This is a genomic window from Levilactobacillus zymae DSM 19395 (assembly GCF_001434115.1).
Lineage (GTDB): Bacteria > Bacillota > Bacilli > Lactobacillales > Lactobacillaceae > Levilactobacillus > Levilactobacillus zymae.
This window is the reverse complement of the sequence record NZ_AZDW01000008.1, coordinates 1-56,486: the sequence shown is the minus strand read 5'-3', so window position 1 is coordinate 56,486 and position 56,486 is coordinate 1. Positions and strand designations below refer to the sequence as shown.

54 protein-coding genes and 2 riboswitches are annotated in these 56,486 nt (G+C 53.6%); of the genes, 17 read left to right on the top strand and 37 right to left on the bottom strand.

The features are described 5' to 3' along the window. Nucleotides 1–115: 115 nt before the first annotated feature. Nucleotides 116–637 (top strand): QueT transporter family protein, encoded by a 522-nt coding sequence (locus FD38_RS01575; RefSeq protein WP_057730529.1) that lies wholly within the window; start codon nt 116–118, stop codon nt 635–637. A 46-nt stretch (nt 638–683) separates the two neighbouring features. Here FD38_RS01575 and FD38_RS01570 read toward each other — a convergent pair whose 3' ends face one another. After that, entirely contained in the window at nt 684–2,495 is a 1,812-nt protein-coding gene (locus FD38_RS01570) for a DUF2207 domain-containing protein (protein ID WP_057730527.1), read from the bottom strand. Nucleotides 2,496–2,748: 253 nt separating this feature from the next. Further along, entirely contained in the window at nt 2,749–4,233 is a 1,485-nt protein-coding gene (gene cls / locus FD38_RS01565) for a cardiolipin synthase (protein WP_057730532.1), read from the bottom strand. A gap of 86 nt (nt 4,234–4,319) precedes the next feature. On the opposite strand from cls, the gene FD38_RS12720 reads away from it, so the two are divergent. Continuing rightward, nucleotides 4,320–4,475 (top strand): hypothetical protein, encoded by a 156-nt coding sequence (locus FD38_RS12720; protein WP_157058824.1) that lies wholly within the window; start codon nt 4,320–4,322, stop codon nt 4,473–4,475. Between the two features lie 77 nt (nt 4,476–4,552). On the opposite strand, the gene FD38_RS01560 is transcribed toward FD38_RS12720, so the two are convergent. Further along, nucleotides 4,553–5,365, bottom strand: coding sequence for a DNA/RNA non-specific endonuclease (locus FD38_RS01560; protein WP_057730525.1), 813 nt, complete (start codon nt 5,363–5,365; stop codon nt 4,553–4,555). Between the two features lie 221 nt (nt 5,366–5,586). Here FD38_RS01560 and FD38_RS01555 point away from each other — a divergent pair, with 221 nt between their 5' ends. The 4 genes from FD38_RS01555 to fucP all read left to right on the top strand — a co-directional run bounded on the left by FD38_RS01555 (nt 5,587) and on the right by fucP (nt 8,947). After that, on the top strand, nt 5,587–6,126 hold the full coding sequence (locus tag FD38_RS01555) for a hypothetical protein (RefSeq protein ID WP_057730523.1): 540 nt from the start codon (nt 5,587–5,589) through the stop codon (nt 6,124–6,126). A 113-nt stretch (nt 6,127–6,239) separates the two neighbouring features. Next, nucleotides 6,240–6,500, top strand: a complete 261-nt coding sequence (locus FD38_RS01550) for a hypothetical protein (RefSeq protein WP_057730521.1) — start codon at nt 6,240–6,242, stop codon at nt 6,498–6,500. A 631-nt stretch (nt 6,501–7,131) separates the two neighbouring features. Further along, the gene (rbsD, locus tag FD38_RS01545; protein ID WP_057730520.1) at nt 7,132–7,527 is read left to right on the top strand and encodes a D-ribose pyranase; all 396 of its coding nucleotides are present in this window, start codon (nt 7,132–7,134) and stop codon (nt 7,525–7,527) included. 58 nt (nt 7,528–7,585) lie between these two features. Continuing rightward, on the top strand, nt 7,586–8,947 hold the full coding sequence (gene fucP, locus FD38_RS01540) for an L-fucose:H+ symporter permease (protein WP_057730518.1): 1,362 nt from the start codon (nt 7,586–7,588) through the stop codon (nt 8,945–8,947). 516 nt (nt 8,948–9,463) lie between these two features. Here fucP and FD38_RS01535 read toward each other — a convergent pair. The 7 genes from FD38_RS01535 to lepB all read right to left on the bottom strand — a co-directional run bounded on the left by FD38_RS01535 (nt 9,464) and on the right by lepB (nt 15,715). Then, nucleotides 9,464–10,297, bottom strand: a complete 834-nt coding sequence (locus FD38_RS01535; RefSeq protein WP_057730517.1) for an AAC(3) family N-acetyltransferase — start codon at nt 10,295–10,297, stop codon at nt 9,464–9,466. Nucleotides 10,298–10,359: 62 nt separating this feature from the next. After that, a complete protein-coding gene (locus tag FD38_RS01530) occupies nt 10,360–11,691 on the bottom strand; it encodes a C1 family peptidase (protein WP_057730516.1) in 1,332 nt (443 codons plus the stop codon). Nucleotides 11,692–11,841: 150 nt separating this feature from the next. After that, the gene (locus tag FD38_RS01525; RefSeq protein ID WP_057730514.1) at nt 11,842–12,492 is read right to left on the bottom strand and encodes a TetR/AcrR family transcriptional regulator; all 651 of its coding nucleotides are present in this window, start codon (nt 12,490–12,492) and stop codon (nt 11,842–11,844) included. A 1-nt stretch (nt 12,493) separates the two neighbouring features. Continuing rightward, on the bottom strand, nt 12,494–13,681 hold the full coding sequence (locus tag FD38_RS01520) for an ABC transporter permease (RefSeq protein ID WP_057730512.1): 1,188 nt from the start codon (nt 13,679–13,681) through the stop codon (nt 12,494–12,496). After that, the gene (locus tag FD38_RS01515) at nt 13,659–14,402 is read right to left on the bottom strand and encodes an ABC transporter ATP-binding protein (RefSeq protein ID WP_057730510.1); all 744 of its coding nucleotides are present in this window, start codon (nt 14,400–14,402) and stop codon (nt 13,659–13,661) included. Before FD38_RS01515 ends, FD38_RS01520 begins: the two co-directional genes overlap by 23 nt. 105 nt (nt 14,403–14,507) lie before the next feature. Beyond that, nucleotides 14,508–14,963 (bottom strand): MarR family winged helix-turn-helix transcriptional regulator, encoded by a 456-nt coding sequence (locus FD38_RS01510; RefSeq protein ID WP_057730508.1) that lies wholly within the window; start codon nt 14,961–14,963, stop codon nt 14,508–14,510. Nucleotides 14,964–15,124: 161 nt separating this feature from the next. After that, nucleotides 15,125–15,715: a signal peptidase I gene (gene lepB, locus FD38_RS01505; RefSeq protein ID WP_057730507.1), complete on the bottom strand. Its 591-nt coding sequence runs from the start codon at nt 15,713–15,715 to the stop codon at nt 15,125–15,127. Nucleotides 15,716–16,379: 664 nt separating this feature from the next. Between lepB and FD38_RS01500 the strand changes: the two genes are divergently transcribed. Next, entirely contained in the window at nt 16,380–17,567 is a 1,188-nt protein-coding gene (locus FD38_RS01500; RefSeq protein ID WP_057730505.1) for a multidrug effflux MFS transporter, read from the top strand. Between the two features lie 47 nt (nt 17,568–17,614). Here FD38_RS01500 and yaaA read toward each other — a convergent pair whose 3' ends face one another. The 4 genes from yaaA to FD38_RS01480 form a co-directional block, all read right to left on the bottom strand. Beyond that, nucleotides 17,615–18,361: a peroxide stress protein YaaA gene (gene yaaA / locus FD38_RS01495; protein WP_057730503.1), complete on the bottom strand. Its 747-nt coding sequence runs from the start codon at nt 18,359–18,361 to the stop codon at nt 17,615–17,617. A 139-nt stretch (nt 18,362–18,500) separates the two neighbouring features. Further along, nucleotides 18,501–19,175, bottom strand: coding sequence for an ABC transporter ATP-binding protein (locus FD38_RS01490; RefSeq protein ID WP_057730502.1), 675 nt, complete (start codon nt 19,173–19,175; stop codon nt 18,501–18,503). 4 nt (nt 19,176–19,179) lie between these two features. Next, nucleotides 19,180–20,238, bottom strand: coding sequence for an FtsX-like permease family protein (locus FD38_RS01485; RefSeq protein WP_057730500.1), 1,059 nt, complete (start codon nt 20,236–20,238; stop codon nt 19,180–19,182). Between the two features lie 9 nt (nt 20,239–20,247). After that, on the bottom strand, nt 20,248–20,757 hold the full coding sequence (locus tag FD38_RS01480; protein ID WP_057730498.1) for a TetR/AcrR family transcriptional regulator: 510 nt from the start codon (nt 20,755–20,757) through the stop codon (nt 20,248–20,250). A gap of 162 nt (nt 20,758–20,919) precedes the next feature. On the opposite strand from FD38_RS01480, the gene FD38_RS01475 reads away from it, so the two are divergent. Continuing rightward, on the top strand, nt 20,920–21,495 hold the full coding sequence (locus tag FD38_RS01475) for a cadmium resistance transporter (RefSeq protein ID WP_057730497.1): 576 nt from the start codon (nt 20,920–20,922) through the stop codon (nt 21,493–21,495). Between the two features lie 102 nt (nt 21,496–21,597). Here FD38_RS01475 and FD38_RS01470 read toward each other — a convergent pair whose 3' ends face one another. The 4 genes from FD38_RS01470 to FD38_RS01455 all read right to left on the bottom strand — a co-directional run bounded on the left by FD38_RS01470 (nt 21,598) and on the right by FD38_RS01455 (nt 27,619). Further along, nucleotides 21,598–22,230, bottom strand: a complete 633-nt coding sequence (locus FD38_RS01470; protein ID WP_057730495.1) for a pyridoxamine 5'-phosphate oxidase family protein — start codon at nt 22,228–22,230, stop codon at nt 21,598–21,600. Between the two features lie 353 nt (nt 22,231–22,583). Continuing rightward, on the bottom strand, nt 22,584–23,129 hold the full coding sequence (locus tag FD38_RS01465; RefSeq protein ID WP_057730493.1) for a hypothetical protein: 546 nt from the start codon (nt 23,127–23,129) through the stop codon (nt 22,584–22,586). A gap of 174 nt (nt 23,130–23,303) precedes the next feature. Beyond that, nucleotides 23,304–24,476, bottom strand: a complete 1,173-nt coding sequence (cytX, locus tag FD38_RS01460; RefSeq protein WP_147007851.1) for a putative hydroxymethylpyrimidine transporter CytX — start codon at nt 24,474–24,476, stop codon at nt 23,304–23,306. A gap of 64 nt (nt 24,477–24,540) precedes the next feature. Further along, a riboswitch (TPP riboswitch) is annotated at nt 24,541–24,641 on the bottom strand. Between the two features lie 56 nt (nt 24,642–24,697). Next, nucleotides 24,698–27,619, bottom strand: a complete 2,922-nt coding sequence (locus tag FD38_RS01455) for a YhgE/Pip domain-containing protein (protein ID WP_057730490.1) — start codon at nt 27,617–27,619, stop codon at nt 24,698–24,700. A 259-nt stretch (nt 27,620–27,878) separates the two neighbouring features. On the opposite strand from FD38_RS01455, the gene FD38_RS01450 reads away from it, so the two are divergent. Further along, complete coding sequence (locus FD38_RS01450; protein ID WP_057730488.1) at nt 27,879–28,457, top strand: TetR/AcrR family transcriptional regulator; 579 nt, start codon at nt 27,879–27,881, stop codon at nt 28,455–28,457. A gap of 442 nt (nt 28,458–28,899) precedes the next feature. On the opposite strand, the gene FD38_RS01445 is transcribed toward FD38_RS01450, so the two are convergent. The 6 genes from FD38_RS01445 to FD38_RS01420 form a co-directional block, all read right to left on the bottom strand. Further along, nucleotides 28,900–29,292, bottom strand: coding sequence for a VOC family protein (locus tag FD38_RS01445; protein ID WP_057730487.1), 393 nt, complete (start codon nt 29,290–29,292; stop codon nt 28,900–28,902). A gap of 3 nt (nt 29,293–29,295) precedes the next feature. After that, on the bottom strand, nt 29,296–30,021 hold the full coding sequence (locus tag FD38_RS01440; protein WP_057730530.1) for a DUF6198 family protein: 726 nt from the start codon (nt 30,019–30,021) through the stop codon (nt 29,296–29,298). A gap of 83 nt (nt 30,022–30,104) precedes the next feature. Next, a complete protein-coding gene (locus FD38_RS01435; protein ID WP_057730485.1) occupies nt 30,105–31,109 on the bottom strand; it encodes a zinc-dependent alcohol dehydrogenase family protein in 1,005 nt (334 codons plus the stop codon). A 29-nt stretch (nt 31,110–31,138) separates the two neighbouring features. Further along, entirely contained in the window at nt 31,139–32,014 is an 876-nt protein-coding gene (gene scrK, locus FD38_RS01430) for a fructokinase ScrK (protein WP_057730484.1), read from the bottom strand. A gap of 635 nt (nt 32,015–32,649) precedes the next feature. Continuing rightward, nucleotides 32,650–33,429 (bottom strand): DUF6198 family protein, encoded by a 780-nt coding sequence (locus tag FD38_RS01425; protein WP_057730483.1) that lies wholly within the window; start codon nt 33,427–33,429, stop codon nt 32,650–32,652. A 15-nt stretch (nt 33,430–33,444) separates the two neighbouring features. After that, a complete protein-coding gene (locus FD38_RS01420) occupies nt 33,445–34,443 on the bottom strand; it encodes a zinc-dependent alcohol dehydrogenase family protein (RefSeq protein WP_057730481.1) in 999 nt (332 codons plus the stop codon). 389 nt (nt 34,444–34,832) lie between these two features. After that, nucleotides 34,833–34,933, top strand: a riboswitch (guanidine-I (ykkC/yxkD leader). A gap of 56 nt (nt 34,934–34,989) precedes the next feature. Between FD38_RS01420 and FD38_RS01415 the strand changes: the two genes are divergently transcribed. The 3 genes from FD38_RS01415 (at nt 34,990) to FD38_RS01405 (ending at nt 37,355) form a co-directional block, all read left to right on the top strand. Further along, entirely contained in the window at nt 34,990–35,313 is a 324-nt protein-coding gene (locus FD38_RS01415) for a DMT family transporter (RefSeq protein ID WP_057730479.1), read from the top strand. Beyond that, a complete protein-coding gene (locus FD38_RS01410) occupies nt 35,313–35,627 on the top strand; it encodes a DMT family transporter (RefSeq protein WP_057730477.1) in 315 nt (104 codons plus the stop codon). The genes FD38_RS01415 and FD38_RS01410 overlap by 1 nt, the downstream gene beginning before the upstream one ends. A gap of 105 nt (nt 35,628–35,732) precedes the next feature. After that, nucleotides 35,733–37,355: a putative polysaccharide biosynthesis protein gene (locus FD38_RS01405; RefSeq protein ID WP_057730475.1), complete on the top strand. Its 1,623-nt coding sequence runs from the start codon at nt 35,733–35,735 to the stop codon at nt 37,353–37,355. A 237-nt stretch (nt 37,356–37,592) separates the two neighbouring features. Here FD38_RS01405 and FD38_RS01400 read toward each other — a convergent pair whose 3' ends face one another. The 12 genes from FD38_RS01400 to FD38_RS01345 all read right to left on the bottom strand — a co-directional run bounded on the left by FD38_RS01400 (nt 37,593) and on the right by FD38_RS01345 (nt 51,190). Then, nucleotides 37,593–38,615: a uroporphyrinogen decarboxylase family protein gene (locus FD38_RS01400; RefSeq protein ID WP_225430799.1), complete on the bottom strand. Its 1,023-nt coding sequence runs from the start codon at nt 38,613–38,615 to the stop codon at nt 37,593–37,595. A gap of 33 nt (nt 38,616–38,648) precedes the next feature. Beyond that, nucleotides 38,649–39,518 carry a transporter substrate-binding domain-containing protein gene (locus tag FD38_RS01395; protein WP_057730472.1) on the bottom strand — a complete coding sequence of 290 codons (870 nt, stop codon included), beginning with the start codon at nt 39,516–39,518 and terminating at the stop codon, nt 38,649–38,651. 15 nt (nt 39,519–39,533) lie between these two features. Then, nucleotides 39,534–40,244: an amino acid ABC transporter permease gene (locus FD38_RS01390; protein WP_057730470.1), complete on the bottom strand. Its 711-nt coding sequence runs from the start codon at nt 40,242–40,244 to the stop codon at nt 39,534–39,536. An 11-nt stretch (nt 40,245–40,255) separates the two neighbouring features. Continuing rightward, a complete protein-coding gene (locus FD38_RS01385; protein ID WP_057730468.1) occupies nt 40,256–40,927 on the bottom strand; it encodes an amino acid ABC transporter permease in 672 nt (223 codons plus the stop codon). Nucleotides 40,928–40,948: 21 nt separating this feature from the next. After that, complete coding sequence (locus tag FD38_RS01380; RefSeq protein ID WP_057730466.1) at nt 40,949–41,692, bottom strand: amino acid ABC transporter ATP-binding protein; 744 nt, start codon at nt 41,690–41,692, stop codon at nt 40,949–40,951. A 565-nt stretch (nt 41,693–42,257) separates the two neighbouring features. Beyond that, nucleotides 42,258–43,094: a histidine phosphatase family protein gene (locus FD38_RS01375; protein ID WP_057730464.1), complete on the bottom strand. Its 837-nt coding sequence runs from the start codon at nt 43,092–43,094 to the stop codon at nt 42,258–42,260. A gap of 567 nt (nt 43,095–43,661) precedes the next feature. Then, the gene (locus FD38_RS01370; protein WP_057730462.1) at nt 43,662–44,483 is read right to left on the bottom strand and encodes a Cof-type HAD-IIB family hydrolase; all 822 of its coding nucleotides are present in this window, start codon (nt 44,481–44,483) and stop codon (nt 43,662–43,664) included. Nucleotides 44,484–44,610: 127 nt separating this feature from the next. After that, nucleotides 44,611–46,833: a glycoside hydrolase family 65 protein gene (locus tag FD38_RS01365; protein ID WP_057730460.1), complete on the bottom strand. Its 2,223-nt coding sequence runs from the start codon at nt 46,831–46,833 to the stop codon at nt 44,611–44,613. A gap of 28 nt (nt 46,834–46,861) precedes the next feature. Then, a complete protein-coding gene (locus FD38_RS01360) occupies nt 46,862–47,920 on the bottom strand; it encodes an alpha/beta hydrolase fold domain-containing protein (RefSeq protein WP_057730459.1) in 1,059 nt (352 codons plus the stop codon). Between the two features lie 15 nt (nt 47,921–47,935). Then, nucleotides 47,936–48,799 (bottom strand): alpha/beta hydrolase, encoded by an 864-nt coding sequence (locus FD38_RS01355; protein ID WP_057730457.1) that lies wholly within the window; start codon nt 48,797–48,799, stop codon nt 47,936–47,938. 4 nt (nt 48,800–48,803) lie between these two features. Beyond that, nucleotides 48,804–50,306 (bottom strand): MFS transporter, encoded by a 1,503-nt coding sequence (locus FD38_RS01350; RefSeq protein WP_083485240.1) that lies wholly within the window; start codon nt 50,304–50,306, stop codon nt 48,804–48,806. A gap of 428 nt (nt 50,307–50,734) precedes the next feature. Beyond that, the gene (locus FD38_RS01345; protein ID WP_057730455.1) at nt 50,735–51,190 is read right to left on the bottom strand and encodes a nucleoside 2-deoxyribosyltransferase; all 456 of its coding nucleotides are present in this window, start codon (nt 51,188–51,190) and stop codon (nt 50,735–50,737) included. A 183-nt stretch (nt 51,191–51,373) separates the two neighbouring features. On the opposite strand from FD38_RS01345, the gene FD38_RS01340 reads away from it, so the two are divergent. The 4 genes from FD38_RS01340 to FD38_RS01325 all read left to right on the top strand — a co-directional run bounded on the left by FD38_RS01340 (nt 51,374) and on the right by FD38_RS01325 (nt 55,134). Next, a complete protein-coding gene (locus FD38_RS01340) occupies nt 51,374–51,826 on the top strand; it encodes an NUDIX hydrolase (protein ID WP_057730453.1) in 453 nt (150 codons plus the stop codon). A gap of 292 nt (nt 51,827–52,118) precedes the next feature. Beyond that, nucleotides 52,119–53,168 (top strand): TcaA second domain-containing protein, encoded by a 1,050-nt coding sequence (locus FD38_RS01335; RefSeq protein WP_057730451.1) that lies wholly within the window; start codon nt 52,119–52,121, stop codon nt 53,166–53,168. A 19-nt stretch (nt 53,169–53,187) separates the two neighbouring features. Beyond that, nucleotides 53,188–53,628: a zinc ribbon domain-containing protein gene (locus FD38_RS01330; RefSeq protein WP_057730450.1), complete on the top strand. Its 441-nt coding sequence runs from the start codon at nt 53,188–53,190 to the stop codon at nt 53,626–53,628. Nucleotides 53,629–53,646: 18 nt separating this feature from the next. Further along, complete coding sequence (locus tag FD38_RS01325; RefSeq protein WP_057730448.1) at nt 53,647–55,134, top strand: zinc ribbon domain-containing protein; 1,488 nt, start codon at nt 53,647–53,649, stop codon at nt 55,132–55,134. A 122-nt stretch (nt 55,135–55,256) separates the two neighbouring features. Here FD38_RS01325 and FD38_RS01320 read toward each other — a convergent pair whose 3' ends face one another. Beyond that, a complete protein-coding gene (locus FD38_RS01320; RefSeq protein ID WP_057730446.1) occupies nt 55,257–55,754 on the bottom strand; it encodes a GNAT family N-acetyltransferase in 498 nt (165 codons plus the stop codon). A gap of 142 nt (nt 55,755–55,896) precedes the next feature. On the opposite strand from FD38_RS01320, the gene FD38_RS01315 reads away from it, so the two are divergent. Beyond that, nucleotides 55,897–56,430 (top strand): GNAT family N-acetyltransferase, encoded by a 534-nt coding sequence (locus tag FD38_RS01315; RefSeq protein WP_057730444.1) that lies wholly within the window; start codon nt 55,897–55,899, stop codon nt 56,428–56,430. Nucleotides 56,431–56,486: the final 56 nt, after the last annotated feature.

Here is a 56,486-nt window from a genome sequence, read left to right as displayed (position 1 = left end):
TTTTGAAAAACATGAAAACTGACGACTTTTTTGGAAGGTATGAATAATTCAGGCTTATAAAGGTTTTTTAAAAACTGAATACCTCATAAATACATAGCAAAGGAAGGAATTTCCCGTGAATTCTAAGAAAAATTTTTTAGGGATCGATAGCCCCCGCGACATGGTGCTAGCGGCCCTAGTTGCTGCCCTCTACGTCGTGGTTACGATGGCCTTGCCAGCCCTAAGCTATGGTGTTGTTCAGGTTCGGTTCTCCGAAATGTTCAACCACCTGGTCAGTTTTAACCGGCGCTACATTGTCGCGGTCACGCTGGGCGTCTTTGTGGCCAACATCTTCGGTTCCTCGCTGGGGATTTTGGACGTGGTGACCGGAACCACCCAAACTTTACTGGCCCTATTGGTCATGGATTGGTTGGGACGGTACATCCCTAATAAAGTCGGCAAACTAGTCCTTAATACGGTCGTGGCCGTTTTCTTCATGTGCATGATTGCCTGGGAGTTCGCGTTCATCGCCAAAACCGCCTTCTGGCCAACCTTTTGGGCCAACTGGTTATCCATTGGTGCCGGCGAACTCACCAGCATGGTGGTCGGCGGAATCATCATCTACCTCCTCAGTCTTAAAATCGATTTTACCAAATAACCGAAAACGGCGGCCAGTTGGTCGTCGTTTTTTAGTGGTTTTATCACTAGAACGCCCCGCCACCGGAGCCGCCACCAAAACCACCCGAACTGCCGCCGGAAAAACCGCCGGAGCCGCCCGTAGTGGAACTGGCGCCGCCCGACACCTGGAGTGATCCGGAAATTCCGGAATTAATTGCGTCCCCAAAATCGGCAAACCCGTAGTTTTCGGTGCCGATATAAAAGCCGACAAACCCGGCCGCTAAGGCATCGGCGCCGAAGTCGACCTTTAATTTAGCGATGACCTGTTTGGACAGTCCGAACGCCGCGGCGTAGGGTAAAATATCTTCCCACAGGATGAGATCACCAATTTTAGCGGTGTTGAAGTTCCCAATGTCTTTTAACATCCGGCGAAAACCGCCGATGTCGTTGACCAGGATCAACCCTTCCGCGTTGTTGCGGTCGATGCGCCGGCGCAGTTGCCGCACGCTGACCCACAGCACGATGAGGCCCAGGCCACTCAGGCCGGTCACCCAAGCACTCACGACGGAATTAAGCACCCAGCTCACCCCGGCAGTCAGGACCAGGAGGAGGGTCAACCGCAGGCCGCGCGTCAAATACCGTTGGCGTAGCGCCACGTTATCGGCGTCTTGATAGGGTTCAACATCGCGGTTGACCTCTTCTTGCCACTGGTGGAACCACTTGCCGAGGCGGCCCTGTTGGTCCTTTTTCCCGTACTGTTTCAAATCAGCCAACGTAAACGAACCGTCCTGACCGATGGTTTGAAAACAGTGGGTTAAAAACGAATTATCGAGGTCGGCCTTGCGCGTCAACCGCATGGTCTGGTGCCGCCCCTGCTTCTCGGCGGTCAGGCTCAGTTGCCCGTGACTCGCCGCCAGCAGAATCTCCCCGGTCAGCGCGTTGGTATTCGGCGCCGCTTCATCCACTAACGACTCCGCCACGGCTGGGGCCACGGTGGGCACGTCAAACGAATGCGGAATCGGAATGGGGTGCGGGTAGCGGTTGCCTGGATGCCGGCAGAACCACCGAACATCCAGCCCCGCGACGATCAGGGTCGCAACTACCAGTAAGGCCAAGCTCCCGCCCACTAACCAACGTTGCCGCTGACGTTTGGCGTTGGCCTGTTGGGCCAGTCGTGCCTCTTGCCGCTGGACGGCGGCCTTTTTCTTTTGGGCCACCCGTGGCGCTTGTGGGGTCACACTAGTAGGAAAGAGTAAGTGACTCTCCACGGCCGTTTTTGCGGCGACCTGCGGAACGGTCAGCGTGACCCGTCCCCGTTGCCGGTCGACCTGGGTATGCCCGGTCAGTGGGCCGTGCGTCCAGGCCTGCAGCTGGGTAAGCCGTGTGGCCGGCAATTGCAGGGTAACTTTAACCTGACGCAACGGGACTTCCCAGCCGGTCCCAATCACTTTCCAATTCAATTCGGCGGTGTCCGCGTAGTTCGTGACCACGCCGGTCAATGCCAGGTGATACGTGACCCGTAAGGTATCCCCGTCCGTGACCGGCCTGTAGACCTTGGCCTTCAAGCGTTCCGCTGATTGGGTCAGTTGATAGGTATTGGTCGCCCCCGTTGTCGCGGCGGAAACGGCCCGGGACGGCTGCCCATTCAGTTGGGTGGTCACCCCCGTCAAACGGCCGCCCTTGATTCCCCGTAAATCTTGAACCACGAAGACGCCGTGATAGTCATCGTCGAACTGATAAGTCACGTGTTGCGTGAGGTTCGCGTTGCCATTTTTATGTAAGTCAATCTGGGTTCGATACGCCGAAATTCGATAATCGGCGTGGGCGGTCACGGGAGATAAACTCCCCACCACGACCAATCCCAACAGAACCCATCCCCAGTACCAAAGCTGTCGCATGTTAGCCCCTCCTCCATTCGCGTTTAGGCATCAACAGTCCCTATTAGTGTAGCATAGTGCCCATACGTTCCCCAGCAAAAAAGGCCACCGTTTGGGTTAAACGGTGGCCCCCTTCACACATTTTGTTAGAATCTGCCAAAAAGCCTAACGCCCACCGGAAAACCCCATTTTCCGGCCTCAATCCGGTCGTTAGTCCAGTTCGTCAGCACCCATAGAATACACCCGCACCGTAGTAACACCAACTAATTTGCCTTTATAAAATTGGCGACAATAGGCGCGAAGCGGTTTGCTTGAACTTCAGATACAACGACTGCTGGTCGAATTTCTCCGGCGTAATCAGCTCGCTGTGGGTCATGTCGATCTTGAAAATGTTTTCGAGTTGCGTGGCAATCTGTTCGTCATAAACAAACGCGTTGATTTCGAAATTTAACTTAAAGCTCCGGTAATCCATGTTCGCCGACCCCACGGAGGCCAACTTGCCGTCGACCACCATGGTCTTGGCGTGAATGAAGCCGTTATGGTAGTAGTAAATTTTCACGCCGTCGTTCGCTAACTGCCGGGCATAGTACTGGGTCGCCCGGTACACGAAGGCGTGGTCGGGCTTGTCCGGAATCATGATGCGCACGTCGATACCGGCCATGGCCGCAATCCGCAGTGAGTCCAAGACACTGTCGTCGGGAATCAGGTACGGCGTCTGAATCCACAAGCTCTTCTCGGCCGTCTGGATCATCCGCATGTAGCCCATCTTGATCTGTTGGAGGTCGGAGTCCGGACCACTCGACACAATCTGCAAACTAGTTTCCCCCTTCACCGTCGTCAACGGGAAGTAGCGCGAATCAATCTCGCGGTCGTTAAAGGGATGGTCGCGGTCCGTGGCGTTCCAGTCGAGCATGAAGCGCGCCTGAAGTGAGAAGACCCCGGACCCGATGATCCGTAAATGGGTGTCGCGCCAGTAGCCGAACTTTTCCTTGCGGCCCAGGTACTGGTCACCGATGTTAAAGCCCCCGACGTAGCCGACCCGGCCATCGACGGTCACAATCTTCCGGTGATCTCGGAAGTTCAGCCGAAAGTCGATGACGGCCGACCGGGTGCCCAGGAAGGGTTCCACGTGGCCGCCGACGTCCATCAGGGGTTTAAAGAACCGTTTCCAGGTCCCCATCGAGCCCCACGGGTCATAGATCACGCGGACTTCGACCCCGGCCTTGGCCTTTTGCACCAAGAGGTCTAAGATCTCGTTACCGATGCGGTCGTTATAAAACGTATAAAATTCGATATGCACGCTGGAAGTGGCCTGTTCGATGTCTTCCATCATCATCCGGAAGAGGTCGTGGCCGTCCGTGATCACCTGCACCTTGTTTTGGCGGGCCAAAAAGGCCTGATCGGTCGACATGAACATGTTGACCATGTTGATGACCGAATGGCTGATGCGGTCGGCCGGCATGATTTGTTTGCCCAGCTTTTGGCGCTGCTGTTGTAACCGTTCGTCCAGCTGCATCGCGACCTGATGTTGCAGACGAAACATCCGGCCCTTCGGCAACTTTCGGCCAATGAACGCGTAGGCGATGAACCCCACGATGGGGACCAAAACCAGCACCAACATCCAGGCCCAGGTGGCGGCGATATCCCGTTTCTCACGGAACACCGTCAGAAAGGCCAACACCGCGTTTAGGATAATGATGGCCTCAATAATCGCAGAAATACTCAAGTTAGCTCCTCCTTCACTCTTTGTCCTTTTCATCATACGCCAAAACCGGTAAATGTCTTTACTTTTTTTTAAGTTTTGAATCGTCTACAATAGGAATAATTCTTAAGGGGGTTCAAGCAATGTTGACTCACGGTATCACCCTCTTGGGCGGTCTCCACGGAACCAGTCCATTTCGGGTCTTTCACTGGATTTTTCGAGAAAATCCGATGGTGGGGGTCATTCTCCTCGTCGGCATCGTGTTGTATTTAATTTACCGGTACGCTAATCGCCGGTAGTCCCACTATGCGGACTAAAAAGGGTTCCCCAGAATCAACGCGATTCTGGAGAACCCTTCTTAATTAATCATAATGGATTAAAAGGCTGCGGCCGGGTCACCCGTCTGGCTGTAACCCGTGTCGTAATCAATTTTAACGCCCGCCTGAATGTTGAAAATGTAGACGTTATAGCTAATATCTTTGGTTTCGATCGATTGGGCCTGCATGTGCACGCCGCGAGCGACCAGTTCGTTACCGCGAAAGACCGGTTGGACCTGGTAGCGCACGTGGTCACTGGGGTGTGTCCGCAGGTAACTGGCCACCGGATTCTCGTAAGCCGTCATCCCCGGATCGTTGAGCGACCGCGTCCCGGTCATCAAGTTCTTCCAATTATTATTCTGGCCCGTCAATTGATAACCAATCAAGTGGCAGCGGTTATACAGGTAGCCGCGCTTGCCGTTGACCGTGTAGGATTTGTTGTGCCACCCCGTGGGCGTCACGTTGAGCGGTTGGCGCTTGGCGGTCGGCATGATGCTCTTACTCAACATGGCGTTGGCCGTGGTGACCCGGTTCAAGCTGTCCAGGTTACCGTAACTTTGCCAGGCTCCTTTCTTTAACGACAGGTCGTTACTGGAAAAGGTCGGTCGATTGTGGTTGACCGCCACGATTTGCGTCCCCTGATATTTCTCTTGCGCTAGCGCCTGGGTCGCCACCGATTGCTTGGGCGTGGTGGTGGACCCACTCGACTTCCCCGCCACCTGGTTGATGACCTGACTGGCCTGGTCCGTAATTTTTCGGGCCGTCGGGTTGCCCTGACCGCTCAGACTGCCGACCAGGCCCACTAAGACTAATAAAATCGCCCCATAAATGGAGAGCGACGTGCCACGACGACGGCGACGACGTTTACCCATTTCTAATTCCTCCCTCAATTCTCTGCACTGTGTCCCCATTTTACCAGAAAAAGGCGAACAGTTGTGCGCCTTTTCGGGGCGAAATTGTCAACGGAACTTAATCTTTTTTTAACGCCCTGGCCGCAAACCGACCGCGGAGGCATGCTATACTGGTCTGGGATGAGGAAAGATTCAGCAAACACGGTGTACCGTGTGATTATTTTTAATGAGGTGAATTAATCATGAAGAAAACCCGGATTTATGCGACCATCTTGAGTCTCGTCGCCCTAGTTACCATCGGGTTAGCTGGCTGCAGTAAGAGCAGTCAATCCGGCAGCAATCAACAAGCTAGCTTTAAGAACCAAACCACGAAGAAGAGCGACGTCAAGTCGACCATCACCAAAACGAAGCAACTCTGGTACGTTGCCGGTGGCGTGAACGCCAAGAGTAACTCCGGCCTCGAAGCCTACCGGTTCAACAAGAACGGCAAGGCCACGGTGTACAACGTGGATAAGTTCTACAAGACCTACAACGCCGCTAAAAAGGCGAAGGCCCTGAACAAAGCTGGCTCCTTGAAGGCCACCTTCACCACCAAGGGCAACAAGACCGTGATCAACTTTAAGGGGAAACTTTCGGGCATTCCGATGACCCAGAAGTTCACGGTCAAGAAGACGTTAACGGGTACCAACAAGTCTACGGGCTTAAAGGTTGCCGGTTACCACATTGACCGCGATGTCGATGAAGACGTGACTAACGCTGTCTTGGTCAAGATCAACAACTAATTTAAATTTGATGAGCAGACTCGCCACGGTGAGCCTGCTTTTTTTAACCAGAGCGTTTCACTGACAGCGGTTACAATTTGCGGTATGATGGGGCCAAAAGGAGCGTGATTTGTATGCTGTCACACCATTATTTGACTCCCCTAACGCCCGCCGAACTAGCCGAGGAACGTCAGGCCTGCTACGCCTTAGTTCACGACTACCCCTGGCTAATTCCCGTGACCGTGGCTGCCGGGGCCTTCCCCGCGGTCGTAGCCGCCCACGGCTTCTGGAAGAACCGTCAGCTCAAAAAGCAACTCCAAATCGAACGCGAAAAGACGAAGCAATTGACCTTGCAAGCCAAAGCCCCCACAAAACGGTTGGGCGGCCATCACTAGGTTTTCTAAACGACGGATCTACCGTCGTTTTTTTTGATTAAAGTCTGTCTTAAGAGAATTCAGCGCCTCCGGGCCAGTCAGAAACGGGCTGGAACGGAGTGGGCACGGCTTCAAGCCCACAGTTCAGGTCTTGAAGACCGACCTTTGTCTAGGCTAGCAAAAAGCGCCAGCCAACACAAACTTCACTCCTGAGCCCATTTCTGACTGGCCCTCCAGCTCACATGAGCTATAACCGTCATTAAACTGAGTTCTTTTCATCAAAGGGTAATGGATGACCATTTAAATCGGTGATTGAGTTTTAAAACAGATTCTAATTCGAGACCCAGCAATCGCCCACCCAATAAAAATTTTATATTTTAGCTCACAAAACTCGCCATCCCGTAAGACCAGTCATTCCAAGGGATGAGCGCCCCTGTCGTGATGGCAAGGGTTTCAAAAAAATCGAACTATTTTCACATTTTATCTTGTAAGCCTTTTCGGTTTGTGATAGCCTGATTCATGTTGCTAAAACGTTTTACATACGAGTTAACCCTTAGACAAGCGGTTGTTTTAACGAACAATCGGCCTTGTAAAACGATTTACATCTGACCAGTACCGACACTTAAATTCTAAGCTACGGAGGAATGCGTTTATGAAGAAAACCACTGTGATCAACTCAGAACTCTCAACCGTTATCGCTGGCATGGGCCACATGGACTGGCTCAGCATCGGTGACGCCGGCATGCCAGTTCCTATGGGCACCAAGAAAATCGACTTGGCCTTAACCAAGCAACTGCCGAGCTTCTTAGACGTTTTGAAGAACGTTTTAAGTGAACTCGAAGTCCAAAAAATCTACCTAGCCGAAGAAATGAAGACCCAAAACCCAGAACAATTACAGGCCGTGAAGGATTTAATGCCCAACGTTGACATCGAATTCATGCCCCACAGCCAATTGAAGAAGGACTTAGCGCAAACCCACGCCTTCGTGCGGACCGGTGAAATGACGCCCTTCTCCAACATCATTTTGGAATCCGGCGTAACCTTCTAATTTTATTTTTTTACGTTTACGTATAACGTTTTACCTAACTAAGGAGTGAACTTTTACTATGCAAGCCACCGAAACAAGCACCAAGCACGGTTGGACCCAGCTCGCTGACGGGTATTTAAGCAAGACCCCGTTGTTCCAATTCATCCTGGTCTCCTTAATCTTCCCACTGTGGGGAACCGCCGCTAGTTTAAACGATATCTTGATCACCCAGTTCAAGACGGTCTTCCAATTGAACGATGCCGCCACGGCCTTCGTCCAAAGTGCCTTTTACGGGGGATACTTCTTAATCGCGATCCCCGCTTCATTAATTATTAAAAAGAACAGTTATAAATTTGCTATTATGACCGGTTTAATCTTCTACATCGTCGGGTGTGGGCTGTTCTTCCCCGCTTCCCGAGTAGCGACTTACAGCATGTTTCTGGTCGCCATCTTCGCCATCGCGATTGGCCTGAGTTTCCTGGAAACCTCGTGTGATACTTACAGTTCCATGTTGGGACCGAAACAGTTCGCCACCATGCGGCTGAACATCTCCCAAACCTTAGTTCCATTAGGGGATATCATGGGAATCGTCTTAGGGAAATACTTAATTTTCGGTTCCGTGGGCAACTTATCCGAAAAGATGAGCACCATGCACGGTGCCGCCCGGATCGCCTACGGGGAACAAATGCTGCAACTGACCCTGCGGCCTTACAAGTACATCCTGATCGTGTTGATCGTGATGTTGGTCATCTTCGCGTTGACCCCAATGCCCCGGGCCAAGGCCACGGCACAATCTACCGCTGCTGTGGAAGCCGAAGAAGAAAAGCCTAGCCTGGTCGAAACCATCAAGTACCTCTCCCATAACAAGCGTTACATGAAGGGGGTCTTGACCCAATTCTTCTACGCCGGCGTGCAGACCACAGTTTGGTCCTTCACGATTCGGTTGGCTTTGAACCTGGACAACAAAATCACGGATAGCGCCGCTTCGACCTTCATGATCTACAGTTACATCGCCTGGTTCGTTGGGAAGTTAGTGGCCAACGTCTTCATCAGCCGCTACTCCATCACCCGCGTGTTGACCTGGTTCTCCCTGTTAGGGACCCTGTCGCTGGTCGTGACCTTCACGATTCCAAGTATGATCGCCGTTTACACGGCCATCTTAACCAGCTTCTTCTTCGGTCCTGAATGGCCAACGATTTACACCCACACGTTGGACGCCATCACCGAAAAGAAATACACCGAAACTGGTGGTGCCATCATCGTTATGGCCCTGATTGGTGGCGCGATTATCCCCGCCATCCAAGGGTTGGTCTCCGACATGACCGGTTCGATGCAGTTCTCCTTCATCGTTCCTACCATCGGTTTCCTGATCATCACGCTCTACTTCTTCTTCGAACACCGCTTCGAAGTTAAGCATCCCGAACTGATGCAAGAACACTAATTTAACTCTGAAAGCCCGTTACCCAGCCGGTAACGGGCTTTTTTAGCGTCAGATTTTCCCCGTTTTCATGGTTAGCCGGGAATAAAATTTTTTTGAATTCTTTGATTTTAAATATATTAGTTTTTATCTATTAATATAATAATTTTTATAGGTTAACTGATAGATTAGGACCGACTAACCGTCAATATTCTAGGATAAACTAGTCAAAACAATTAGAAAAAAGTAATCTAAAGCCCTTTTCACGCGCTTTTCATACTCAATAACATTATTCTAATAATTTACATTATTTAGCCGTTAATTTTCTTCACACTTTCTTCACAATTAGCCGTTATGCTACGGGTATACCAAAAACCTAATTAACCAACCTTTTTTCATTTTATCCACCAATAAAATGAATCCCGTTCTAACCAAACGGGCCGACCGCCTCCTAACCAGGGGCGGTTTTTTTGGTTGCACAGTCAGCACGCCGCCGGGGAATCCCCTAGCGGCGTGAGTTGATTTCTACGACGAAACACCTTACTCCCGCCGTAACCGGGCGGGATGGCGGCGGTCCTTTTGCCGGTAGTAGTCCCGAGCAAAGTCGACCAGGGGCCGAATCGCCACGACAGTGATGGTTCCGGGCGCCACCGTGATGCGCTGGACCGCCTGGGGGTGCGCCTGTTCGAAGCGCGCACCCAGGGCGTTAAAGTCGTCGTAGGGTTCCAACGCAACGTTTTTAAACGGGACCCACACCGGCCGGTCGTTCTGCCAGACGGGGGCCTCCTCGGTGAACTGGGGCCGGTTGATGGTCGACTCGGCCAGATGCAGGACCGTGCAGCTCGCGTAATCGGTGCCCAACATCACGACCTTGCCGTCTAACGCATACAGCTTCTGTAAGGGGCTGGCGGGGCCGAACGGCAAATCATAGGTCGTGGTCTCGCAAAGCTCTACGCTATTTTGCCCCCAGGCGCACAGCGAATACAACGGGTGCCCGCTACGCACGGTCCCCGGTAAGGTCCGAAAATACTCCGGGGTCTTGCCGATAAAGTGTGTCGGACTGAGCCGCCGGTCGAACGGCGGCATGCTGGCGCGAATCCGTTGCACCGCCGCGGGTGAGGCCGCCGGGGCTTCCCAGTAGCTGGGATCCGAATAGTCGGCGGTCTGGGCGGGCATCACCAGATTGCCCTGCCGCAAAACGCGTTTTAAGACCGACACCACGGTCTGTTCACCGCCGGGAATGTAGCCAAATTGGCTTAACGAGGTGTGGACCAAACAGCTATCCGTCTCCCGCAAGCCCAATGCCAGCAACTGATCTTGTAATTCTTGGGCGGTCACCACCGCCGTGATGGGTTGTTTTTGCCATGCCGACATGTCATCATTCTCCTTTACAAAAAAGCGCTGGCGCCTGAGCGTCAACGCTTCGATTAGCTTAGTTAATTCAACGAATCCCAGGCCGGTAAGGTTTCCGGCGTGGTGGTCAGGATGGCGCGTTGTTCCGGCGTTAAGAAGCGCTTGTGGACCACGACTTCGTAGACGAAATCGTCCATCCAGTCGTCGGTCATCACGAAGTAACCCTTGTCGCCGTTCTTCTCACCCCAACTATTTTCGACCTTCCACCGCGTGGATTGATCATCCACCAGATCCACCCCGGTAAAGGTCATGGCGTGGGAAACTTCGGCTTCGTGATATTCCAGACGTTGGGCCTTGGTCAGGCTCAAATCGACGCCGAACAAATCGGCGGTCTGGTAGAGGTGACTGTCGAGAAAGCCCCGTTCACGGCTCATTTGTTGGAGCACGTCGTTACCGAACCACACCGTTTCTCCGGACTGTAACTGCGCGATGGTGGCTTGTTTCAGGTCCGCCATCGGCAGGTTCAGGAAGGTGATGTGCTTACCGCCCACCACATTGTCCTGACTCGGCAACGCGTAGAGCTTGTCGTAGGCCTTGTCCGGCGAGTTCGATAAGACCACGTAATCGTCCAAATCGACGTCGAAGTACTTGGTAAAGAAGTCCTGGGGCGTCAGGTTGGCGTCACGGTGATACTGGTGCTTGTCGTCCTTATATTCGAGGTCAAACGTGGTTGGCGGTTCGCCGATCGAGTAAGCCGCCATCCGGTAAACTTCGCTCAACGCGGTCTTGCGGGCCGTCGCAATCTCCGCGTCGGTGGCGTGATTGGCCACCAACTGCCGTAAAGTCACGGCGTCCTTTCGGAGTTTCAAATCCAACGCCGCCGCAAACCCGGTGGTATCGTTAGTGTTAAAGGATTCGGGCATGGCACTGGTTGGGACCACGCCGTACTTTTGGACTAACGAAGCGCCCATGGCCCACTGACCGCCGTCTTCTCCCGGCCGGGCTAAGTAGAAACTGACTTCCCGATCATCGGCTGGTCGGTCGGCCGTGCGGAGAATGTTGTCGTAGAAGATGTTGGCCCGTTCGATCTTGTCCCAGAAGAACAGGTAGCTTTGGGAGAGTTCGAAATCCTTAACGTTGTACTTCGCGGCAAATTGGTGCCGTAACGTGTTTAACGTGGAAAACAGCCAGCAACGACCGGAATGTTTCTGGTTGGACACCTTACCCGTATCCAATTCCACGGAGAAGGTCCGATTCAAGCGCACGTTGGCGTCTGGGTCCTCGGAAGCGGCTAAGACCCCACTCTTGCGAACCGCGCGACTGATGACTTCGTGGGCCGGTTGCTTGACTAAGTCGGCGTGCAGCGCCGCTAAATCGGCCGGCGTTAACGCCGAATTCGTTTGTGTTTCATCCATAAACCCAATTCCCTCTTTCAGTTAAAATGAGAGTTCTCATAATAATCTCATAATGAATATTTTCATTCTAAGCCTTTCCCCTGACGAACGCAATCACCCCGACCAAAAAAGTGACTAGTTGCGACTAGTCACTTTTTTTCATGAGAATATTTATTTCGGCGCCAATCCCTGATCCAAGAATTCAATCAGGTACGGGATTCGCTGATCAAACAGCGCAAAGTCGCCCTGTAAGTTGGCGCGCATCACGTTAGTCAGCATCGTGCCGATGATGAATTGACACACCATATCATTCGGTAACGCGGTCAATTCGTGTTGCGCCCGTAGCTGGTCGAGGATGGGATACAACGTTTTTTGAATGATGGGACCCGCATTTTGGATCACCGCTTGTCGCAAATCTGCTTGAATCAGCATTTCATTGATCAGCACTTTGCCCACTTGCCAGTTTTCCGCCAGAAAGGCCGCCCGATTTTTAATCAGTGCCGCGAGCAACTGGTGGCGCGTCAGATCCTGCATGGTCGCCACCTGCTGGGCAAACTCGCCCATTAAGCGCGGCAACACAGTGGTCACCATTGGCTTCAGTAGCGCCGCCAACAATTCGTCTTTGGTCTTGTAGCGTCGGTAAACCGTGCCTTCAGCCACGCCCGCGCGGTCCGCAATCTGTTTGGTGGTGGTGTTGGCGAAGCCCTGCTCGGCAAAGAGCGCGAGGCTGGCCGCCAACACCTGTTTTTGTTTGGCCGGAATCTCGTGATCCTCGGCCATGACCTGTTCAAAGGCCGTCCGAATATCCGTATTTTTTACCATTTTAAACCCTCCGATAGCGTTTCAACCCGACCACGTTGAGGGCGGTAAAGACTACCGCAAAGAGGAGCAGGATCCAAAGGTCCCCGCTCACGTCGCCCAGGCTAAAGCCACGGGTCGCAACGTTCATCAACGCGTCTCCTCCATAATACAACGGGAAGATGTGAGCGAGCCACTGTAACCAATCGGGCATGGTCGCAATCGTGATGATGCCCGAGAAGAAGACCTGGGGCACGATCAGTAACGGAATGAACTGGACCATTTGGAATTCCGAGTTGGCAAACGTCGAGATGAAGATTCCCATCGATAACGCCACCATCGCCAAGAGGAAGTTGATTAGCAGGATGAGCCAGACGCTCCCCAGCATGTGGACGTTAAAGACCGTCAACGCGAAGGTCACCGTGATGATGGTCTGAATCACCGCAAAGATCCCGTAACCCACCAGGTAGCCGGTGATGATTTCGCCCCGGCGCACCGGTGTGGCCAGTAACCGGGTCAGCGTTCCCGTGGTCCGTTCGTTTAACAGGGAAATCCCCGAAATCAGGAACACGAAGAAGAACACAAAGAACCCTAACAGGACCGGCAAGAAGGTATCAAAGAACGTCGAATCGGCGTTCCCGTACAGGTAATGGCTGGTCACCGTATAGTTGGGCGCCGCCTTAGGCTTGGTCGTGGCCCCAACCGTTGCCGTCTGCCCACGCGTTGTGCCCTGGGCCGCTTGGAGCTTCTGCTGTTGAGCCATCACGGTCTTTAAGACCTTGGCCTGTTGCTGCAGGACCCGCTTCTGGGTCTTAGTGGCCGCGACGAGTGCTTGGACTTTTAGCTTGGTGACGCCGCCCTGCAAGGCCTGCTTGACCAGCGCCGTATCGCTGGGCTGGCTGTTCGAGTAGGTCACCGTCAGCTTGCCGTCTTGTTCGTGGATAAACGCCGCCAAGTTGTGCTGGCGAATCGTCGTCTTGGCGTTGGCGTGATCGCCATAGGCCGCCAGGTCCGTGTGCTTGTTTTTGAGGGCCTTGACCAGGCTGGTGTTGACGTTGCTGACCCCGATCTTCGCCACGCTGGTCGAGTTGTTCTGGAACAGAAAATACATCAACGACAGGATAAACAGCGGTGCGATGAACATCAACGCCAAGGTCCGTTTATCCCGTAACATTTCGCGTAACACGCGTTTAACGATCGCTATGGTTCTCATCTTGGAGCCGCCCCGCTTTCAAAAAGACTTGTTCAATCGTCTCCACCGTATACTCCCGTTTCAAATCGGCTGGGGTCCCCTGCGCTAACGCGATGCCCTCGCGAATCAGCATCAGTTCGTCACACCGTTCGGCCTCGTCCATCACGTGAGTGGTCACCAGGATGGCCTTGCCGTGTTGCTTGAGGGTCCGCAGTTCCGCCCAAATCTGCTGCCGCAGTTCGGGGTCGATGCCGACCGTGGGTTCGTCCAAGATCAACAGGTCGGGGTCGGCAATCAGCGCGATGGCTAAGGACAACCGCCGCTTCATCCCCCCGGAGTAGGCGCTGACCCGCCGATCCAGCATCTCGGTCAAATTGACCACTTGGGCCACGTGCGTGATGCTACTGGTCAACGCGGGCCCCGCGACACCCATCAGTTCGCCGAAGAACCGTAAGTTTTCCCGCGCCGTCAACGTCTCGTATAACGCATCGCTTTGGGCCATGTAGCCAATCTTCTGCATGATCTGCCGGTTAGGCATCTCGGTCCCTAAGACCGTGGTGGTGCCGGAATCGACCTTTTCCATCCCCAGAATCGCCTTGACCAGGGTGGTCTTCCCCGCCCCGGACGGACCAATCAGCCCCATCACGCGGCCGGCTGGCAAATCCAAACTAATTTGTTTTAAGACCACGTTGTCGCCAAACCGCTTGGCCACGTCGCGGACATCAATCATGGGTTGCGTCATCCTTCTCACGTCCTTTGTTATTTATGTAAGTGAGTGCTCACTCATTTATGGTTTTATCATAAGGCGGGTGACCGCTAAAGTCAACCCGCCTCACTCGATTATCTTCTAGTCTGCTGATCCGGGGTTCTCGTTAGCCACGGCCCGCAAGGCTAACTGGCGAATCTGCGCCACCAGTTCGTCGTGCTGTGCGACCGGGATATCCGCTAACAACTCATCGGCCACACCTTGGCGTAGCTTCACGATTTCCGGATAGAGTTGTTCGCCTCGGCGCGTCAGGGAAAGTTCGTAGACCCGTTTATCACTCTTGGACTGCCGCTTGCGCACGTAACCCAGGTTGACCAATTGGTTCACGGCCCGGGTCACGTTACTGGGGTTCAGATAGGTCAGGCTGATCAACTGATCCTGCGTCATGCGCGGTTGTTCGTGCAACCGCAAGATGTAGTAATACATGCTGGCGTTCAGGCGGTAAGGCTGTAGCCGGCGATCCAAGGCAATCCGCGTATAGCGATTCGCGATCGATAACCATTTCAAGATATCCGAATCATTTGCCGGTGTGACCATGGTCTCCCAGCCCCCTTCGTTAAAATTACGTGCGCAAGCATATACTAATTAGGGCTAAAAGTCAAGCAACCCCTTAACCACTCACGCCCGCAATGACCCCGCCCTAAGACCAAAAAACGCGGTGACCCGGGAATCGACTCCCGCACCACCACGTTTCGCATTCAGAAGGCTACCGAATTAACGTTAGCCCGTTTCGTCTTGGTTGAGGTCCAGAATGGCACTTTGACCACGCCAACGACCTTATCCTTGTCCACAAAGCCCCAGTAACGACTGTCGTTAGACACGCTCCGGTGATCCCCTAAGACAAAGTACTTGCCCTTAGGCACCACGGTGACCTTCTTGCCCTTGGCCCAGCCGTTTTGCTTCGAGATGCTGGCCAGCGTCCAGTTACCAGTTCCGGAAGTCCGTTCGGCTTCACTGATGAAGCTTTGCTTGACCTTCTTATTGTTGATATAGATGTAGCCGTTCTCGCTCTTAACCTTGTCACCGGGTAACCCAATCACCCGCTTGACGTAGTTGGTGTGCGTCTTGGCCGACGGGTCTTCCCCGTACGCGTCAAAAACGATGACACTCAAATGCTTGATTTTCGCCGGTTTATAGGCGATGACCTTTTCGGCGTTGTCCAGGTTGGGCTCCATCGATGGTCCGTCAACCTTGACCCGCGTGAAGACGTACTGCTTGATCAATAACGCCAGTGCTAACCCGATCAGAATGGGAATAACCCAGCTCATAACTTCCTTTGTTTTCTGCATAGTGTAGCTCCTTATAATCCTCGCAATTAATTTTACGCAATAGCGGTCATTATCAACGGCCACTACCGAATTAGAGTAAGTTTAACTGTCTTTAATCTTACCATTTACAACGTAAAATACCCACTTTTTAGCTGAAATTAATCTTTTTGTGAAGATTCTGACCGGACTAGACCAGTATTAACTTGCAAATTCCCCGGTTTCCCCTGATAATAGCCAATAGCTGTCTGAAACGGCCGCCGGCATCACCTAAATTTTTACGGCGGGTTAGAGTCTATCTTGAACATCTTCACTAAGCGCTTCCGGATCAGTCAGAAATGGGCTGGAACGGGGTGGGCACGGCTTCAAGCCCACAGACCAGGTCTTGAAGACCGGCCTTTGTCTAAGCCGACTAAAAACGTCAGCTAAGACAAACGACACCCCTGAGCCCATTTCTGACTGACCCTCCAGCTCACACTGGCAACAATGGCAACTTTAAGGAATTCCTTCCAGCTACCTAATTATACTATTCGTTTAATCAATCATCGTTTCAAGCCATCAAGGTACCCCCATAGGTAGCCCCATATATTCAACCTAAACGCCGGAGGGTGACCCGTTTTAACCTAACTCGTATTACGATCATAAAATTACATAACTATTCCATTACTTCTTCGAAAGGGTGACCGCTTTGAACGCTTCACTATCGCGCGGCCGGCAAATCTGGCTCACGCTCCTATTGGGAACCGTGAGTGCCACCGGTCCGCTTGCTATCGACCTTTACTTACCCGCCTTACCGCAAATGCGGACGCAATTCATGACCAACGCCTCACTGATGCAACTGAGCATCACCAGTTGTCTGGTGGGCCTGGCGTTAGGCCAACTCATCGCCGGACCGTTATCCGACCAACACGGCCGCAAGCATCCCCTGGTGATTGGGTTTATCGTCTTTGGCCTGGTCTCTTTAGCCATCGCCTTCATCCACTCGATCACCCTGTTGATTACGCTACGCTTCATTCAGGGAATCGCCGGGGCGACCGGTCAGGTGATTGCCCGCGCCGTGGCCCGTGACCTGTTCAGCGGTAAGAAACTCACCCGGTTTTACGCCATGCTGAACACCGTCAACGGGGTCTTCCCCATCATCGCGCCCATCATCGGAGGCTTCATGATTCGCTACGTCGACTGGGAAGCCATCTTCGTTTTGCTGGCGCTCATTGGGTTAGCCATCGCCGTGGCCGTCTTCTTCGGCCTGCACGAAACGTTACCGACCGACCAACGACAGGCCGGCGGTTACCGGGCCTCGTTCGTGGCCATGGGACACTTCTTCACCCAACCGGCTTTTTGGCCCATGATCGTGGCCACCGGCCTGGTCTACGGGGGACTGTTCAGCTACATTTCGGCCTCGACCTTCGTCTTTCAAAGTGGTTTCGGCCTACCGCCACAAACCTTTAGTCTTCTGTACGCCTTTAACGGCCTGGGTATCGTGGTCGGCAGCAACCTGCCCGCCCGGTTAGCCAAGCGCTATTCCAACCGGCAACAGTTGACCGGCCTGCTGCTAGCCGCAATGGGCGTCAGCGCCGTTCTACTGGTCTCACTCCTCTTCCCGGCCAACGTCTGGCTAGTCATCGGGTTGGTCTTACTGATGGTCATGCTGATTGGCGCTTTGCTAACGCTGACCGTGACCGTCATCATGGACCAAGCGGCGCAAAACGCCGGGAGCGCTTCGGCCGTGATTGGTCTGGCGCAAAACGCCTTCGGGGGCCTGGCTTCCCCGTTAGCCGGGATGTCCGGGAGCTCGTACGCGGCCATGGCCATCATGCTGTTCGTCTGCAACGCCGGGGCGTACGGCCTCACGCGTTTCCAACAACGTCACGCTTAATCTCAAAACGACCCGCACTACCCATGACGGTAATGCGGGTCGTTTTTTCATTTCTGATAAAGAAAGACCAGGTGCTGCGCCGTCGACCGCGCCGCGCTGAACCGGTAGTCCGGGTGGTCGAACTGGCGAATACCCGCTACGTCGGTGACCTGGTGTTCCGCGAGGTACCGGACCATCGCCCCGCGGGCCATCTTGGCGAGCGTGGCTTTGACCTTGACCCGGTCCCCCACCAAGCTTCCAAAGGTTACGTCGATCAGTTGATCGTTAGCCGTCAGATACGGCGTAATGGCCTTAGTGTATTCCTGCGAGGCCAGGTTCACGATGGGCCCTTGTTCGTGCCGCAAGGCTTGGTACAGCCACGCACCCCAAAAGGCGTACAGGTCCTTGGCGCCGGCCACCGCCAATTTCGCCTGCATTTCCAACCGGTAGGGCACCACCCCGTCGAACGGTCGTAAGATGCCGTAGAAACCCGACAAGATTCGCAGGTTCGCTTGCACGTAAGCCAGCGCCGGGGCCGTAAATAAGTCGGGGGCCATGTACTGGTACTGAATCCCACTGTAGGCGATCAACGCGGGGGTCAGGTCGCGGGTCAAGTCGAGCCGCTGCAGCCAGTCGTAGTTGGGCCGGGCCAACTTATCGCTGCAGTGCCACAGCGCCTGTGCCTGCGGGTACGATAATTGGCGTAAGGCGGCCAGAATCTGCCGGGTCTGCGCCAGGTATTCGGGCTGGTCCCGCACAGCAAAGTCGTCGGGCGCCACCACCATCTTCTTCGCCGGTGCAATGATAATCTTCACGTCAGTCGCCTCCTTAGAGGTTCAGAATACCACAAAATTGGGCTCGCGATCGAAAAGCGCCCAGGGAGGTCCCTAGGCCCCAGGCGCCAATCGTTAAGTTTCAAGTTGTCTGAACCAGCGTCAGCCGTTCAAACCGGCATTACGATTCTAAAGTCAAATGCCCGTCCATCAACTGGTAAACGTGGTCGGCGAAGTCGCGGAGCCGCAAATCGTGGGTGACCACCACGATGGCCTTGTTCTGTTCGCGAGCCAGTCGTTGGAGCAGGGCCCCCACGACCTTGACCCGTTCACTGTCCAACGCCGCCGTGGGTTCGTCGGCTAAGATGATGGCCGGATTCTGGTACAACGCCCGGGCAATCGCCACCCGTTGGCTTTGCCCCCCGGAAAGCTCAGCGGGGTACTGGTTGACCACCTTGTCGATGCCCAAATTCGCCAGTAATTTCGTCAGGTCCGCCGCCGACAGGTTGCCCTTAGGCTTGACCTTGTCGACCAGCCGAAACTGGTCCTTGACGGTCAGGTACGGCACCAGGTTGTGGGCCTGGAGGATGAACCCGATGCGGTTCAATCGCAGTTGGTCGCGGTCGTGCGCCGACAGCTGACCCAGCGCCTGACCGTCGATCTGCACGTTCCCCTGACTAGGCGTTTGTAAGCCGCCGGCGATGGTCAGAAAGGTACTCTTCCCCGCCCCGGACGGTCCCAAGACCAGGCTCAGTTCGCCGGCCGTGGTTTCAAAATTAACGTCGGTCAAGACCTGGACCCGGCTGGTCTTTTGCCCAAAAACCTTATCGACGTGTTCCAATGTTAAAGTTGCCATACCTTTATCCTCCAATCACGGTAACGGGATTGACCTTGAGAATCAGCCGCACGGGAATCAACGCCCCCAGTACCCCGGTCAACAGGATGCCTAGGGTCACGCCGCCCAGCAGCGGTAAGTTAAAGCTGATGGGGACGCCCAACGGTAAGGCCCGCATGGTCGCAAAGGTCAACAATGCACCTAAGACTAGGCCACTAACCACTAAGACCAGGGCCTGACTGATAGTGTTGCCCACTAGAAAGCGCGCCGGGATTCCCTGGGCCCGCAAGACCGCGTAGTTCGGCAGTTTTTGCATGGTCAGGATGTACAAGAAGACCGCGATGACCACCACGGCGATGATCATCAAGAACCCAATCATGAAGCCAAAAGTCGTGTTCTGGGCCGAATACCCCGGTAATTCGTTCACGAAGGCCTGAACGCTATAGGTCTTCAACGGACTCGTGGTGGTCTTCCCCGACTTTTGCGACACAATGGCGCTGGCCTGCATGGTTGGGGCCACGCCCCGTAACGTCCGCCAAGCGCCCAACGTCCCGTAAACCACCGGAGCCACGTTGAGTTTGGCGTTCTTGGTAAAGCCGACGATCGTAAACTTGGTGTTGATCGAGTTTAACGTGATGTGGTCGCCCACCCGGTAACCCTGATTCTGTAACGAGGTATCGGCGACGACTTGGCGGTTGGTCGTGGGTTTATGCCCCGTGGTCAGCTTCAGGTTCTTGGCGATAAATTGCGTTTTATCTAAGCCTAAGAACTGGGTCGACACGTTGGTCTTGCCCTTGGCCTTGGCGACGACGCCCGCTTGGCCCACGTAGGCCTGGTGCTTGGTCAACGTTAATTTATTGGCCGTGGCGGTGGTGATCAACGACTGCGACAGACTCACGTTGGCGTCGCGGTCGAGAGTCACCGTCTGGGCGTCCCAACTATCGATGGCCTGGGTGTTTTGTTGCGCCAACCCGTAGGCCAGCCCACTCAACACGTAGACCAAATAACTAATTAATAAAATCATGCCAATAATCAAGCCGTAACGCAGCTTTTCGTGGCGAATTTCCTTTAAAGCTAAAAACATGGGGTCCTCCTAACTGGCTAATGCGGCCAACGCCGTTCGTAACCGCTGCAGCGCCGCGGCCTGCTGGTCGGGCGCGAGTAAAATTTCTTTGATGGTCGCGTGGCTCAACACCATCGCCGCCCAGGCCGTTGCCGGCATCGTGGCGGGCGCGAGTGGTGGCGCGGGAACCAGGCTTTCATTTTGGGTAAAGTGCCGTTGAATCAGCCGGTAGTAACGACTGTTGCTGACCTGGTCGACGAACTGGACCACCGCTTGGTAATCCGTCATCAGGTCCCCGTTGCGCGCCTCACTGGGGATCGCCTGGTGAATCTCGCTAAGCGCCACCCCGTAGAGGTACTGGTAGGCGTCGGTCAAATCGGCAAAGTATTTATAAAAGGCCCCCCGGGCGATGCCCGCCGCGGTCACGATGCGTGCAACTTGGGCGTCGGCGAGTCCGTATTGGGAAAATTCCGTCAGTAGGGCCGCCGTGATGCGGTCCTTTTTTTCTGGGGCTAAATGGTCAAACGTTGGGGTTGGCATGCCCCCACCTCCTCGAATAGTGACACCGTGTCACTTAATTACTCATCAGTATAGCCACAAGGTGACACCGTGTCAACTTTTAATTAAAAAATTTTCATGAGCCACCGGGCCGTCCTATGGTACGCTAGGACTCAGAGACCCTTTCGAAAGAGGACGTTCACCTTGCTAACCACCATTTTAACGGGCATCGTTGCCTATGCCTCCACCAGTATCGATTGTTTGATTCTCCTCACGCTCCTCTTCGGCCTGCACGGTCGACGCGCGGGCCGCGCCATCTATTGGGGCGACTTTCTCGGCACCACCCTGCTCCTGCTGATCAGCGGCGCCTGCGCCTACCCCCTGCGCCACCTGCCCCAAACGCTGATTCTGGGAGTCCTGGGCATTTTTCCCATCCTGATTGGGCTCAAAACGCTGTTCAGCCATCCCGCCGACACCCCCCCTACGGCCGCCGACCTCGGCTCGGCGCACCGGCGGTTACCCTGGACCATCGCGCTCTTAATCGTTTCGACCGGCGCCGATAACATCAGCGTCTACATCCCCCTGTTCACCCAGGCCACCACACCCCAGGTCGGCATCCTGTTGGTCACCCTGTACGCCATGCTGACGATCTTTTACCTGGTGGCCCGCGGCTTGGCCCACTTTCCCAACCACCGCTGGCTGCAAAAAAACGAACGGCTCATCACCGGCGGGCTGTACCTGCTGATCGGCTGTTCATTACTGGTTAAGTCCTATTTGTAAGGAAATTTAAAAGCGTCGTGGTTCAGTCCGCTAGTCTGGTGGACTGTTCCCCGACGCTTTTAGTTAAGGTTGTTCGCTTTAATGCTGACGGAATCCGCCACCTTACGCCTGGTCGTTCACCGAAGCGCCACTGGTCGCATCCGCTGCCGGTTCATTCGCCGGTGCCACCGCATCGTCACTCAGAACTTCCCCGTGGTCGCCGTAGTGAATCCCCCGGGAGACCGGTTCGTGTAATCCCAGTGCCGCCTGCCAAGCCGCCGTGGGGTGGTGTACGCGAGCCGAAATATCGGTCACGTCAATCTGCCAGACGGCGACCTTGGCTAACTTTTCCGGGTGAAGCGCCACGGGAATATCGCGCACGTAGCGGTGCAATAGGACGCGTAGCGCGTGGGCCTTGGCGTTCATGTCGATCAATGTGGTCACCTGACCGTGACCCATGACGCTACGAAAGGCCGGTCCGAACGCCCCTTCCTTGGGTGGCGTGTAGGTCAGATGTTCGTGACCGCCGTCCGTTTCAAACCCGACCGTGGGGTTGGTCGCTAATAACTGCCCCTTGTGCCCGTCCCTGGTGCCGTGAACGTACAGCCGGTAGTGGCCGTCGGCGGTTTCCTCGTAGCCGTAATGGACCGGCACCACGTATGCCTCCCCATCGTCCACTAACCCCAGTCGTAAAATCTTGCAATGGTCGAGCACCCAATTAATGGTCGGGTGATCCAAGTAAAGTTCCTTACGCATGATAACCTCCTGTACTACTGTATGTATAATGCGAGTTAAGTCTTTACTCATTGTATCTGATTTCGTTAACCCGCAGAAGCCACCCATCATAATTTCAAGATAACCCCGGCTAGCCCAGCGGCGACCAGTTTGAGCCTAATTAGGACGACGGGAGGCCCAATAGCTGCAAAAAATGAGCGGCTCATCAACGGCAGGTTATTCCCTGATGATTGGCTGTTCGTTTTCGTTACTGGTTAAGATCTATTTGTAAAGGAATTTAAAAAGCGTTGTGGCTGAGTCCGCTAGTCTGGTGGACCGTCCCACAACGCTTTTAGTTAAGATTTCTCGCTTTAAAGATTCAATTGTATCCGCGATTACTTGACGCCTTTGTATGCTTTTGCGATGGCGAGTTTATCACCAGCTGTTAACCGGTAGTTCCATTCATTATCATTTAATACACTGTTCTTAGCAGATGAATCACTTAGACCTAAGGCCCCTGCAATGCGATTTGTCGCTACACACATCCGTTGCTTATTTGTATATCCATACTTATTCATAAGCTTCCAATTAAGCTTAACATAAGTGTGAGTGAAAACTTTTTCATTCGTACCAAAGGAAGCCTCAATAGGACCGAGAACACCCTTATAATGCCCAGTATTTGAAAAAGTGGTTAATTGCATCTTTGCTTTTTTCTTCGAAGCAGCCTTCAATTTAATCGTTCCGTTATTATCAAAATTGTGAATTGCTTTTGCCCAGATATTTTTCCACCGTTTTGATGACGCACTTACATGGTAGGTAATTGTACGTGAATTGAAATGATAATTAGCAGCGCTTGCCTGCGTTGTCCCACCGAATGCCAGCATGCCGACGACGACCGCACCAATCATGGCAATTTGCTTAATCAAAGTTTTCTTCATCATAATAATTCCCCTTTAGCAGTTAGTATGTCCAATGTAGCATACTGCCATGACACATTATGGCGTCAGCTGCTAACGGTGGAATTTTTTCGAATACAGACGTTTTTTGCGAGTTACTTTCAACGTCTATATTTGCACCAAAGCATTCGCGTATCGGCGGGTTAAACTACCACCCCGTCAGTCCAGCGCATAGAGCCGCGTAAACCGGCTAGTCAGGTAGACCGCCAGACTCAGCAGGACCAACAATAACAACGTGGTCCCGCCGATGAAGTCTAGCCGTTGGAGCCACGAATACCCCAGGGTCCCAATCAGCCACCACGCAAAGTTCCAGCCCCAGGCCAAGCGCCGGTGGAGGATAAACACGCTGACCGCCAGAATGGCAAAGAGCGGTGTGAAGACCGCCCCGATGGCGTACAGGAAATTCTGATAATAGGCCATGGACACACCCAAGGCAATCGCCCAGCCGACCACCGTGACCCCGACGCCCCACAAATTAACGTGACCACGGTGCCAGAGGTTATTCAAGTTGGTGGCCGCCGAATACGCGTCCATGAAGGTGGTAGTCACCGTCGAAAAGACGATCACCAGTAACGCCACCAAGCCCCATTGCGACTGCGCCAGCACCGCCGTAAAGTCGGCCTGCCCCGTCAAGACCACGGTGAACAGCCCGATGGCAAACATCGCCACGCTGCCGACAAAGTAACCGCAGACGCTGACCCAACTCGCGCGCCAGGGTTGGGTCGTTTTTTGCGTATAGTCCCCAATCAGCGGCAGCCAGGAAAGCGCCATGGTCACGTTTAGTTCGACGGCACTCCCAAAGGTCAATTGGCCGCCAGTGAGCGCGTGAACGTGGCCCTGAGCCATGATGCCACCCATCATCAGAAACATCCCCACGGCCAGCAAAATCACCACTAAATTATTAATCCGAAACAGCCACTGGTGGTCCAGTAACAGCCAAACGATAATCAAAACCGCCACGATACTGGCCATCACCAGCGTCGAGCGGTAATGAAACAGGTGCTGGGCGATGCCGTTCATCGCCACCTGCGCGTTAACAATCATCACGGCCGTCCAGCCCAACAGTTGTAGCGCGTTAAGCAGGGAAAACAACCGCACGCCCCAGGGACCAAAGACGCTCTGGGTCACCCCGATGGCGGACTGTTGCCGCAACGCCGACAGGTAGGCCGCCGGCAGCAGGAACAAGCCGCAGCCAATCAGGTGACCGACCAGAATCGCCAGCAAGCCCCGTTGCCATCCCAACGGCGCCACCAAAGTCCCGGTCACGATTTCAGCGATCGAGATTGCCGCCCCTAACCACAGTAAAAACAAACTCCGCAAGTGAATCGTCATGTCAGTCAAACCCCTTTATCCCGAAAAAAACGCCACCCGTTGCCGTACGCAAACGAAGTGACGTTTTCTAGTCTGGACACTTTCCTTCGCGAGTGTTAACTCAACAGGTTCAAAGGGATCGGACGGACGTCCATCTCAGCCATGACGGCACCCCTAGTGTTTTTTCGATTTAATTGATTACCTCTCATGATAAGCCGAAACGCCGCAAAACACAACGGTGGCTATTGCTTTTGCCGCGCCATACGCCGAGCTAAGCCGTTTTGGGTGGCCTGTACGGCTAACGGATCACTAAAGTCGATGCGCTTGAGCCGCGCGTACCGTCGCAGGTAGAACAACCAGGTACAGCCGGTAAAGAAGAGCAGGAAGCCGAAGAGCATCCCGATTTCCGGCCAGGCCGTATTCCCGGTCATCAACGTTTGCCGTAACCCCTCGACGCTATAAGACATGGGGAGCCACGGGTGAATGGTTTCGAAGAAGTGGTTGGACAACTGAATTGGGTAGGTCCCCGCCGACGCGCCCAATTGCAGGACCAAGAGGACCATACTGAAGAACGAGCCGGCCTTACCGAAGACCAGGTTCAACCAGGCCACGATGGTCATGAACGTGGCCGCCGCTAAGAGTAAGACGATCAGCGTGGCAAACGGGTGAATCGGCCGCAAGCCGTCGATGACCATCATCAACGTAAACATGATGCCGGTCTCTAATAGGACGAAGAGGCCCCAGATGCTGGCCTTGCTGGCCCACCACTGAATCCCCGACTTCGGGAACCGGTGGGGCGTGTAGAGGTCAAACATCATGTTCAATGCTAAGGCGCCCACGAACAGGGAAACGCACATCATGTACGGCGCCATCCCGGTCCCGTTGTTCGGCACGTCATCCTTATCGGTATGGGTCGTGGTCACGGGCTTAGCCACCTGCGCGTAGGTCAACTTCGACGGGTTCAGCTGCCCCTTAGCGGCCGCCGACCCCAGCTTGGTCGCCAACTGTTGGTTGCCAGCCTGGACCTGACCGCCGGCTTGTGCCGCTTGGCCCGCACCACTCGCCAGTTGCTTAGCCCCGGCCGCGGCTTGCCCCGTCCCGGTGGCCAGCTGGTTGGCCCCACTGGTCAACTGACTACCATTGGTGGCCAATCGACCTAAACCCGTGGCGACCTGTTGACTCCCGTTAGCGAGTTGCGAGACCCCGCTGGTCAGACTCGGCAGCTGCGTTTGCATCTGTTGCAAGCCACTTGCCACCTGGCCAGCACCACTGGTCAACTGAGCACCCTTTTGGCTCAGCTGACCGGTCCCGGTCGTGAGTTTTTGGGTCCCACTAGCCACCTGATTGGCGCCGCTAGCGAGTTGTTGACTCTTTTGATTCAGCGCCGCGGCCCCGGTATTCACGGTCTGGAATCCACTAGTCAGTTGCTGGCCGCTGGTGGTCAACTTGGCCGTGCCGCCCGCTAGGCTCCGGGCCCCGCTGGCCAATTGATCGACTCCCGTGGTGAGACCCGGGAGCGCCGCATTGACCTGCGTTAAGCCCGTGGCCAACTGATCCGAACTGGTGGCCGCCGTTTGCAGGCCGCCGGTCAGGGCCTGCGAGCCACTGGCCAGCTTCCCAACGGTCGCCGCTAGCTGGTCCTGCTGACTCCCGGCCGCTGCTAACGCCTTGGTGGCCGCCGTATCGGTCGTAGTGGCAGTAGCGTCACTGATGGCCGAACTCAGGCTGCCCAACGCTGTGGTGATGGCCGTAGTATTGGCCGACTTATCGACGGTGGCCAGCACGGCGGCCTTCTGCGCGCCGGTGAGCTTCTGGGCGTCGGCCGTCGCGGCCACGTCCTGGTGTAACGAACCGCTGGCCTTGACCGCCGTTTCAAGCTGGCCCAACGCGGTCTTCACGCCGGTCATGCCGTTAGCGCCGGCTTGTTGCTTGGCCGCCGCAATGGCCTTGGTGGCCGCGGCGGTACTGGTCGTGCTTTGACTGAGTTGCTTTTGGAGCGCCTGCAGGTTGCTGGTCAACGTCGCGCTATTGGTGCTCAGCGTCTTTAACCCGCTATTGAGACTCGTGGCCCCCGTAGCCAGCTTAGTGGTGGACTCGTTCAACGTGCCGGTTTTCGACTGGAGCTGTGCGACGCCCTGGTTCAGCTTGGTTGCACCGCTATTGACGCTGCCGACCCCGTTGACGTAGGTGGTCAGGCCCTGCCCAAACTGGGTGGTTCCGGACGCCAGCTTAGCGGTCCCCTGGCCAAATTGCTGGGTCCCACTGGCCACCTGCTGGGCACCCCGGTTGACCTTGGTGGCGCCGGTATTGACTTGCTGCGCCCCGGCCACGTAGCTGGTGACCCCGCCGTTTAGGCTCTGGGCCCCCTGACTCAACCGCGTGACCCCGGACACCAACTGGTTGCTCTTAGCCAGCAGTTGGTCTAAGCCACTCACGACTTTCTGGTTGCCCGCCTGTAACTCGTCGACCCCGGCGATGTATTTGTTCAAGCCCGTGGTCAGCGTCTGGCTCCCGCTTTGCAGCTTCAACGAACTGCTGGCTAAGGTGTTCAGGTTAGTGGCGATCTTCTGATTGGCCGCCTTTAATTTCCGACTACCGGTCGCCAACTTTTGGTTCCCCTTCGCGGCCGTGCCCATCCCCGTGTCTAGCTGCTTGATAGCCCCAAACATGGTCTTGGCGTACAGCTTGGTCACCTGATTGGCGACGTTGGCCCGAATCGTGCTCATCGCCGACTCGGACATCTTGCTGGCGATGAAACTCTGACCAGCACTGGTATCGTAGTGGAGATTCATGGCCTGGGGCTTTTGGTCCAGCAGCGTGGTCGCGTTCTGGGAAAAGTTCTGCGGAATCGTCAGCACCATGTAAACTTTCCCTTGTTTCAACCGCGCGTGTGCTTGACTGGCCGGCATCGCCTCGAAGTCGAGGGCCTTAGAGTCCTTCAAATTTTGCGTTAAATTTCGGCCCACACTGAGGTGCTTGCCCTGATAGGTCACGGGTTGGTCCTGATTGACCACTGCGACCGGTAAATCGCCCGTCTTCCCGTACGGATCCCACATGGATTTCAAGAAGGTCACCGCGTAGATCGACGGAATGAACATGATGACGCACAGGACGATGACCATGAACTTGTGTTGCCGCAGATAACCCCATTCCGCTTTAAACATTGCATTACTCCCTTTATGCCGATTTTTTATCAATTGACTATTCCAATCACGTCGTTAACTTTCCGGGTGGCCGCCGCTTCCTGAGCCTTCAGCGGCGACCAACTATGCTATAGTAGGGGCAAGCACCCGCAGGTCCCTCCCAACCACGCACGAGTTACTATAACCGGTTGCGCACCGCCTGCCCACATCAAAAACACCAAGGTTGGGGTATAAACCCCAGATTGACTAAAATTGGGGTGTAACTTAAAGGAGATTAACGATGATGACGACGACGGATAAACGCGTTTTACGCACCCAACGGGCGTTAACTCAGGCTTTAGAGGAATTAGCGATTCACCATGATTATCAGGACATTACCGTAACTAACCTCACCAGGGCCGCCGGCATCAACCGCAAAACCTTCTACCTGCATTACAATTCCATCGACGACCTGGTCAACCAATTCGCCGACCAAATCACCCGTCAACTAGCCGCCATCATTCACCAGCACCCCATCAAGACGGTCTACCAACACCCCGGCCTTTTGTTAGACGACTTTGTCGACTTCGCCGAGGCCCATTCCGCGGCGGTCAAACGCTTGTTATTCTCCGACGACTACAGCCGGTTCGCCAACCGCATCGAACGCCAACTGACGCAGGTCCTGGCCGATGCGATTCGGGACTCCTACCCGCTCAGTCGACAAGACGCGTTGATTGCCGCGCACTTTTTGATCCACAACACGTTATCGCTCTTCAGTTATTTTTCGACTCAGGCCACCGGCGGCAAGATTGACCGAACCGTGTTCAAGCAGTACGTCGAACGCCTGAACATGACCGGGGTCAGCACCTTCTTCAATTAACCCCGGTCGCGGCCACCCCCAGTTAACCCGATTTTTGTAAAATTCTCAATCGTTTACTCTCTGAAACACTGAGCTGATTAACCGCACTTAAAAAAACTGGTCCGCTCCTCCGATAAACGGAAGAGCGGACCAGTTTTTAGCTAGTGCCTGTCTTAAAATTTAATCACCAATCAAATGACCACCTATTGTTTGCCATTTAATTGGAAAACATTGTAGTTGTCTTAATGACCAGTATTAGCTGGAGAGCCAGTCAGGAATGGGCTCAGGGGGGAAATTTGCCTTAGCTGACGTTTTTCAGTCAGCTTAGACAAAGGTCGGTCTTCAAGACCTGGGCTACGGGCTTGAAGCCGTGCCCACCCCGTTCCAGCCCATTCCTGACTGGCTCGGAAGCGCTGAATCCACTAGATTTATCTTTTAAACCAGATTCTAGTGAAAATCGCAGTTATTTAAGAATTTCGCAGAATTCGATGGTTTCGTGGTTGGGTCCCAGGATGTTGAAGAAGCGAATCCCCTTGTCCCAGAACGTCGGAATCGATTGGATCTCGTCGTTGACCAGGTCTAAACCCTGTTCCTTAGCGGCAGCAAAGGCCTTGTCAACGTCGGTGGTGTTCATGGAAATATGGTTGATGGCACCGGCTTGTGGATTGGTCGGGTCGCCTTCCCAGGTTTCGATGATCAGGTTGCCAAACTTCATGAAGGCACACCGGTTATCCCCGTTGTGGAAGAGGCCCGCCTGTTCGAACCCGATACTCTTGTAAAACGCAATCGTTTTGTCTAAGTCCGCGGAGGGAATCCCCACGTGTTGAATGCCCGTAAAGTAATCTTGAATCGCCATAACTTAATCCTCCTTGACGGGAACGTCGCGTCCCACGTCCAATGCTTGGTGTTTCAGCTTGGGAAAGACCCATTTGTCGGCGATACCCGTAATGCTGCCTTGCGCAACAAAGGCAAATAGGGTGCCTAACCCGAAGTTGGTAAATTGTTTGGTGATGAGTAATGCGATGATGGCCATGATGGTCGGCGGAATGTACGACGCCCACATGGCTTTGGCCGCTTGGCCCTTAAAGTACCGGAAACGTAAGATCTGCATCAGATCGTCCGCCGGGTGCAAGACCAGGTTGACCCGCTGATAGATGGAAATGGCAGTCGCAATCAACGCTACCCCTAGGAAGTTCAACGCCACGTAGAAGAGGTCCATCCCCCAACCGTGCGCCGCCGGAAACCCGGTAAACACCGCTGGATACTTCCCTAAGAAGAAGTCCTCGAAGAACTGGATCAGCGCGGAGAACGGCACCATGAAGACCATGTTGCCGGCCACCCGCTTCCAATCCCAGTGATGGATCAGAATCGCGTTTAAGACCGAAGTCAAAAACCCGACAATCAGAAACGTCCAGAATAGGTTCCAGTGGACCGCCGTAGCCATGTTGGCTTCGGCCGCCGTCCAGTAAGCCGCCCCTAGAAACGAGGGGTGAATCTGAGTACTGGTGACTAGCGTTAAGACGTTCCCAGCGGAGTTGATCACCAGCGAGAGGATGAAGAAGGCAATGGCCTTCGACATCGACATGGTTCGTTTCGTCTCCAATGGTGTGGCCTCCTCGTGGTAATTGGTTGCGATATCAGCTTTCACATTAATCCCTTACCTTCTATTTAGTCCTCGGTCACTTTCACAACGGCCTTGCTGACGCCCTTAACGTCGCCATTCAAGACGCCTTCGACTTCATCCAAGCCCACCACGTGACTGATCAACGGATCGACGTTGACTTCACCACTGGCTAACAGGGCAATCGCGTCCTTGAAGGCGTATGGGTTGATGAAGGACCCTTGGATGGTCAGTTGCTTTTGGTAAACTTCGTAAGTGTTCATAGAGAAGTGTTGGTCTGGCTTGCCGACCCCGAACATCAGGACTTGTGCGCCCTTCTTAGTGGCTTCGACAGCTTGTTCTTGCGTTTGTGGTAACCCAACGGCTTCGATGACCACGTCGTAATCAGCCGGAATCTTGTCCCGCGTGGTATTGTAAGTGTTGACCACGTTGAACTTTTCCTTGTTCAAAGCTAATTTTTCGTCAATGATCCCGGCTAAGTCGACTTGGTGAACGCCGTAAGCTTGTAAGAGTTGGACGAAGAGTTGACCCATGAAGCCATCCCCGATGACTAAGGCCTTTTGGTAAGGCGTCAACTTCAGGAGTTGCACCCCGTGAACCGCGCAGGAAAGAGGTTCAGTGGTGGCGGCATCCTTCAAGGAGACGCTGTCAGGAATTGGGTAAACCACGGAAGCTGGCGCGGTGAAGGACTTTTCGAGTCCCCCGTTACGGGTAACCCCGACCGCGGATAAGTGGTCACAGAGTTCTGGCCGGTCGGTCAAGCAATATTCACACTTGCCACAGTAGATGTTGGGATCAACGACGACCCGGTCACCAACTTTAACGGTGGTCACGTTGGCGCCGACTGCGGCGACCGTCCCGGAGTTTTCGTGGCCTAAAACAATCGGTGGCACCGCGTTGGCAGAACCAGGTAACCCGGCGTACAAGGCCCGGTCCGTCCCACAAATACCGGCGTAGGCCGTGTTGACTAAGACCTCATCAGGCTTTACTTCTGGGGTGGGTAAATCTTGAATGTCAAACTTCTTGGTACCAGTTAAAACTAAGGCTTTCATCATTAAGCGCTCCCTTTAAAATATAGTTATTATTTGTTGTACTCGTTTAAAGCCAGGGCGAAATCTCCCAGCGTCGCCGACCCGTTTTCCTTAACGGCCGGCATCACAATGTAATCTTCCAACTTGCCAACGTCGACGTAGTGGTTGAGCAACTTGTCGAACTCGGCCCGCACCTTGACCAGGAATGGCTCACTGACCACCCCACCGCCAAAGACGATCTTGTCCGGCCGCACTAGCAACGTTTCTTGTAACGCCGCTTGGGCCACGTAGTATGCCAGGATGTCCCAGACGTGATTGGTCAACGGCACGTCCTTGCCGGGCTTCCCCAGCCGGGCGTCAAACGTCGGTCCGCTGACCAGACCTTCCAGGCAATCGCCGTGGAACGGGCAAATGCCGGGGAAGTCGAGGTCGTCGGGATGGCGCTTCAACCGCACGTGACCAACTTCCGGATGACCCATACTGCCGATGAACTTACCATCGACAATGGTGCCGGCCCCGACGCCGGTCCCAATCGTGAAGTAGACCAGTGAATTGACCTGTTCGTTGAAGAGCGTCGACATCACGTATTCACCGTAAGCCGAGCCGTTCACGTCGGTGGTCCAGTACATCGGGATGTCGAGGTCTTGTTTCAGCCGACCCAGAAAATCCGTGTTGGCCCACCCCTTCTTGGGCGTGTCCGTGATGTACCCGTATTTTGGCGAATTATGCCGTAGCTCGATCGGACCGAAGGACGAAATGGCTAGGGCCTTCAATTCTGGAAACTGTTTAAAGTAAGCAATGCTCTTGCTGAGGGTTTCTTCGGGCGTGGTCGTTGGAATCCGAACCTTGTCCTGAACCCGGTAGTTCTCATCCCCGACGGCACAAACAAACTTTGTACCGCCCGCTTCAATGCTTCCAAGTTGCATAGTTGCCACCTCCAGTGGTTGGGGAAGCCTTTCTTAGCTTTCCCGAATTAATTTAAGATGCGTTCGTGATTGATTTCATCACCTTTAAAACGCTTTCATCATAGCATCTGTGTTTTCACCTGCCTACCCCTTTTCAGGGTTGTTGATTTTGTGAAAAGGTCAAGAAAACGACTAATATTCAAAATGTAATCGATTACATTTTTCGTACATTTTTAGCCAATTTTCTGGTTTTCACGGGGGAGGCGTCGGTAACGAGCGGGAAAAAGCCGCTTGGTTGGACCGGGGCGGCCGGGTTCACAAACTTTAACCGGTAAACAAAAAGTCACGCCTCCCCAGTGGAAGGCGTGACCATTACGGTTAACATTTAAAATCAGTTGTAAAACTCAATGACCAGTCGAATTAACCAACCATATATCTCTTAATTAAACAGAACCCATTTAAGTTGCCATTATACCTAACGTGAGCTGGAGGGCCAGTCAGAAATGGGCTCAGGAGTGAAGTTTGTCTTAGCCGACGTCTTTTGTCGGGTTAGACAAAGGTCGGTCTTCAAGACCTGGGCCCCGGGCTTGAAGCCGTGCCCACCCAAAACCCGTTCCCGCCCATTGCTGACTGGGTTAGCCCGGAAGCACTAAATTTTAGTTTGTTTCCTTAGTCCCGACGTCTAAGGCTTGGTGTTTCAACTTGGGGAAGACCCACTTATCGGCAATCCCGGTGATGCCCCCCTGCGCCACAAAGGCGAAGACGGTGCCCAAACCAAAGTTGGTAAACTGGTGCGTCACCAGAATGGCGATGATGGCCATCAGGGTCGGCGGAATGTAGGACGCCCACATGGCCTTGGCGGCTTGCCCGTGGAAGTAGCGGAAGCGCAGGATCTGCATCAAGTCATCGGCCGGGTGCAAGACCAGGTTGACCCGCTGATAGATGGAAATCGCCGTGGCAATCAGCGCTACTCCCAGGAAGTTCAACGCCACGTAGAAGATCACCATCCCGGTACTCCGAGCGGCCGGCAACCCGGTAAACAGGTTGGGGTAGTCGCCCATGAAGAAGTTTTCGAAGAGTTGAATCAACGCGGAGAACGGTACCATAAAGACCATGTTACCGGTGATCCGTTTCCAACTCCACTTATGCATCAAGATGGCGTTGAGCACCGCCGTCAAGAAACCCATGACCAGAAACGCCCAAAACAGGTTCCAGTGAAAGGCGGTCCCCAGGTTGGCCTCGGCCGCGGTCCAGTAGGCCGCCCCTAAAAACGAGGGATGAATCTTGGCGCTGGTGACCAGCGTCAACACGTTCCCCGCCGAATTGATCACCAGGGAGAAGGCGAAATACGCGATGGCCTTGCCCAGTGAAATCGTGCGTTGCGACACCCCGCTGGTGGGGGCGGCTAACGATTCAGAAGTTGCTTCAACTTTCATTTTAAACCCTTCTTCTTATTGCACTTTAACGACGGCCTTGCTGACACCACTGACTTGGCCGTTCAGCACGTCTTCAACTTGTTCGAGACTGACTTCATGACTGATCAACGACTCGACGTCCAGTTGACCGCTGGCGAGTAAGGCTAGGGAATCCTTGAAGGCGTACGGGTTGATGAAGGCGCCCTGAATGGTCAGTTGCTTCTGGTAAACCTCGTAGGTGTTCATCGAGAAGGTCTGGTCCGGTTGCCCGACCCCAAACATCAGGACCTGGGCCCCCTTCTTGGTAGCTTCGACGGCCTGTTCTTGGGTCTGGGGTAAGCCCACGGCCTCGATGACCACGTCGTAATCGGCGGGTAACGTGTCGCGGGTGGTGTTGAAGGTCCGCGTCACCCCGAACTTGTCGTGATTAAAGGCCAACTTCTGGTCGTTCCGACCGGCCAAGTCGACCTGGTGAACCCCGTAGGCCTGCAAGAGTTGTGCGAAGATCTGGCCCATGAAGCCGTCCCCCACGACCAACGCCTTTTGGTACGGCGTCAGCTTCAAGAGTTTCAAGCCGTGGACCGCACAGGAGATAGGTTCGGTGGTCGCCGCGGCCTTCAACGACACGTTGTCCGGGACACGGTAAACGACCGAGGCCGGGGCCGTAAAGCTTTGTTCCAAGCCACCGTTACGGGTGACCCCGACCGCGGATAAGTGGTCACAGAGTTCCGGCCGATCGGTCAGGCAATACTCGCACTGCCCACAGTAGATGTTGGGGTCGACCGTGACCCGGTCGCCCACCTGAACGTTGGTGACGTTAGCACCGACTGCGGCGACCGTCCCCGAATTTTCGTGGCCCAAAACGATGGGCGGCACGGCATCGGCGGAACCCGGAAGCCCGGCATATAACGCCCGGTCCGTCCCGCAGATCCCAGCGTAGGCGGTGTTGATCAAGACCTCGTTGGCCGCCACGGTTGGGGTGGGCAGCGCTTGTAACGCCAATTGTTTTTTCCCGGTTAAGACTAAAGCCCTCATTGTTAACAAACTCCTTTTAAACTGCTTAATTTTTAGGAAGTGCCGCGCAACCGGTTGCAATTTAGCCTAAACGAGTTCCCGGGTACATTTAAGGTTGTAAGGCCCTTATCGTTACCCACCACACAAACTCGACTAACGCACCCGGCCCGCGGCTGGAAACATTTCGTTGAATCGAGATTAGTATAGCATCGCTATCGCTGATTTCTAGGGGGATTATCGGTCTCTAGTTTTCTGAAAATCCGTAACAGCCCCCAGTTATCTACAATGTAATCGATTGTGATATTTAGTGATTTTAATCACATTAAGTGGTTGATAACCCCCAAAATGAAAACGGCCGCCTTGCCCCTTTCAGCCTTTCGTGCTAAGCTAGCCTCACTTAATCAATCGCATACTTGGCTTTCTAGGGTTCCGCGGCACCGCCGGTCTGGTCCGAGAGAAGGCCCCGCAAGATCATACTTGCGGCACACGGAAGGGAAAAAGCCTGGGAGATTTTGTCATCACGACAAAATTTCTCGGGCTTTTTTGGCGATTTAGGAGGAATTTTAAATGAAACATTGGATTCGCGTCGGCCTCGGCGCCATCTTCGAGGTCAGTTGGGTCATCGGGTTTAAGCACGCCAGCACGTTGTGGGCTTGGGGGCTGACCGCCGTGGCCGTTTACTTGAGTTTTTACTTCTTGATCACGGCCAGTCGCCACATCCCGGCCGGCACGGCCTACGCCGTCTTCGTGGGTCTGGGCACCCTGGGGACTAGCGCCGTGGGCATGTTGCTGTTCGGGGAACCCTTTAGCTGGGTCAAAATAGGTCTGATTGGCGGATTGATTCTGGGCATTGGCGGTCTACAGACCGTGACGAAAGGTGGTGAAGCCTAATGGCGTGGTTCTGGTTGATTTTAGCGGGGCTCAGCGAGATGCTGGGCGTGACCTTCATGAACTGGGCACTCAGTCGGCCTCGCCGCATCCTGTGGGTCGCCATGGTCGTGGCCTTTGCCGTGAGCTTCGGCGGGCTCGACCTGGCCTTACAGACGCTACCGATGGGGACGGCCTACGCCATCTGGACCGGGATTGGGGCGGCCGGCGGCGTGCTGACCGGCATGCTGTTCTTCGGTGAATCCCGCGATTGGCGCAAGTTGCTGTGGGTCGCCGTGATTCTGAGCGCGACCATCGGCTTGAAGCTAGTTGCCTAATCCCGGGCGATTGCCCCTTTTCTTTTAGGGGCCGGACGCTTAAAATGAAACAACGAGTGCCGATTTCCGGCCACTAAATTTAAACTAGAGAGTTGTAAAATTTTAATGAATAAAAAAATTCTATCGGGAACCTTTTGGTTGTCCTTCGGGAGTATCATCTCGCGGGTGCTGGGCATCGTCTACCTGATCCCCTGGTTGTACATGATTGGCTCGCCCAGTCACCAGACCGCCGCGCAGGCCCTGTTCAACACGGCCTACACCCCCTACGCGCTGTTTATTTCCTTAGGGACCGCCGGGTTTCCCTCCGCCGTTGCACGCCGGGTCGCCTACTTCAACGGGAAGGCCGAGCCCCGCAACGCCAGACGCGTGGGTCAGATTGGCTTCGTGGTGATGCTCGCGTCCGGGATCATCTGCGGGATTCTCCTGTGGGTCCTGGCCCCGACCATCGCGCGGACCAGTCCCGTCAGTTCGGCGTCCAGCGCCATCTTGACGCTCCGCAGTCTGGTGCCGGCCATCGTCTTGATTCCCTCGATGAGCGTCTTACGGGGCTGGTTTCAGGGCAATTCCGACCTAAAACCGTACGGAGTTTCCCAGCTTTGGGAACAGTTCATCCGGGTCATCGCCATTCTGGTAGGGACCTACGTGATCATCGAGGTCCTGGGACGCGACTACAAAGAAGCCGTGGTCTTCAGTACCTTCGCCGCCTTCGTGGGGGCCGTCGCCAGTTACCTGTACCTCTTGCGGCGGTTACGCGGGTCCGGCGCCCCGGCCGACATCGCCGGGTCCGACCGGCAGTCGTCGACGCGCGACCTGTTTGGCATGATTCGGACCATCGTGTACGAATCGATTCCGTTCATCTTGGTGGGGTCCGCCATCTCGATTTGCCAGTTGGTCGATCAACTGTTTTTCAAACAAATCATGCAGGGCTTACTGCACCACTCGGCCAACGCCACGCAGTACGCCTACACCATCTTCTCGGCCAACCCGAACAAGATCACCACGGTGGTCGTGTCGCTAGCCATGGCGATTTCGGAAACCTCGTTACCCTTGATTTCCAGTAAAATCGCTCACGTGCAGGACAACATGACGGGGATTCAACGCGACATCGAGTCCAACTTGAACCTGTTGACCTTCTTCTTGTTACCGGCCGTCATCATGATTTGCGCGCTGTCCTACCCCATCTACGGCATCTTCTTTAACTTCGACGTGCTGGGGGGGCATTACCTGAGCTTCAACGTCCTGCAAAGTCTGTTGCTGGGGATGGGCGTCAACATTCTGACCGTGATGCAGGCCCTACGGATGAGCAAAAAAGCCTCCTGGTTATTGCTGATTGGGCTCGTGGTCAAACTCGTTCTCCAGTTCCCGTTAGTTTATTTCTTCCAGGGACTTGGGGCCATCCTGGCGACCAGCATCGCCTTTGGGGTCATCTTCTTCAGTGGGCTCCACGTGGTCCGCAAATACTACGGCGTCAACCTTCGGAGTCTGGGCCAGATCATCCTGGTCAACCTAGGGCTAGTGGTCGCCGTGCTGGTAATTGGAATCGTGCTGCACTTCATCTTCCCAATCACCAACCTGCACGGGAAGTTTACCGCCTTGGTTTTCTGCGCGGTCTTCGGGCTGATCTACCTGGCCATCTACCTGCTACTGGCCAACCAGTCCGGCTTGTCACAACGTTTGTTCCAACGCAAACTGGCGTACAAGTACTTCCGGTATAAACATTTTGAATAAATTACGTATAGTGCTAATTAATTTCTAGATAAATGATAAATAGGTTTCCAACACTTTTAGCATCTTACCCTTAACCGAATCTATCGCAACTAACACTAGCATAGTCAATCACGACAACCCCCCCTGCCAAAAATCTGGTAGGGGGGGTTGTCGTGATTACTTACTGGGTAAATATTAATCATTGGCTTAGATTCAATTTAGTAAAACCGTGCGTTATTGGAAAATCTTGTTCTCATATTACTTCTTCGTTGCAACGTAATCATGTGCTGCCTGCGCAGCCCAAAGAATATGTTCAACAGGTGTATCACGTTGAACCGTGCAATCAGCGCCAATAATAACCCCCTTAGTCCCCGCTTCATCAATAAGACGATAAACCTCAGATTGAATTTCCTTTCTTGTCCCCTTATACAAGATATCATCCTTAGTAATCCCAAGACCGCCAAAAACTACCTTGTCCTTGAATAACTTTTTACCTTCACCCAAAGTATAACCATCAACCCGCGTTGCCCAGTTAATTACTGGTAGATCATAATCAACAAACCAAGGAAGATGATTTGTTGCTTCACCAAAACCACAAACATGAAGAATCCCTATTTCATTCTGTGCATTGATTTCAGCAATTAATTCAGAATCAAGTTTCTTTTGAACAGTCTCAAAAAAGTCCTGACCAATTCTGTCATCCTGAATTTCTTGGGTACTAAACAGCACACCATCAATTCCTGCATCATGTTGCGCTCTAATTTGTTTCTTAATGTCACCATTGATAACTCGTAAAGCGTTTATTACAGTTTCAGGTTCTTTAGTGTAAAGATCTGCGAAAACAACATCACCCTGAGCCAAGTCAATTTCGGGTTTATCCGCCACCAACTTCCATTTAAATAATGTTACAGCTGAGAAAACATTACTAAATACCACAGCCGGGTTTGATAAACTTTTAATTTGTGCTGATATCAAATTTCCCTGATCTTTTAACCACACATCATCATCTGAAATAGGTTTAATTTTAGATAAGGATTTTAAATCTCTTGGATTATCCACGTTATTAAGCTGATATGTGAAGTACCCATCATTCATTAACTTAATAAAATCTGGATGTACTGCATCGACGAATTCCGATTCCCGACTTAAATCCGCAGCATACATCCCATTACTTGCAGTTGCTTCTACATGCTCGTTGGGCGTGAAGTGGTGCCAAACTGAAAACGGCACTTGCGTTTCAATTTGATTATTAAATGCTTTAAGTACTTCTGCTTTATTCATAATATCCTCCCATAAAAGTCACTTAATAGTTTTCTATTTTGTTGGATCCGTATTAAACGTTGAGTTAGCTCCCGGAAATTCAAATGTATTTTCGTAAAGATACTTTTTAGTAATCTTTCCGAGATATCCGTTATCTTTGAGCTTCTTTAATTCCTTGTTCAGTGCTTTAAGAAGCTTCTCGTTTTTATCACTCTTGTTTAATAAGAAATAACTATTTTCAAGACCAATTGACTTAGAAACCCTCAATTTAGTACCTTCGCTAGTGCTTGAAACTGGTTTATATGCAGCATAAGGATAAATTGCAACGTCATATTGGCCATTGGATACTTGTTTTAACGCATCACCAGCTGATTGATCACCAATCCCCTTTAGATTAATTTTGTATTTAGGATTTTTCTTATTGTAATCCTGAATAAACGCATACCGAGCATCATCAGTCGAAATTGGTGCTAACGTCAGTTTCTTAGTTGCAATGTCTTTAAGAGAGTTGGCAGTCTTACCGCCCTTCTTGGTTATTAGTCGGAGGTCATCCAGTCCGTTTGAAGTTGAATGCAGATAAGTATTGAAACGGTCTTTTGAATACCACCAATTTGAAACTGCCAAATCATACTTACCAGATTGCAACCCCACGAAAACTGAATTTTGCGCAGTTGTTGTCTGTTTAAACTTGTACTGCTTTAAGTCCTGATCAATGCGACCTAACAAAGCACCGTAATATCCACCAATTTTTCCGTTATCTGGATAAGTATATGGCCGATTATTATCCGGCCCAGCAACACTAATTGTTGTGACACTAGAATTAGAATTGGCCTTTGAAGAGTTATGCAGGGCTCCCGTTAAGATTAATATGATTACGGCAATAGCAATAACACCGTATACGATAATTCGCTTCTTAGATTTCATTTTGTAGCTTCCCTTCTAAACAAATTCTTGCGTGTGCGAAATACGCTTACGAGCAATAATTTCGAAAATCTGAAATAATTTTGCAAAAAACCAACAAATGAACACATAGATGATAAGCGCATCTAAGTACGTTTCAATATACTTAAAACCTAGTGACGACATAATATTTGCCTTAGCCATAATTTCAACAATCCCAATATTATAGACAATTGCCGTATCCTTAATTAAATCTAAAAATAGATTTGAAAAATTTGGAATTAAATTAGTAATTAATTGAGGAACCACAATTCTAGTCATAGCACGCGTAGGCTTCATTCCCACAGACACCGCAGCCTCATATTGCTGATAATCTACTGAGTGATACGCTGATCGGATACTCTCAGAAATATTGGCTGAAGCATTAAATGAATAAGCTAAGATAGCAATCAATATCACCGGCAACCCATTAGAATTCGTGTTAATGCCCATTCCTCTAAGAGCTACCAATAGCTGTGGCAATCCATAATACACAACATACAATTGAACAATTATTGGTGTCCCCCGAATAAACGAAACATAAATTGCCGCGATTGAATCAAGTACTTTAATTTTTCTCTCACGAATAATAACAATCAATATTGCTAAGATCAGTCCGATAAGAGTTGCAATGATTGACAACACGATAGTTGTAGGCGCAACCGATAATATTTTTGGAAATGAATTAATTGCAAATCTGAAGTCAAACATGTATTCACCTTCTAAACCGTTACATATTGATATTCTTTTTTAATACTTCTAAATACCCATTCAATCGCCAAAACAATCATCCAGTAGATTAGTGCCAGAACAACAAAAATTTCTAACTGATAAACTCCCTGATTCTGATTTGACAAGTCCGTAGCGGAACTATACATATCAACAAGCCCGATAACATAAACCAAAGACGTCGCTTTAACTAAACCAATTACTAGGTTTTCAATATTGGGTAGTGCAATAAGTACTGTCTGGGGCATGATAATTCTCCAGAAAGCATCGCTCGGATTCATACCTACGACTAAAGCTGCCTCATACTGCCCCTGATCAACAGATAGGTATGCAGAACGAAAGGCTTCCGAAAGATAACCACTCCACCCCACTGATAATCCCACAATACCAAAAAGTAACTTTGACCAATCGTTAATATTGATTCCGACTAATAAGAAAAGTTTCGGTAATCCATAATAAGCTAGTAGCAACATCAGTAATGGCGGCGTACCACGCACAAGTCCTAGATATAACCTAGAGATGTTGTAACAGACTGCACTGTTTCGTAAGGATAACCATGCAATCCCTAATCCAATAGCCGCTGCAAAAATGAAGGAAAATACCAACAATGTTAACGTAACTGGTAACCCTGAAAGTAAAGTTGTTATAATCCTGCTTAATTTCATAGTCATCCCTCCTTAAAATTTTTAGTAATCTTCAGCAATAGCCGATAAGAACTTCCGTGTTCGATCATTCTGGGGATGATCGAACACTTCCTCAGCATTTCCTTGTTCAATAATTTCTCCGTCTGCAAAAAATATTACTCGATCGGCAACATTTCTAGCAAAAGACATTTGATGAGTCACCACAATCATTGTTTGTCCTTTTTCAGCCAGCTGCTTCATATCCCGTAGCACTGTACCTACTAGTTCAGGATCCAAAGCCGACGTTGGCTCATCAAACAATACAATATCTGGATTTAGTACCGTGGCTCTTGCAATCCCTATCCGTTGTTGCTGACCGCCAGAGAGCTGAGAGGGATAGAAATCTTTTTTATCTATTAATCCAACTTGATTCAACGCCGCCTCTGCCAAACTTTCAGCCGTCTTTTTTTCCATATTTTGTCCAAAAATTAATCCTTCAGAAATGTTTTCTAAGGCTGTTTTATTTTTGAATAAATTATAGTTTTGAAAAACCATCGCCATATGCCTACGTGTCCATAAGATCTTTTCTTTGCTAGGCTTTGCCATATCAATCTGCTGATCTCGAAATTTCATCATGCCAGAATCAGCCGTTTCCAAAAAATTTATATTTCTTAGCAACGTTGTTTTACCCGAACCTGAAGGCCCAATTATCGCTACAACTTCTCCTTTTTCAATCGAGAGGTCAATTCCCTTTAGCACGTGATTGTTCTTTAATGTCTTTTTAATATTTTTGATATCCAATAACACATTCTCCACTCCTTTCGCCGTAGCTGTTGATCTCTCATAAATAAAAAAGCACTCTCGTCCTTGCGTTTAAACAAGGACGAAAGTGCATTCCGTGGTGCCACCTAATTTCACACTGATAACAGTGCCTTAAGGGTATCTAGTAACTAAATACCTGAAAAGATAACGGTCTCACCCGAATATTCAGCTATCCAACCGAATATTTCTTAATTCAAAGCTCATCTTCACTACCATCAACGGCTACCCACTCTCATCCTTCTTGTGGGCTCTCTGTCTAGCATATCCGTAGCTACTCTTCTTCTCAAAAGATTATAACTAAATTAATATAATGACATGAATTCTAATTTAATTGTAATCTTTTGTCAAGACTAAATTCAGGATTATCGTTGTTAAAAATCACACCTATTAGCACCAGCTTTGAACACTCTCCTCCGAACTTTTCATAAAAACAGTACTCTTGCTAGTAACAATCAAGAAGCTTACCATAGCTAGTTATTTATGCTCTTTTCCAAACAAAAACCCGCTCACCGCGGCAGCTAGCCGGTGAGCGGGGGTTTAAATTAGACGATTATTTAGCTAATTTGGCACCCTTGTTGACGTAGTACAGTGACCCAATCGTTCCCGAAACGGCCAATTTACCGTTCTTGTAGGTCAACTTGGTTACGGAAGCGTTCTTCAATGGCGCCCCGGTGTACTTCTTGGCCATGGTTGCCAGGTATTCGTTGATCGACATGCCTGAGCTGACCACTAAGACGTTACCGCCACCCTTTTTCTGGGTATTCTTGGCAATGGTCTTCAATTCCTTAGCCATCCGGGATTGGACTTGCTTGGAACTTTCGGCCCGGTCCGCCTTGGCCAACGTGGTCTTTTGGCTGTTTTGCTTATCTAAGGTGTAGTAAGCATCCTGCAGCTTGGTCCAGTAGCTCGCACCCTGCTTGGCCATCATTTCGTCGCCGTTCTTGTAACCGTAAACCCCAGCAATCAGGGCGTTGTCGGTGGCAATGCTGTCCCCTTCGAAACTGCCGTAACCGCCTTCACGCAGGTACTTGGAAATGTTGACTTTGACCTTGGCGTTGCCGGAGTACTTCAGCGCGTGCTTAGCCGTGACTTCTTGCCGCGTCAGGTTACCGGCGTAAGCGGCCTTAAAGGTCTTACCCTTCAGCCCGCGACCCAGGTTATTAGCGACGGCCAACCCGTTACTGGTCAGTGGAAAGTCGCTCCAGCCTTGGACTCGGCCCATCACGTTCCCCGTGGTTTCACCGTGCCGGGTCAGGTAAATGGTGACCGGCTTGGTCGTGGTCTTCTTCTTGGCTTGCGCGGTGGTGGAGCCCCCGGCTAAGGCCAGTGCGCCCGTTGCAATCGCAACGACGCTTAACGTCAATTTGAGTTGTTTAGTAAAGGTCATGAAAACGTCCTCCTAAAATATGTATAGCGATTTAGCTGCCGCTCACGCACCATCTCAGGGTCGGCAGCTTTTGCCGATGCCGAATTGTATGCGCTTACAGATATAGAATACCGCAGCGGCTTAACCTTGGCAATCCTAAATTTTTGGCGGGCTAACCGATTGGTGATCGTGAAATTGGTCTACCGGCGATTCGTCCGGTAACTGGGCACGAAAATAGGGAGAACCCGCATGGGGCACTCCCTACTCCCTAAATACTACCCTTTTCAAAAATTACTCTTTCACGGACACCTGTCTGAAAACTTAATCACCAGTTTAAATATTCATCTATTACCCTTTGTTGAAACGAATCCGGTTTAGTTGCTGTTATAACTCGTATAAGCTGGAGGGCCAGTTAGAAATGGGCTCAGGAGTGAAATTTGTGTTGGCCGGTGTTCTTTGCCGGCCTAGACAAAGGTCGGTCTTCAAGACTCGGTTTTGGAGGCTTGAAGCCGTGCCCACTCCGTTCCAGCCCGTTTCTGACTGGCCTGGAGGCGTTGAATCTTCTAAATTAGTCTTTTAAGACAGACTCTAGTCCAGAACAAACCGGTGCAGGGCCTCGGCCACCCCACACTCGTAGTCGTTTTGGGTCACGTATTGCGCGACCGCCTTGACCGCCGGCACCCCGTTGGCCACCACTACTGGTAGGCCCACGGTCTTGAGCATCGCTAAGTCGTTGACGTTGTCGCCCAACCCCATCACGTTTTCGATGGGGATGTTCAACTTACGGCACAGCGCCAACGTGGCCTGGCCCTTGTCCACCCCCAAATGGTTGACCTCCACGTAGATGCCCGACGACAACGAACAGTTGATCTGGTGGTCGAAGGTCGTTTCGATCTTCTGCCGCAGGGCTTCCTGAACTTGCGCGTCCGGGTGCATGGCGATCACCTTCATGATTTTCATGGTCTTGAACTGCGCAAAGTCCGCCCGGTCGGCTAATTCGTGGAAGGTCACGCCCCGCGTCTGCAGGTAGGCCCGGTCATCGGCGCGCGGCCGGTAGATGTAGAGCTGGTCGAGCGTGTAAATGTGCACGTCGGCGTCCGGGACGCTGGCCAACACGTCAAACGTCCGCAAGGCTTCGGCGTAGGGCATCTCGTTGGTCAACACCACCTGGTTGTCGCGGTTTTCAATCACGGCCGCCCCGTTATAGGACACCACATACTGGTCCGGTTGGTCGGCCAAGCCCAGGGTCCGCAACAACGGTTGGATCGACGTGAAGCTCCGGCCGGTGTTGGGCACGAAGATGACCCCCCGCGCCGCCGCGGCCTTGATAGCGGCCACGTTGGCATCAGACACGGTCCCGTCCGCGCGCAAGAGCGTTTCGTCGAGGTCACTGGTTACCATTTGAATCATGTCAGCACTTCCTTAAGCGTTTTCATCCAGTATGCCACACTTTGAAAGCTACGCCAAACCACGGCAGCAAAAAGACGACCCGCACCATTTTAGGTAGGGTCGTCCCCGTTAGTTTAACTGATGGCTACTAGTCGTTCGTCACCGCCACGGCCGTGTCGTGGTCGAGCGTCTGTAACTGGCCGTTGACGTTAAGCTGCAACATCGGGCCGTCCAGTAACTGGACCTTGGTGGTCTGGGCGCTTAACGCCACTTCCACCAGGCTTTCTCCCACGCGCATCCGGTAGGTCAACTGGTTGAGTTCCTTCGGCAGGTGGTTACTGATAAACGGCACTCCGTCCTTCAGGTAGAAACCGGAGAACCCGGCAATCAAGGCTAACCAGCTGCCCCCCAGGTTGGCGAGGTGCAAGCCATCGGCCGTGTTCTTCTGCAGATCGACCAGGTCCATCCGCGCAGTATCCATGAAGTAGCGGTAGGCCTTTTCGGGTTCGCCCATCCGGGCCGCCAGGATACTGAAGATCGACCGGGACAACGACGAATCGTGGGTCGTGACGCCCTCGTAGTACCGATATTCCCGTTTCAATTGATCCATCGCCAGGTCGGCCGGGAACAGGTAGTCGGCGAGTAGCGTGTCGGCCTGCTTGGCAATCTGGTACCGGTAAATCGTTAATGGGTGGTAGTGCAGCAACAATGGCAAATGATCTGGCGTCATCCGGTCGCTAGGCCAGCGCGGCTTGCTCAAGAAACTATCGTCTTGGGCGTTGATCTGCTGGTCGTTACTGTACGGCAGGTAGACGTGATCGGCCAGTTGCTGGTAGTGTTCCAAGTCCGCCGGTTTCACCCCGTAAGCCGCCAACCGGTTAGGGTCGCGTTCCGCCAGTTTACGCGCCAGATAGCCGACCAATTCGAAATTGTGCTTGGCCATCCGGTTGGTGTAGTAGTTGTTATTGACCAGCGCCGTGTATTCGTCGGGACCGGTCACGGTCAGAAATTCGAAGCGCGTCTGGTCGCCAACTTGGTGCCAGGTTCCAAAGTCCGCCCAGAACTTCGCGGTCTCTAAGATGATTTCGAAACCGCATTGTTCGATGAAGTCCAGGTCGCCGGTCGTTTCGTAGTATTTACCCACCGCGTAGGCAATGTCGGCGTCGATGTGGTACTGCGCCGTGCCGGCCGGGAAGAAGGCCGAGGCCTCCTCACCGTTGATGGTTCGCCAAGCGAACAACGCCCCGTGTTCGACGCCCAGTTGCCGGGCACGCTGCTTCGCCTGCGGCAGGATCTGGTAACGGTAAAGCAGTAGCTCGCGGGCCATCTGGGGATTCGTTGCCGTGAAATAGGGCAACATATACATTTCCGTGTCCCAGAAGTAATGGCCCTCGTAACCCGAACCGCTCAACCCCTTGGCCGGGATGGCCGTTCGCCCGTCGCGGCCCGCGGACTGGTTGAGCTGGAAGAGATTGTAATGAATCGCGAGATCCAGTTCGGGGTGCCCGTCGACCGTGACCTCACTTTGCGCCCAGATTTTTTCCCAGAAACTCTGACTATCAACTTCCAGGGTCTTGAACGCGTGGTCCATGGTCGGAATGATCGGGTCGATGGTGTTGTTAGCACTGACGTTGCCCACGTAGGCCTGATACGACAGCGTGTGGGGCTGGTCGTCACTCAAATCTACACGATACTTCAACAGGGTGCCGCCCTGAGGTTCCGTCATCCCCAGATACATGGTCACGGCTTGCCCGGAGTGTCTGGTCTTGATCTGATAGCGCTGAATATCCGGCGACGGAAAGTCCGTCTGACAATCCGGAATCCCCGCCATCCGGGTCTTCCGCGGGTCGGCCGAGGCGATACTTTCGGCCTCCGCGGGGACCGCGATGGACTTGCTGATCACCAGGGGGCCGTGGTAGTTATCGGCCATCAGCGTGTAGCTGACGCCCCAGTAGTTGCGTTGATTTTGCCCCATCACGGACTTGACCGTCAGCTGAATGGTCTCCCCTTGCTGGGACGTGACCTGGTACTGCTCCGTCAGCATGCCCGTTTGTAAATCCAGCTTGGCCGCGGTGCGTTGGCTGGTCGTGAACGGGTGGCCGCTCACGGTCATGATGGTCAGGTGGCGCAGATCCGGCAGGTTCAGAATCGTCTGACTCTGCTTCGCGTAGCCCACCGCACCTTCACCGTAAACGATTGGTGCGACCTCGTAAAACCCGTTGATCAGCGTTCCCGTGATGGGATTGCCACTGATGGGGTCGTTGGCCCGCACCCCGAAATGGCCGTTAGCCAGCGAAAAGATGGTTTCTAAATATTCCGGCTTTTCGTTCGCCACGTCCTTTAACGTTAATTGATAATCCCGTGTGATCACCGTAAATCCCCCCAAATCCAAGTTTGTTTTAAACCAATTTTGCCGCCATTTCAAGGGCGTCTTGCACCGCCGGTACGTTACCGGTAAAGTTCAGAAAGGCGTGACTCATCCCGCCATACCGGATATAGTGGGCATCCCCGTTGGCCAGGCCGACCTGCTTGATGAAGGCCTCCGCCTGTAACCGGAAGGGATCGAATTCCCCGATTAAAACCGTGGTGCGTTTAAACGACTGGGGATCCGCTAATAGCGGCGATAGGAGTGGCGCGGTCAGATCCAGCGCCTGCCCGTCAACGTAGTAGTTGGTCATAATCGTATCGAGCTGTTCAAATAATTGGTAGAAGCGGTGCATGGCCGGCCGCTGTTCCGGGACAATATCAATGGTCCGGTCGTCCCAGAGTTTACCATGGTGGTCGGACCCTTGGATCAACGTGGGATAGAATAACAGGTGACTGTCAATCGTGCAAATCCCCATCGACCGGCAAAGCTGACTCACGGCCAGGGCGATGGACGCCCCCGCCGAATCTCCGCTTAACGAAATCTCCCGGTAATCGGGCTTTAAGGCCGCCACCACGGCTAGGCCGTCTAGAATCCCAGCCGGATAGGGTTGTTCGGGGGCTAACGCGTAATCCACGTTATACACCACGCACTGTGATTGTTCGGCCAAGTAGCGCATCGCGACCAGCACGTCTTCGGGGGTTCCCCCGTAATACGCCCCGCCGTGAAAGTACAGGATGGCCTTGTCGGCGTTCAAATGGTCCATCCGGGCCACTCGAATCGCGCGGACCCGGCGATTCATCGCCACGATCTGTCGCATCTCGACCTTCATCTCGTGGGTGGTCAGATCCACCTGTCCAGAAGTTTCGGTCCCCTGCCGTAAGCTAAACAGGTCGCTATCCAGATGCGGATTCTCCGGCAAATCGGCGACCGTTTCCCAGACCAGCGGTTCGTACGTGTGCAGGTCTTGTCCCGCCCGATCCTTGAGCCAACTCGTCACACCATTTTCCTGAGACGTCTGCGCCAGTAAGCGTAAGCGGGCCAACTCCTTGGTATAATCCGTTGACCGTTCCGTTGTCGTATCATTTAACATGACGATTTCCTCCCCCTATTGATTTCGCCAAAAGTCATCGAGTTGCCAGCGACGATCCAGCCAAGCCATTTCGTCGCCAAACCAGGTCGCGATATCTGGCTGAATGAACGCCGCGCCAAACGCCGGGTCGTCTTCCCGAAAGCGTTTGGGAAACGCGGTCATGCCCCGAGCTAAACTCAGGCCGTGTAAGCCATGATCGTAGATGGTCGCGCGGACCGAGACCCCCGCTCGGGTCAACGCCTGTAGATAAGTTAACGTATTGGCCACGGGCACCAGTTCATCGGTCTGCGTGGTCCAGATAAAGGTGGGCGGGTTCTGTGCCGTGACGACTTGGTCGGCTTCGTGGGCCGGCCAATCACCCGCTACCGCCCGGGCTAATTTCGGGTCGGTCGGCCACCCCAGCCGTAACCCAATCAGCGGGTAGGCCAGGGCTAAGGCGTTGACGCGCAACTCAGCCGTGGGACAACCCACCTGATACGCCAGGTCGTCCGTGATCCACAGCCCCGCATACAGCGCGCCCAGATACCCACCGGCGGAAAATCCCGCCAAAACGATGTGTTCTGGCGAGATTCGATATTCCGCAGCGTGGTGGCGAAAATGCTGCACCACCAAGCCGATTTGCCACAGCGCCGTGGGTAAGACCGGCCCCTGGTCAACCAGACGGTAGTGCACCACCACCGCCGCGAAGCCTTGGGCCGCATAGGCTAACGCGACCGGTTCTTCTTCGCGTTGTGACCGAAAGGTGAAGCCCCCACCGGGTAAGATAATCGCCAGCGGACGCGTCACGTCCTGGTGAAAATCCGCAATGGCCGTGGGTTGGTAAAGGGTGATTTGAACGGTGAGGCGGCCCTGACCCAAAGTTTTCGTGGTGACTTGCATGGGCCTAATCCTCCGTTTCTAAGTCGTCCTTAGCCTTATCTTTAGCGTTAGTGTCGGCGGCCTGGTCCTTAGTTGCCGCTACCGTTGGCGTAGTTGGATCACCGGACGCTGCTGGCGTGGTGGTATCCGTTGCTTGGTCCTTAAGCGCTTCCACTTTAGCGGCAGCTGCGCGAACGGCCGAAGCGACTTCCTTTTCGTTTAACTTGTAGAATTGCAGGATGACCACGATGCCTAATGCCAAGATGACCGGTAACCAGATAAAGCTGGTGCTGATGGCCGTGACCGCCTTGGCGCCTTGAACCTTAGCGTCGGCGTTAAAGCCACCCCAGGACAGAATCCAGCCGGCTAACGCGCCGCCCAGGCCCATCCCTAACTTCGCCCCCACCATTGGGACGGAAGACAGGATGCCGGGTTCATCAATGTGCATTTCGGACCGGGAGTATTCGACCGTATCCGCAATCATCACGAAGGAGATGGAGAAAGCCGCCCCCATCGCAATCGTGGCCACGACCGTCCCGATAAACAGGAAGGTTACCCCCATTGGCATCAGCGCTTCCCCGATGGCAAAGGTCGTCAGTGACACGATCATCACGTTCCGGTGTTTCATGAACTTACTGAGCAGGGGCACGGCCAGGTTCCCCAAGACGGCCACGATGATCAAGCCGTTGAAGGCCCCCACCAGGTCGGCCCGCCGGTAAACGTAGGTCAGGTAATAAACGGCCGTTTGCATCCGGATCACCCAGAAGGTCTGCAATAGGATAAAGCAGATACTCAAGATGACCCACGGCTTGTTCTTAATGGCCCCTTTTAACGAGTCCTTCACGGAAAGGTGGCTTTGCAGCTGGATGCCCTCCGCCTCGGCCTCTTCGACCGGTAGTTCGTCGTTTTCGTGTAGGTTCAGGAAGGCCACCGTGAATAGCGCCATGATGACCAGCCCGATAATCACGGCCCAGATCGACCACCCTAGCTGACTGTTACCGCCGCCTAATTTAGCGACCATCGGTAAGGAGATGGCTCCAATCACGGCCGTCCCGATGTTGGTCATCACCATCCGAGCACTGGCCAGATTCGTCCGTTCGTCCGGATCGTTCGTCAAGGCCGGTAAAATTGCCGTGATTGGCGTGTTGGCCCCGGAATAGACTAAACTAAACAGCGTGTAGACGATGGAAATCCAGGTCAGTTGGAAGACCTTGCTGCCCCCAAAGGACGGGTTAAAGAACAGCAGCATGGTCAACAGACCCAACGGAATCCCGAACCAGAGGAAGTACGGCCGCGATTTCCCGTACTTGGAGTGGGTGTGGTCGATCAGATACCCGAAGAACAACCCGTCAAAGGCATCGATCACCCGTACCACCAGGAACAACGTCCCCACGAAAGCGGGCGAGATCTTTAAAACCGTGGTGTAGTAGAACAGTAAGTAGAGTCCAACAATTTGCCAAATTAGGTTTCCGGCCATATCGGTGGCCCCATAGGAAACCCGCTGCTTCCATAAATGCCAATTTTTCATGATGAAACCTCCCCAATTAGTGCAAACCCAGATTATAACTCTTTATTTGTAATCGCTTTCATGAGTAAAGCATACCCACTTCGGCTGATTTGTGTAATCCCTTTATTTCACCACCCACTTACCATTTCTAACATTGCCTTAAATTTAACCGATGACTAGTTATGCCGCAAACCTTTCGTCTTTGTCCCGGCCTTAATGGTTAATAGCCGAACCAACTGCGGGACTAAGGTTTGCCCCGGAAGTACTGGCTTAACGTCCCGGATGCGAGCCGGCACCGGTAGTCACGATGTGCGTGAACGGACCGGTAGTTCGTAACGTTAATAACCTGCCTAACTAGACCGTTTACCGGTTAATTACTAATCCCGAGCGATACAAAAAAACGTTACCCGTAAAGCGGTAACGTTTCTGGTAAATCCTAGTTGAATGTTCTACCGAATGGCCCCGTGGTAGGCAAACTGGTCCGTGGTGGGGGCCTGCAAGAAGGTCTTTGCCTGGTCGCGGTCCTGGAGAACGGCCACCGCCGATTTCGCCAGCATCACGTTGAAGGTCTCGCCGTCCTTCAGCGTTTCGGCGTAGTAGGCCACCGGAATCTCGCGGCCAAAGGCCATTCCCGTTTCCCAAATGGTCCCGGTATCGTAGTCGTCCACCACGGCCAAGACCAGTTGGGCCGTCTTCAGGTGTTCCGTGTTATCGGCGAAGACCGCGTCCCGGTCGGCGTCGGTCGCGTCCGGCGTCAAGTCGATACCGTCCAACCGCGGTGAATAGTAGCTGATCTGTAACTCGTCCATCAGGGTCTCCAGTTGGGCTAAACGTTCCGGTTCCCCGGCGCTGAACCACGGACCGGCTAAGTAGACTTGTGGGTGTTGCGCGTTAACTCGGGTCATGCTTAAACACTCTCCTTCTCTGGTTAAGTCGAGTGTAGCGAACTCGCTACCGCCTGGCCAGCCCCAAAATCAGGACATTGGAAATTGACGGTGGCCAAACCGCGCTGGCGTGAGATGGCTTGGTTTTCCCCGACTTTCCGGGTAGACTAAGGGTAACTTATAGGAAGAAAGTTGGGGACGTTTATGGCAAATTACATTCAAGAGATTCGCGCGTTGGTGGGTCACAAACCCATTATTCTCAACGCAGCGGGCGGCATCCTGCTCAACGACCGCCAGCAGGTTTTATTGAACCTCCGCACGGATACGCACAACTGGAGCCTCCCCGGGGGCTACCTGGAATACGGCGAGACCTACGCTCAGGCCATGGTCCGCGAATACAAGGAAGATAGCGGCATCGACGTCAAAATCGTCCGGTCACTAGGCGTCTTCGACAAGGGCGAGACCCGCTACCCTAACGGTGACGTGACCCAGGTGATCTGCCAGCTCTACCTGGTCGCGGCCGTGGGTGGGCACACCTTAGACCAGGCCACCGACGAGACCCTGGACCTGCAATACTTTGATTTCGACCAACTCCCCCCACTGCTCAACGACCAAACGGCCGAGATGTTGGCCGCCGCTAAGCAACAGCTCGTCTAAAACTCCTTTCAGCATCGACGACCACGTCTGCGGTCGCCGATTTTTTTGTGCCGTCCGTGAACCATCGGCGTCACCACCAACCTCCTCAAAAGACCGTCGTTTAGCGGTTAAGCCGGGGCTAGTGTCACGATGTGTCCGTCAAACTCGTCCATCCAACCTTTAGGCTTTAGCGTATAATAAAATCAGATTTCCGTTATTGATGATTGGACCTTTAATCCCTAAATCTGATTGTCAATTGACCAATCACACTATTCCATTAAAAAATTATGTGTCTTGATAAGGAGTGTCTTTCATGCAAACTTGCCCCCACTGCCACCAACCCGTGCGAGCCGATAGCCGCTACTGTGAACATTGCGGGTACGACCTGCAGGCTCGCCGGCACGTGCAATCTCCCCACCGGCCCCACCGCTCTCGCTGGTTCTCGCGCATCCTCATCGGTCTCCTGGGGCTCGCCCTGCTGGCCGTTTTGGGGTTTGCGGGCGTCTTTTACCACCGTCAAGCGGGCCGAACCAAGCAAATCACGACCATCACCGCCACCATCACGGACGATCAACCCGCCGATTTCGCCCGCAACCTGATCAGCGACGACCCCAGTCTGAAATTGACCAGTGACACGGTCCAGCCCCTGTTGACTTACGTTCGTACGCACCCGAGTTACGTCAAAACCATGCGCCACGACCTGGTCACTAACGGCACCACTCGCGACCAGACGTTTCAAGTCGTGACCAGCGGCCATGCTTTCGGGATCTTCCCCCGCTATAAGTTACGGGTCACCACCATGCATCCCCGACTACAGACTAACGTGGCCAACGCGACGATCCTCGCCAACGGGGCACCGGTCATCACGGCTAAGAACCGGCACTTCACCTACACGGCCGGCCCCTTTTTCCCCGGGCACTACGTCTTTAAACTGACCGGTGCCCGCCGCACCAAACGAACGGCCGTCAATCTCGTCGCCCAAAACGACCGCCACCGCGATATCGACCTGACCACCCAGACGGCGGCCGCGGCCACCACGGATTCGACCACTACCGCGTCAACGGCTGCTTCATCCACCACGCCCACACCCCGGACGACCGGATCGCACAGCCAAACGGGACAGGACGCCGCTAGTTTTTCTGGGCGGGACGCGGACGCCATCGCCGCGGTCAACGACCAGTACAATTTCGACGATAGCGACGAGACCTACACGGTCCACGAAGCCCATCCCGACGTCCTCGAAGTCCGGGCCTATGACTGGGTCACCGACGACCCCGATGGCGTCTACCGTTACGATACGATCCACGACATCGTCAGCAGCTATAATCCCCAGACCGGGAAGTTTGAAACCCCGGACGATTAATCTAGAAAGGAAGTTTCACGTGAAACAAGTTACCCAACGCATCTGCCCGCAGTGCGGTTACGCCAACGGGACCACCGCTAATTTCTGTCTGCAATGTGGGGCCGCCCTCACCGCCGCCAACGATTTTCAGGTCGTCCCCCACGGCACCGACCTGTCCTTTCCCGTGACCGGATTGGACCTGACCACCGCCGAGCGCGCCCAACTGCACTGCCTGATCATCACCATGAGCCCCACCATCCCCACGGGTTACCAAAGTGCGGGGCCCATCTTCGTTGAAAGTGCCGTGGCCCCGCAAGCTAGTCAGCTGGCGGCCTGGGAGGACCTGATGACGCACCTTTACGCCCTGTTATTGACCCGGCACTATCTGGGCGCCGTCCATCTCCAGATTCAACCGCAAGCCGCCGATTCTAGTCAACTTTGTTTATACGGTGAGGCGCTCACCGCCGCACCCCAACCTTAATTTGGAGGCATCACACTCATGTTTATGCACCAGACCCCTTACTTTTCCCCCGCGACCGACCAAGCAGGCGGCCACCCGACACGCTTCTGTCCCCACTGTGGGCACCCCGTCTCGGCGACCGACGCCTTTTGCCAAAACTGTGGCTATAACTTAAAGACCGAGCAGGCGGCTGCCGACCAGGTCGCCCAAGATCAGGCTCCGAAACCGAAAGCGCCCGCACCGGCCCCCCAACCCCGTCGACCCCACCGGCCGTGGACCAAGCGCCGGAAGCTTCTCTGGGGCCTGGGCGGTGTCGTGGCGGTCGCCCTCATCGCCGGTATCGCGTGGGGACAGCACTACTACTCTAAGGAAGCCACCCTGAACCGGGCCATTGCCGATATTCGTAGCGGCCGTCACCTCACCCGCGAGCTGACCAGCAGTAGTACCGACCTTAAATTGACCACGACTAACCTCATCCCCCTTAACCGCTATTACCGCGCTCACTCGCGGGCCCTCAACCAGCTACAGGCGCAGCTGCTAAGCAGTGGGAGTAGTCAAGACGGCAACTTCACCTACCGGGAGACCGGCCGCCACTGGTTACTCTTTCCCAAGTACCAGATCAGCGTCAGCCCGGTCTACCCGACCGTCACCACGAACCACCGGGGCACCGTCATCTCGCTCGACCATCAAACGGTGGCCACGGCGACCAGCAACGATTACCGCAAGAAGCTGACTGCCCTAGTCCCCGGGGAATATCACCTGCAGGCCAGCGGTAAGGTGGGTAGTCACCAGCTTACCAATAGTAGCGATTACCACATCACCCGTAACCAGGCCTACGACTTAGACCTGACCACCGTGAGCGTCACCGTCAACACCGCCAGCGGGTCCGCTATCCTGCTGAACGGCAAGAAGATCGGGACGGCTGACGGCAACGGCACCTACGTACTCAAAGACGAACCTTGGTCGGACAACATGACGTTAAGTGCCCAGTACGTCTCGTCGGCCGGAACGGCAAAAACCCGTAGCGTGACGGTGGCCAAACACGACAATGGCACCACCGTGAACCTCGACTATCCCGACCTGATCGACAGCGGTACCGCCGACGACTTCTTCAGCGACCTGTTCACGGCGGTCCAGAACTTGGCCGATAACGGCGACATGGGCGACGCCACCGATGACGACGGCGATCCCATGAGCGACTTCTTCGAAAACGGGGAGAGCAACGCCGATTTCGCCGAGCTCAAGCAAATGGCCAAGGGCTACTACCATGACGACCACCTCGACGCCATCGGGATGGACACCGACGTCAAGAGTGTCGCGCCCGGTCCCAACGGCACGAGTCTGGTCACCTACACGGTCAAATACGACTTTGGCCTCACGGACGAAGACTACGACCACATCCAGACTTTCCAATACACCGCAACGGTGAAGGATTCTAGCAGCAATGACGACACCTCGCAGATCAATCAGGTCGTCAAGATTTCTCCCGCCCAAAAGCTCAACGACTACCACGACGATGATGACTAATCCGATCGGTAGTTGTCCGGTCAACGGATTCAATCACCCGGTTTAACGACCACTAGCGGACCACCACAATTTTTGTGATGGTCCGCTAGTTTTTTAAACGCACTTCAATCGATTGTTTCAAGTTATTCCGGGACCGACTGGTGAAAGCCCAGCACCCGGGTGGGAAAGGTCTGCTGCCCCGCCGAATAGTTGCCGGTCTGGACTAGCTGACCGCCCTGGCGGGTATAGAACCGCAGGGCCACCGCATTGGTCGCCAGACAATCGACGGTCCAGGCCGACCAGTCGGCGATTCGCGCCTGCCACAACTGATACCCCACGCCCCGTTGTTGTTGCGCGGGATCGACGTACAACCCGTAAACCTCCTGGGGATACGGTGCGCCCAGCGTTTCGTGGTGGCGCTGCGGCCCGCCCGCAATGAACCCCACGATCACCCCGTGGTCTTCGGCGACCAAGACCCCGTCTGCCTGATACCGCTGCTGCCAAAGTTTCTGACGTTGGGCCAAACTCTGCTGGGCCACCACCGCGCGGGGCAGTTTTCCCGCGTAGGCGACCCGCCAGCTGGTCACGTGGATGCGCGCAATTTCCGCCACGTCCTGTGCCGTTGCTTCCCGAATTTCCATCTGGATTCCCACCTTTCTTGTCGTGCCTAGTCTACCTGCTCCGGCGGGCCAAGAGAAGTGTTTAGCCTTAACTTTTTCGTCCCGCACCCGGTGGTTCGTGGTATTCTAGGAATCAAATAGGTTATTTAGGGAGGTTTCATTTATGAGTTTAAAATACGTTAAGCGCGCTACTCACGAGCAATTACCCGCCATCATGGCCATCATCGATAACGCCAAAGCCATGCTAAAGGCCGACGGGAGTCCCCAGTGGCAGGATGGCTATCCCGACGAGGCCACGCTGCGCCGCGACATCGCCGCACAGAACTGCTGGGTCCTGATTGTCGACGGGCAAGTCGCCGGTACCGCCACCACCATCGTGGCCGACGACGCGAACTATCACGACATCACCGGCGGCCACTGGGAAAACACGGTCGACCCCTACATGACGATTCACCGGATCGCGATTGGCCCCGACTTTGCCGGTCAACACCTCAGCTCCCTGTTTCTCTCCAACCTGGTCAGCCAGTACTACCAGCAGGGAATTCGCAACTTCCGTATCGACACCCACGCCATGAACCAGCGGATGCAGGGCTTAGCCACTAGTTTCGGCTACCAACACCGCGGTAAGGTCTACGTGGACGAACCCGCCGAAAACCACGAGGATAACGCCCGGCTAGCCTACGAATTAAATCTATAGACTGAAACTTGAAAGCTAATAATCACGCCAAAGGCGTGTGGTTATTGGCTTTTTTG

Excerpts from the sequence above, each read along its gene's own strand:
- FD38_RS01400 (WP_225430799.1), bottom strand. The coding sequence starts at position 38,615 with ATGAATAAAGCAGAAGTACTTAAAGCATTTAATAATCAAATTGAAACG.
- FD38_RS01510 (WP_057730508.1), bottom strand. The coding sequence starts at position 14,963 with ATGGTCACACCGGCAAATGATTCGGATATCTTGAAATGGTTATCGATC.
- FD38_RS01370 (WP_057730462.1), bottom strand. The coding sequence starts at position 44,483 with ATGATTCAAATGGTAACCAGTGACCTCGACGAAACGCTCTTGCGCGCG.
- FD38_RS01535 (WP_057730517.1), bottom strand. The coding sequence starts at position 10,297 with ATGTCGGCATGGCAAAAACAACCCATCACGGCGGTGGTGACCGCCCAA.
- FD38_RS01525 (WP_057730514.1), bottom strand. The coding sequence starts at position 12,492 with ATGGTAAAAAATACGGATATTCGGACGGCCTTTGAACAGGTCATGGCC.
- FD38_RS01480 (WP_057730498.1), bottom strand. The coding sequence starts at position 20,757 with ATGCCAACCCCAACGTTTGACCATTTAGCCCCAGAAAAAAAGGACCGC.
- FD38_RS01410 (WP_057730477.1), top strand. The coding sequence starts at position 35,313 with ATGGCGTGGTTCTGGTTGATTTTAGCGGGGCTCAGCGAGATGCTGGGC.
- FD38_RS01320 (WP_057730446.1), bottom strand. The coding sequence starts at position 55,754 with ATGGAAATTCGGGAAGCAACGGCACAGGACGTGGCGGAAATTGCGCGC.
- FD38_RS01450 (WP_057730488.1), top strand. The coding sequence starts at position 27,879 with ATGATGACGACGACGGATAAACGCGTTTTACGCACCCAACGGGCGTTA.
- cls (WP_057730532.1), bottom strand. The coding sequence starts at position 4,233 with ATGAAAAGGACAAAGAGTGAAGGAGGAGCTAACTTGAGTATTTCTGCG.
- lepB (WP_057730507.1), bottom strand. The coding sequence starts at position 15,715 with ATGCAGAAAACAAAGGAAGTTATGAGCTGGGTTATTCCCATTCTGATC.
- FD38_RS01405 (WP_057730475.1), top strand. The coding sequence starts at position 35,733 with ATGAATAAAAAAATTCTATCGGGAACCTTTTGGTTGTCCTTCGGGAGT.
- FD38_RS01315 (WP_057730444.1), top strand. The coding sequence starts at position 55,897 with ATGAGTTTAAAATACGTTAAGCGCGCTACTCACGAGCAATTACCCGCC.
- FD38_RS01375 (WP_057730464.1), bottom strand. The coding sequence starts at position 43,094 with ATGACCTTTACTAAACAACTCAAATTGACGTTAAGCGTCGTTGCGATT.
- fucP (WP_057730518.1), top strand. The coding sequence starts at position 7,586 with ATGCAAGCCACCGAAACAAGCACCAAGCACGGTTGGACCCAGCTCGCT.
- FD38_RS01425 (WP_057730483.1), bottom strand. The coding sequence starts at position 33,429 with ATGAAAGTTGAAGCAACTTCTGAATCGTTAGCCGCCCCCACCAGCGGG.
- scrK (WP_057730484.1), bottom strand. The coding sequence starts at position 32,014 with ATGCAACTTGGAAGCATTGAAGCGGGCGGTACAAAGTTTGTTTGTGCC.
- FD38_RS01520 (WP_057730512.1), bottom strand. The coding sequence starts at position 13,681 with ATGAGAACCATAGCGATCGTTAAACGCGTGTTACGCGAAATGTTACGG.
- FD38_RS01455 (WP_057730490.1), bottom strand. The coding sequence starts at position 27,619 with ATGTTTAAAGCGGAATGGGGTTATCTGCGGCAACACAAGTTCATGGTC.
- FD38_RS01485 (WP_057730500.1), bottom strand. The coding sequence starts at position 20,238 with ATGTTTTTAGCTTTAAAGGAAATTCGCCACGAAAAGCTGCGTTACGGC.
- FD38_RS01340 (WP_057730453.1), top strand. The coding sequence starts at position 51,374 with ATGGCAAATTACATTCAAGAGATTCGCGCGTTGGTGGGTCACAAACCC.
- cytX (WP_147007851.1), bottom strand. The coding sequence starts at position 24,476 with ATGACGATTCACTTGCGGAGTTTGTTTTTACTGTGGTTAGGGGCGGCA.
- FD38_RS01350 (WP_083485240.1), bottom strand. The coding sequence starts at position 50,306 with ATGAAAAATTGGCATTTATGGAAGCAGCGGGTTTCCTATGGGGCCACC.
- FD38_RS01415 (WP_057730479.1), top strand. The coding sequence starts at position 34,990 with ATGAAACATTGGATTCGCGTCGGCCTCGGCGCCATCTTCGAGGTCAGT.
- FD38_RS01550 (WP_057730521.1), top strand. The coding sequence starts at position 6,240 with ATGCTGTCACACCATTATTTGACTCCCCTAACGCCCGCCGAACTAGCC.
- FD38_RS01360 (WP_057730459.1), bottom strand. The coding sequence starts at position 47,920 with ATGTTAAATGATACGACAACGGAACGGTCAACGGATTATACCAAGGAG.
- FD38_RS01390 (WP_057730470.1), bottom strand. The coding sequence starts at position 40,244 with ATGTTTGACTTCAGATTTGCAATTAATTCATTTCCAAAAATATTATCG.
- FD38_RS01445 (WP_057730487.1), bottom strand. The coding sequence starts at position 29,292 with ATGGCGATTCAAGATTACTTTACGGGCATTCAACACGTGGGGATTCCC.
- FD38_RS01490 (WP_057730502.1), bottom strand. The coding sequence starts at position 19,175 with ATGGCAACTTTAACATTGGAACACGTCGATAAGGTTTTTGGGCAAAAG.
- FD38_RS01560 (WP_057730525.1), bottom strand. The coding sequence starts at position 5,365 with ATGGGTAAACGTCGTCGCCGTCGTCGTGGCACGTCGCTCTCCATTTAT.
- FD38_RS01515 (WP_057730510.1), bottom strand. The coding sequence starts at position 14,402 with ATGACGCAACCCATGATTGATGTCCGCGACGTGGCCAAGCGGTTTGGC.
- FD38_RS01465 (WP_057730493.1), bottom strand. The coding sequence starts at position 23,129 with ATGATGAAGAAAACTTTGATTAAGCAAATTGCCATGATTGGTGCGGTC.
- FD38_RS01395 (WP_057730472.1), bottom strand. The coding sequence starts at position 39,518 with ATGAAATCTAAGAAGCGAATTATCGTATACGGTGTTATTGCTATTGCC.
- FD38_RS01470 (WP_057730495.1), bottom strand. The coding sequence starts at position 22,230 with ATGCGTAAGGAACTTTACTTGGATCACCCGACCATTAATTGGGTGCTC.
- FD38_RS01570 (WP_057730527.1), bottom strand. The coding sequence starts at position 2,495 with ATGCGACAGCTTTGGTACTGGGGATGGGTTCTGTTGGGATTGGTCGTG.
- FD38_RS01420 (WP_057730481.1), bottom strand. The coding sequence starts at position 34,443 with ATGAGGGCTTTAGTCTTAACCGGGAAAAAACAATTGGCGTTACAAGCG.
- FD38_RS01435 (WP_057730485.1), bottom strand. The coding sequence starts at position 31,109 with ATGAAAGCCTTAGTTTTAACTGGTACCAAGAAGTTTGACATTCAAGAT.
- FD38_RS01440 (WP_057730530.1), bottom strand. The coding sequence starts at position 30,021 with ATGTCGATGTCGAAGGCCATTGCCTTCTTCATCCTCTCGCTGGTGATC.
- rbsD (WP_057730520.1), top strand. The coding sequence starts at position 7,132 with ATGAAGAAAACCACTGTGATCAACTCAGAACTCTCAACCGTTATCGCT.
- FD38_RS01530 (WP_057730516.1), bottom strand. The coding sequence starts at position 11,691 with ATGGATGAAACACAAACGAATTCGGCGTTAACGCCGGCCGATTTAGCG.
- FD38_RS01555 (WP_057730523.1), top strand. The coding sequence starts at position 5,587 with ATGAAGAAAACCCGGATTTATGCGACCATCTTGAGTCTCGTCGCCCTA.
- FD38_RS01325 (WP_057730448.1), top strand. The coding sequence starts at position 53,647 with ATGTTTATGCACCAGACCCCTTACTTTTCCCCCGCGACCGACCAAGCA.
- FD38_RS01345 (WP_057730455.1), bottom strand. The coding sequence starts at position 51,190 with ATGACCCGAGTTAACGCGCAACACCCACAAGTCTACTTAGCCGGTCCG.
- FD38_RS01385 (WP_057730468.1), bottom strand. The coding sequence starts at position 40,927 with ATGAAATTAAGCAGGATTATAACAACTTTACTTTCAGGGTTACCAGTT.
- FD38_RS01335 (WP_057730451.1), top strand. The coding sequence starts at position 52,119 with ATGCAAACTTGCCCCCACTGCCACCAACCCGTGCGAGCCGATAGCCGC.
- FD38_RS12720 (WP_157058824.1), top strand. The coding sequence starts at position 4,320 with ATGTTGACTCACGGTATCACCCTCTTGGGCGGTCTCCACGGAACCAGT.
- FD38_RS01355 (WP_057730457.1), bottom strand. The coding sequence starts at position 48,799 with ATGCAAGTCACCACGAAAACTTTGGGTCAGGGCCGCCTCACCGTTCAA.